We start from the raw sequence: 46,262 nt of genomic DNA, 5'->3' as shown, positions 1-46,262 counted from the left end.
AACGCCATCGCCACGGTGAAAAGCGACGATGCGCTTAAAGTGATGACCGTACGCACCACCGCGTTTGACGCCGTCAGTGACAGCGGTAGCGCCACGGTGGAAGCGGTAGACGTGGTCGTCGAGAACACCCAGTCAAGCTTTGTGAAACAGGAACTGGCGCAGTCCGACCGCCCCGAACTCGGTGGTGCCAAGGTCGTCATCTCTGGTGGCCGCGGCATGGGCAACGGCGACAACTTCAAGCTGCTCAACGGGATTGCCGACAAGTTGGGTGCGGCGGTAGGTGCCTCGCGCGCCGCGGTGGACGCCGGTTTTGTACCCAACGATATGCAGGTCGGCCAGACGGGCAAGATCGTCGCTCCAGATCTGTATATCGCGGTGGGAATCTCCGGCGCCATTCAGCACCTGGCGGGCATGAAAGACTCCAAGGTGATCGTTGCGATCAACAAGGACGACGAAGCGCCGATCTTTCAGGTGGCCGACTACGGCCTGGTGGGCGACCTGTTCGAGATCCTGCCCGAGCTTGAAAGCAAGCTGTAAGTCATAAGGCGCAAAAAGGCCCCGGGGGCCTTTTTGCGCTAACAGCCTCGTAAAAATAACTAGCGAGATGCCCATGCTAACGCGCTTAACCGCTTCGTTAACTCTGCCGGTGATCGGCTCTCCAATGTTTATTGTCTCTGGGCCAGAGCTGGTCATTGCCCAGTGTCAGGCTGGCATTATCGGGGCTTTTCCGGCCCTAAACGCCCGGCCCGCTGAAACGCTCAGGGAATGGCTAGAACAGATCACTCAAGCCCTGGCTGACTATGATAAACGCCATCCCGAATGCCCCTCTGCACCTTTTGCGGTTAATCAGATCGTACACCCCACGAATGATCGTCTGGAGCATGACGTGGCGCTGTGCGCCGAGTTCAAGGTGCCGCTGGTGATTACCAGCTTGCATGCTCCTAATCGGGTGGTAGAGCAGGTGCATGCCTATGGCGGGCTGGTATTTCATGATGTGACCACGCTGCGACACGCCAAAAAAGCGATTGATGCCGGCGTCGATGGTCTGATTTTAGTCTGCCATGGAGCAGGCGGGCATGCCGGCGGGCTCAATCCGTTTGCCTTTGTGGCCGAGGTGCGCCGCTTTTACGACGGCCCGCTGGTGCTGGCAGGCGCCATTACTCAAGGTGAACAGATTGCCGCTGCCCAGGCGCTAGGCGTGGACTTGGTATACATGGGCACGCGCTTTATCGCCACCCAGGAGGCAAATGCTTCATCGGCTTATAAGCAGATGGTGCTGGATTCGGCGGCGGTGGATATTGTGTATACCAACTTGTTTACGGGCGTTCACGGTAACTATCTGCGCGCCAGTATTGAGCAAGCGGGGCTAGACCCCGAAGCGTTGCCGCAAGGTGACAAAGCCTCGATGCGCTATGGCTCAGGCGGCAGCAGTAAATCCAAAGCGTGGCGTGATATTTGGGGCGCGGGGCAGGGCGTGGGCAGTATTACTACGCTTAATAGCGTCGCCGAAGAAGTGGCCACGCTACATAACGATTATCAGCAGGCGCTGACTCATTTGCGGCGGCTTTGACGAAAGGCCGCCACACGCGTTTGAAAATCATCGGATGCTTTGCACTGATCCTGCAGTTCCCCTTCCTGCTTCATGGTATCGCCAAGCGAAAGTTGCGCTGCTTCTCGCAATGCATGCTTGGTTGCGCTCAACGCTTGGGGTGATTGACCTACCAATGCCTGCGCCAGCGTGCGGGCTTGCACCAGCACCTGGTCATCTTCCACAACGCGATTGGCCAGACCAAGTGCCATGCAGCGTTCAGCAGTAATCGGGGTTGCCAGCGCGGCCATTTCAAAAGCCTGGGCATGACCAAGCTGGCGCACCAAGTGCCAGCAGGCGCCGCCATCGGGAATCAAGCCAATATTGATAAAGGCAAGCTTAAGGTAAGCCGAGCGTCCCATCACCACCATATCGCTGGCGAGGACATAGGAAACACCAATGCCTGCTGCCGCACCACTGACCGCCGCAATCACCGGTTTTTCCATCGTCATTAATGTGCGCAAAGCGGGTAAAAAGAGTGTCTCAAGCCGCTCACTAGCCGGTTCAGAGGCCGCCTTTTCAAACTCGGCAAGGTCGGCGCCAGCGCAGAATGCACTACCTGAACCGTAAACAATCACGCAGCGCACCCGGTCATCCTGTGCCACGTTTGCGAGTGCTTCGTTAAGCGCCAGAGCGGTAGGCTCATTTAGCGCATTGCGGACTTCAGGCCGGTTGATGGCAACTTCGACGATACCGTTTTCAATCGCACTGAGACTAATCAGCTCACTAGCGTTATCCGGCATACAAAGCTCCTTAAGCAACGCTTAGCTGGTCACTGACCGTCTCAAGGTGATAGTCGCTATCGCCAAGATAGTGATCAAACATGACCAGATGCTTGGCATAGTGAGCCACATGGCACTCTTCTGTCATGCCCATGCCGCCGTGGAGCTGAATCGCCTGCTCGGCAATAAAGCGTGCTGACTCACCACAATACGCTTTGGCCGCGGCAATTTTATAGTCCCGCTCATCAGCGGGCAGTGACAGGCTGGTGCAAGCTAAAATCGCCATGGAACGCGATTGCTCAAGGTGTAGGTGCATATCGACCATGCGGTGCTGAAGCGCTTGGAACGTCGCGAGCGGCAGCCCAAATTGCTTACGATCCTTTAAATAGGCCAGGGTTTGATCGCAGGCCTCTTCCATCGCCCCAATGGCGTCGGCACATAGCGCCGCGCGGCCCAGGGCAAGCACGTCGGCCAGCGCCTCACTGACATCTTCACTCAGGCAGTTCTCATCTGGCAGCGTAACGTCATCAAGGGTTAGGTCGCCGGCGGCCTGGTCATCCATTGTGTGGTAGAGGTGCAGCGATAGGCCGGGCGTGCCCGCAGGCAGGATAAATAGGCCTAGCTTACCGCTCTCCAGCCGAGCGGTGACCAGATAGGCGGAGGCGGCTTCCAGGTTCAGCACGACATCTTTTTTGCCGGTTAACCGCCATTGAGCGTTGTGCTTTATAGCTTGGGTAGATACGTCAAAGGCATCGTAGCGGGCACCATGCTCTTGCCAGGCGAGCGCCAATTGATGCTCACCCTCAAGAAGCGGGGCCAGCCAGCGGGTTTGCTGCGCGCTGTTGGCGGTCAAGGCGAGGAGCTGGCCCGGCAGCACCAGGCCTGCCAGATAGGCTTCGGGTACCAGCCCACGGCCCAGCGCCTGCATGATAATCATAAGATCCGTACCATCACCGCCTAAACCGCCCACCGCTTCGCTAAAGGGCATATGCAGCAAGCCAAGCTCGGCAAAGGTACGCCAAAGCGTAGAGGGCTCTTGGCGGGGTGCATCCAGCATGGCGCGACGCTGGGTGGGGGAAACCTGATCAGCCACCAAGCGGGTGAGCGTCTCTTCGAGCATGCGCTGCTCGTCGGTCAAAGCAAAATCCATGGTGGCGTCCTTACATTTCGAGAATGGTTTTGGCGACGATACTTTTTTGTATTTCATTGGCGCCGCCATAAATCGATAGCTTGCGGCGATTAAAATACTGCGCGCTGGCGGACGCGCTTTGCGCGTTGGCGTCATCCAACGATGCATCGCCGTGCAGAAAATCAGGAAAGAAGGGCAGCGCCGCCGGGCCAAGCGCACGCCGAGTCAGCTCGCTTAGCTTCTGGCGAAGCTCAGACCCGCGTACCTTGAGTAGCGAGCTTTCCGCGCCGGGGGCGCCGCCATCCCGGGTGGCCGCAATCACGCGCAGGTTGGTGACTTCAAGAGCCATGAGTTCAAGCTCCGCCTTTACCACCCGTAAACGAAAGCTGGGTAGCGCCAGCAAAGGCTTGCCACGATGCTCAATACGGCTGGCCAGCGATTTCAAATGACGCAGTGCCTGCTTGGCGTGGCCCAGACCGGCAATACCGGTACGTTCATGGGTAAGTAGAAACTTGGCGCAGGTCCATCCCTGGCCCTCTTCACCCACGCGATTTTCAACCGGTACCCGGACGTTGTCTAAAAACACTTCATTTACCTCGTGGGCACCATCGAGGGTAATGATCGGGCGCACCGTAATGCCTGGGCTCTGCATATCAATCAGTAAAAAACTGATGCCTGCCTGTTTCTTGGCATCCGGGTTGGTGCGCACCAGACAAAACAGCATGTTGGCGTGCTGGCCCAGCGTGGTCCAGGTCTTCTGGCCGTTAACGATGTAGTGATCGCCTTTGCGTACGGCGCGAGTATTCAGCCCCGCCAGGTCAGAGCCTGCGCCTGGCTCTGAGTAGCCCTGGCACCACCAATCCTGGTTGCTCAAAATGCGCGGCAGATAGTGCTGTTGCTGCTCAGGACTGCCGAATTTCATGATAACCGGGGCCACCATGTTAACCCCGAAGGGTACGACCGTCGGCGCGTGAGCTGCGGCACACTCCTCATCGAATATATGCCGCTCGACAGGCCCCCAGCCGGGGCCGCCGTGCTCCGTTGGCCAATTAGCGGCTAGCCAGCCCTGCGCGCTAAGAATGTTCTGCCAGCGCAGATGATCATCGGCTCGCAGATGACGCCCCAGGCGCACGCGCTCACGGATATCACCGGGCAACGCATCGGCTAGAAAGCGGCGAACCTGGGCGCGAAATGCCTGCTCTTCGGGGCTAAAGGTAAGATTCATTGGTTATACGTCCTTAGCCGTTGAGAGCGCTGCCTGGCGGTGCGGCCCACCTAGGTGGCTCGGGTAGCCCAGCGCCTCTACCGCGAGTAAGTCGATATCGCTTTCGCGGTAGCAAAAGCCCTGCTGTGCAATGCCGATGCTTGCCTGTTCAAGGGCTGAGCGCTTCTCGCAGGCTGGGGCCTGCTGAGTCGCTTCGTACAGTGTATTGAGCAAGCTACGCTTCTGGCTGACCACTACGTTTGCCCCAAGGGCTTTTAACGTAAGCGCGGCGCGTTGCTGAGTAAGCGGCTCAGCGCCTAGATTGACCAGCTCAATCAAATCATCACTTTGGGGAATGACCAGGCTTAACGCGGTGTTGATGTCACCTTGGTTGCCAATTTCGGTCAGGGTGATGGTAGTCATATGGAGTGGTTGCTCCGCATGGCTTGTCGATGCAATAAGGCACAGCTCGGTGTTTTCGTTAGCAGTATCGGTTAACTGAATGCCGGCCCGCTGGGCGGCTTTTTGTAAGCGTTTAAATAGCGGATGCTCGCCGATTAACGCCACTTGGTTAAAGGCGCTGGCATTCTCGACCCCAGGGACAATGTGCGGGCTGCGCGCAGCGAAAAACAGATGAATAAGCCCCGCACGCTGAGGTGAATCCATACAGGCGACAAAAAGCTCCCGCTCGCGGCGCAGCCCGTCTTGAAGCGAGTCAGCCGTTACGCTTGCTTCGATTGCTTCAACAATGCGAAACGGTGAAAAAAGTTCCGGCGTTTCCCGAGTAAGGCGCTCACGCGTATCGGCAATCGCTTGCGAGTCGCTTTCAGGCGCAGGCAGGGTGCCGGTAATACGCGATGCTTGTTGGCCGGATAACACCGCGTGTGCCGCTGATAAGCCCGCTTCAAGCGGTGTCTTGGCGGTGCTAACGTCATCAATGATCCCCGCCTCAAGCGCTTCTGTAGCCTCAATGAAGCGCCCGCTAGTAATCATTTCGAGCGCACGCTCAACGCCAACCAGGCGTGGCAGCCGTTGGGTGCCTCCCGCGCCGGGCAGTAGGCCCAGCTTTACTTCTGGCAGCCCTACGCGGGTGCCTTCCAGTGCGGTGCGGTAGTGACAGCCCAGCGCTACCTCCAAGCCGCCGCCAAGCGCCGTACCGTGTAGTGCCGCAATTAAAGGTTTCGGGCAGGCTTCGAGTTGAGCAATCACATCCGGTAAAAGCGGCGCTTGAGGCGGCTTGCCAAACTCACGAATATCCGCGCCGGCGATAAAGGTTCGCCCATCTGCTAATAGCACCAGCGCTTTAGCGTCAGAGTCGGCAATGCCTTCTTCAAGCGCATTGATCAAGCCACTGCGCACTGCCTGACCCAGGGCGTTAACCGGTGGGTTGGCAATTTGGATAACGCCTATATCGCCGTGGCGCTGATAATGAACGGACATGGCCTGCTCCCGTGCTGTGTTTAGTGGCATTGGTAATATCTAGGTAAATCGTTAGTTGACTATATAAATCATTAATTAACGTGCCGTAGGCTGCATCAAGGTTCTATGGCCGTCGGGGTATGAGAGCGCTGATGATAGCGTTGGCTTAAGCGTGCCAACAAAATGCCTGGCACTAGTGCGGCAAGTGCCAGACCAATTAGCTCCCATTGGCTCAGCGGCACCATTCCACCCCCGGGTAATGCCAGCAACAGCCCCGCGATAAGAATCAAGCTACGAATGATGATCTCCTGCAGGGCGCCATAACCCAGGCGGCCAACGCCCATTAGATAACCCTGCATGGCTGAGGCAAACAAGATGATGCCGATAACCGCCTGGATAAACACGGCAACGATCATAAGCGGCGCGCCCTGCATAATTAGCGCGGGGTTAAGTACGAACAAAAACGGAATAAAGTAAATGACGCTACCCAGGCGCATCGCTTGTAGGCCCGTTTCCATCGGCCGGGCACCGGCAACGGTAGCGGCAGCAAACGCCCCCAGCGCTACCGGCGGTGTGATAAAGCTCAGCATGCCCCAGTAGAGGATGAACATGTGTACTGCCATGGGGTCCAGGCCGCCGCCTTGAATCAAGGCTGGTGCCAGAGCCACTGCCAGGAAGATATAAGCCGCGGTGACGGTCATGCCAATGCCAAGCACGAAGCTGGTAACGGCGCCCATAATCAGCAGCAAGGGCACGCTGCCCCCGGCGATATTAATGAAATCATTAGCGATGGTACCGGAAAGGCCGGTCATAGAAAGCGCGCCGACCAGCATGCCTACGCCTGCCAAGATGGCAATTAGCTCGGCAAACAGCTTAGCCGCCGATGACAGCGTATCGGTCACATCTTTCCAGCCCCAGCGGTTGTGCTTGGAGAACTGATTGAGCACCAGCAGAAGGGCGGTGGCGTAAAACGGCGCCACGGCTTCGCGCTGCATGATCAGCAGCATCCAGACGAGTAAGGCGAAAACGAAAATAAAGTACCAGCCCTCTTTGAGTGTCTGCTTCAGCGAAGGCAGCTCAATGGCCGGCAGACCTTTGATATCGTGACGCGCGGCGTAGGCGTCTATCTGAATAAACAGGCCTAAAAAATACAGAATCGAGGGAATAACGGCGGCAAGCGCTACAGTCGAATAGGGAATGTCCAGAAACATCGCCATGACAAACGCTGTGGCACCCATCACCGGAGGCATTAACACGCCGCCTGTTGAGGCACAGGCTTCAACGCCGCCCGCAAAAGAGCGGCTCATGCCAATACGCCGCATGGCCGGAATTGATAATACGCCGGTAGTGAGCACGTTACTGATGACGCTACCGCTCATGGAGCCCATCAGGCCACTCGAGAAAATCGAAACTTTAGCTGGGCCGCCGCGCACATGGCCTAGCAACGCAAACGCCAGATTGATGAAAAACTTGCCGCCACCGCTTTTTTGCAGCACAACGCCAAATACCAAAAAGCCGATTACCAGGCCCGCGAATGCCTGTAACGGTACACCCATGATGCTTTCGGTACTCATGGTGTGGTACATGGCGGTTTGTTCAAGGGTGGATGGGAACGCCTGGATTGGCCCAGGGACAATGTCAGCCACCAGCGGATAAAGCGAGAACACACCTGCAATAATCGCAATGGGCAAGCCGCCAGCTCGCCGGGCCGCCTCAACGATTAATAACCAGTAGGCGTAGCTTGCATAGATCGCAAGCTGCGGAGCGTCGAACGCCCAGCCGCGTTCCAGAATGGGCACCGCGTTAACAACAAAGTAGCCACCCACGATGAGCGTTGTAGCACTTAGCAGATAGTCGTACCACGGGATAGGCTGCTCCTGCTGGCTGCTACGCAAGGGCCAAAGCAAAAAAACCAAGGGAAGCAGAAGCGCGACCACAGCGTAATAAAATTGTGTTTCCAGGCCCGTGACAAAGGTAAGCAACCCCAGGTTGAAAAGAAAATCAAGCGTCATCAGCATCAAAATGACGGTCACTGTGGCGGGAACCCAGCGCAGCGCCGGGGGCAGCTCACGGATCTGGCTGATCTTTTCTTTAACCTGCTGATTATTGGCAGGAGCAGTATCTGTAGTCATGGCGAAGTATCTTTAGTTATGGCGACTATGATATGGAAAGATCGTCAATCAGCAGAGGGCGGCGAGCGCCGCCCTTTGACGTATTGCCCGAAGACTTGAGTATTACTCGAAGATCGGTTCGAAGCCGGCATCACTCAATGCGCTGGCGCGGGCTTCCATCCATGCGGTAGTAAAGGCCTCGTCATCACTGGGTGCGTCCTGCATAAAGCTTTCCCAGGCGCTTAACAGCACGTTCTGACGCTCGACCAGTTTATCCTGGTGCGCCTGCATTTCATCGGTCCATACATCGATCTCTTTGTAGTACTCCACCACGGCGTCGTGGAATGGCACTACCCACTGAAGGTCCTGCTGATCCAAGGCGTAACCAAGCGCACCGGGAGCGTTATCCTTGTAGTCGTCAAAATTCTCCTGCATGGCTTTGATCAGGCCGTAAGCAACGTTGTCTTCCAAGTCTTGATTGGCCACCACGATAGGATACGGATAGCTGGCACTGGGCACCGGATTATCCGCACTGATGCCGCCAGCGCCTGATGTGGCTTCATGAGGGCGAAAATAAGGCGCCACCGCGGCCATGCGCTCCCAACCTGCTTCATCGTTAGGATCTAGCACCGGCCAACTGATACCGCGCGGGCTGCTGGCAAGCTGCTGGGCCGGAGGAGTGACGGTCGTGGTAAATGAGGCGTCTACATCACCGGCGATAATGCCATCAAACGAACGGCCATAGCCTGGGTAATCGACCCGTTCAACGTCATCCCAGGTAAGCCCGCCAAACGCCAGGTACGCTTCAGTGCCTTTATTGAGCGCATCATCGCCGCGTATATAGGCAATGCGTTTGCCCGCCAGATCTGCGGGTGTTTCAACCTCCAGATCGCCCGCCACCGCCAGAGAAAGGCCAAAAGAGGCAGTCGACGTGGTAATTACGCGTAGCGGCTGAGGGCCCCAGTCGCGATCGGCAAACATCATCACGCCTTCAGCGCCGTAGTAACTGGCGATACCGCACGCACAAAGGTCAACACGCCCTTGCTTTAGCGGTGTCATGCGCGAGACATCGTTGTCTCCTGGCAGAATGCGCACCGATGAGTCGTATTTGTTTTGCAGCATATTGCCGATGGCCACGGCTTGAGCGTAACCGCTCGAATTAGTGCCGTAGGCAGTCCATGCCATGGTGGAGGGCAATTCAACCTCGTTGGCATAGGTAACAGCGGCACTTAACAACGAAAGTGGTAAGGCGGCAATGAGAAGGCGATGGGCGAAAGGGCGCATTGGCAGGCTCCATTATTATGTTTGTCGTTACATTTAGTTACTTAGTGTTTTGCTATGCGGTATTTGGTTTTGCTTGGTGGTCGGATGATAGTAGGTAAGCCAATGGGGAAATGTCAATGCTGTTATCAATCCAGACATAAAACTCACCCTTTAGAAATGCAAAAAGCCAGGTAAAGACCTGGCTTTTCAGAAGATTAGAAGAGTAAGGTAATTACGAAAATTCGCGCCAGGCTGCGTAAGTACTCAAAAAAACCCGGCCTGTCAGAGCGTCCAGAAAATCACTCTTTTTCAGCTTGTCCATGACGGGGCCTTTCACCTCAGATAGATGCAGCTTCACGTTGGAGTCTTTAAGCCGGGCATTGATTGCATCCAGGCTTTCCAAAGCAGAAGCATCAATCAGGTTAACCGCGGAGCAAATCAACACAACGTGCTCAAGCTCAGGATGGCTTGCAACCAGGTTGTAGACGGTATCTTCCAAATAGCGAGCGTTGGCGAAATAGAGGCTTTCATCAATACGCAGTAACGCCACGTTGCTGACGGTTTCCACATCATGGCGGGCGGTATTACGAAAATGCTCGGTATCGGGCACCCGGCCCACAATAGCGCTATGCGGGCGGCTGGTACGGTAAAGAAAGAGCGCAATAGACAGAGTGACGCCACCGATAATGCCCGCTTCAATACCTTCTACCAAGGTTAGCAGGATGGTCACTGCCATTGCGGCAAAATCACTGCCCGAATAGCGCCACGTTTGGCGCAGCATGGGGATATCCACCAGAGTGAGTATGGATACCGAAATAGTCGCAGCCAGTGTGGCAATGGGCAGGTAGTAAAGCCAACCGGTAAACGACATGGTGACCAGCGCAATACCCAAGGCTGCAAAGGCGCCAGCAGCGGGCGTTTGTGCCCCAGCATCGTAGTTGATAACGGTGCGCGATAAGCCGCCAGTGACCGGCATGCCGCTAGTGATACCGGCCGCAAGATTGGCTGCTCCCAAACCAATCAACTCCTGATTGGGGGAAATACGTTGGCGCCGCTTAGCAGCGAGCATTTGTCCCATGGAAACCGACTCAACAAAACCTACCAAGCTGATCAGCAGCGCCGGGATTAATAACGCTCGCCATAGTGAGGCGTCTGCCCAGGGAAAGCTAAGGGCGGGCAAGCCGCTGGGAATGTCGCCGACCACCGCGACACCTGACGCTGCCAGCTGCCAATGCCAGGTGATCAGTGAGGTAGCAACTACCGCAAACACCGGACCTGCCTTGGTGAGCAAATCAGCAAGGGCGGGGGGGATACCAAACCGGGTAAGGGTCTGCTTGCCATAACGGCGCATGGCGATTAAAAACGTCAGCGTACCGGCGCCTATCCCAAGTGTGTAGGGGTTAAACGCGGGTAAATTGGGGATTAGCGTGATGGCTCGTTCAATCAGGGTAAAACCACTGCTGGACACACCCAGCAAGCTACCTAGCTGGCTTGCCGCAATTAATATGCCTGAGGCGGTTAAAAAGCCTGAAATAACGGGGTGGCTTAAAAAGTTGCTAAAAAAGCCCATGCGAAGCGCGCCCATGGTCACCAATATCAGGCCTGAAAGTAGCGAAAGGACTAACGCGGCCTGCAGATACGCCTCTGTGCCAGGCTGGGCAATAGATGAGAGTGCCGCGCCGGTCATTAGCGCAATAATGGCCACTGGCCCTACGGCAAGCGTGCGGCTTGTTCCCATCAGGGTATAAAACAGTTGGGGCAGGATGCTGGCGTACAAACCAACAACGGCAGGCAGTCCCGCCAGCAATGCATAAGCCAGCGACTGTGGAATCACCATGGCCGTAACAATGACACCCGCCAGCATATCAGCGCCCAGCAAGCGCTTATGATAGTGAGGCAGCCACGTAAAAATAGGCAAGTAACGCTTCAGCATGAACTTATGGACCGTTTGGAAGCTGTATTTTTTAAAAACCGAGGTTTTAAAGACTAGGTTTTAAAGACTAGTTTTAAGAACCGATAGTTCTTTCTTTATATGACTATATTAACGCGTTAAAGCCATCATTGCGGCGTTGCCGGATAAATTACTTATCTCTTCCCCCAAAGTGCTACTTCTTTCATAAGCGTAACCCGTTAAGCTCATGAAAAAAGCTTACAAGCGCCAAATCTGTAACGCTGCTCAATAACGTTAATTACAAAAGAGTACTTCACATGCGGCTACTTCGTTTGCTGGCGCCTTTGGCGCTGCTGGGACTATCGGTCTGGTTAGTAGCGCAGGCCAGTCTATTAACCTATCTTGCGCTTGTGTGTGCCGGGCTAGCTGGCGCCGGAATGGTCGCCAATACTCAACTAAGCGTGTATTTAGCCAGTCAACAGCGCCTGGCCCAGCCTATGCGTGGATTCAAACCGCTTAAGGATTATGGATCGCTACGGGCCATGGCGTATCGGCTGATGCAGCGAGCTAGCAGTACGGCCATCGCATCGGCTGAGGTTTCACACTATGCCGATCTGATGGATCAGCGCCTTGGCAAGCAGGAAACAATGGCCCGGGAGGCGTCCTCCAGCGTGGCGGCGATCAATGCCGCTATCTTGCAGGTGAGTACCAGTGCTAGCCAAGTGGCAGCACTTGCCGAAAAAGCCCGTCAATCCAGCCACCATAATCACGCTGAGCTTGCCGATATCGTCAGTGATATGAGTGACGTAGCTGAACGCTCGGACCAGGCGCTTGAGATGTTAACGCTCCTCAACGATAAAATTGAGCGAGTACGCCAAGTCACCTCAATGATTGAGGGTATCGCTGAGCAAACGCATCTGCTGTCACTTAACGCATCCATCGAAGCCGCCCGAGCCGGGGAGCATGGGCGGGGCTTTGCGGTAGTTGCAGGCGAAGTACGCAGCTTGGCATTAAAAACCTCAACCGCAACCCAAAGTGTCGAGACGCTGGTTAAAGATATGCACGAAAGCGGCCAGGATGTTGCCACTACGCTGGGGGCACTAATGATGCGTATCCGCGAGCGCTCCCAGGGTATGAGCCAAGTAGGCGAGGGGCTGGGTACTATTACCCACGAGTTCGATCATGTTCAGCGTGAAATCACCAGCGTCGCTGACGCCATGGAAACGACCAAAGCCCATAGTCAAACCGTGGCCGACAGCCTACGTCAGTTGGAAAGTGATGTAGATGAAGGTAATCGCAATATGCATGACCTGGCGGCGCAGGCGCGGGCTTTGATGGAGGCAGCCGAAGGGGTGGACGGAGAGCTGGCCCAGCAGCGCCTGCAGGGGCGCCATCAGCAGGTATTCAGTGTGGCACGCCAAGCCGCTGATCACATTGGCAGGCTATTTGAGAAAGCTCTCAAAAGCGGTGCGCTTTCAGAGTCAGCGCTATTTCAGCCGGACTACCAAAAAATACCGGGCACTCAGCCGCCGTTGTATCGTACGGCGTTTGATGATTTTACCGATCAAGTGCTACCTGACCTTCAGGAGCCGCTGCTTACAGGGTATGAACTTAGCTACGCGATTGCCTGTGACCGCAACGGCTACGTGCCTACCCATAATGCTGCGGTAAGCCGCGCACCAACGGGTGATAGTGCGCATGACTTAAAATACTGCCGGAGTAAGCGCATCTTTGATGATCCTACCGGCAGCCGGTGCGGCACACATACCCAGCCCTTACTACTACAAACCTATAAACGCGATACGGGTGAGGTGATGCATGACCTTTCCGTACCGATTTTTATTAACGGTAAGCATTGGGGCGGTTTTCGCGTGGGCTATCAGCCGGAGCGTGTTTCTGGCAGAAATGAGGTTTCTCTGGCGGTATCACATTCAGGCCAGAATCAGCTAGCTCACAACGGCTTGGCGCGGGCGTGATTGCCAGGATGACCATGAGTAAAGCGCAAGCCCCAGCCAGATCATGATAAAGGTGGCGAGCTGAATCATCCCCAGCGGCTCGCCAAAAATGATTAGCGCGATCAAAAACTGAATGCTGGGGTTGATGTACATCAAAAAGCCCAGCGTCGAGAGCCTCAAGCGTCGGGCAGCACCCGCGAACGCCATTAACGGCAGTGCGGTTAATACGCCACTGATGATGAGCAGCCCGCTCATGGGCATATCATAAAGAAAGTGCGAGTCGCCCTGCCAACTAAGCCAGCTAATCGCTATAAGCGCGAGGGGGAAGAGCAGCAGGGTTTCCACAAATAGCCCCGACAAACCATCAAGCGGCACCTGCTTGCGAAACAGCCCATAGCTACCAAAACTGAGCGCGAGCATCAGGCTGATCCAAGGCAGCTCACCCAACATCGCAAACTGAATGGCGATGGCAAGGCTTGCTAGCCCCAGAGCGACTAGTTGTAGGCGGGCCATCACTTCACGCAGCACCAGCATGCCTAGGGCGACATTGACCAAAGGTGTCAAGAAATAGCCTAAGCTTGCCTGGAGCACCTGCTTGCTTTCGACAGCATAAATGTAAAGGCCCCAGTTAAAGGCAATTAGCAATGCACAGATCAGCACGCGGCCCAGGCGCTTGGGCTGGCTTAATGCTTGGGTCACAGGTGCCCAGCGCTTTAAAAACGTAATCAAGCCGACCAGGAAAAGGCACGACCATAAAATTCGATGAATAAGAATTTCAAAGGCTGGAATACCGTCAAACAGCGCGAAAAATAGCGGGAAACATCCCCACATAATGTAGGCAGTTAAGCCAAACGTGACGCCTTTGACTGCCTGGGGATCGCGAGTTGACGTGGAAAGCATAGCAGCCTCATTAACTAAAAATGCTAATCTAGCACATAATTTGAAAAACACACTGGCCGAAAGGAGAAGTGGCATGAGTCAGCTTAAAACGAGCCTTGTTCAGTGCGACCTGCGCTGGGAAGATCCGCAGGCAAACCATGCACATCTAGCCCAGCTGCTAGGCGATTTGGACAGCCGCGACACCGACCTTATTGTCTTGCCTGAAATGTTTGCCACGGGATTTACCATGAATTCCCGTGAAATGGCCCAGCCGATGGCGGAAAGCCAAAGCGTTAACTGGTTGCAGGACCAGGCGAAGGCACGTAACTGCGTGATGACCGGCAGTGTCGCAATTGTCGATGACGGGCAGTATTACAACCGGATGGTATGGGCCACCCCAGAAGGCGAGGTTAGCTACTACGATAAGCGGCATCTGTTTCGCATGGCGGGTGAGCACGAACGCTATGGCATGGGCAAAACCCGGCAAGTAGTCGAGCTTAAAGGGTTTAAATTACTCTTAAGCGTGTGCTACGACCTGCGTTTCCCTGTCTGGTCGCGCCAGCAGCCAGCAGACAATGAGCACTTCGAGTATGATGCGCTACTTTGTGTTGCCAACTGGCCAGCGCCGCGCCGCCAACCCTGGCGAACGCTGCTTCAAGCCCGAGCGGTTGAAAACCTTGCCTATGTCGTTGGGGTCAACCGGGTAGGGGAAGATGCCAAAGGGCTGGCTTACAGTGGTGACTCCATGCTGGTTGATTTTAAGGGCGAACCGCTCATTGACCACCCTGCAAATACACCGTTTATTGAAACGGGAACGCTAGATAAAATGGAATTAGATGCTTTTCGTGAAAAATTTCCTGCCTGGCAAGATGCCGACCGCTTTTCACTACTGCCAGGAGTGGGTCAATAATGCGCCTTGACCGCTTTCTAAGTGAAACAACCCCGCTAACGCGTAGCTTGGCCAAACGGGCGCTTAAAGATGGTGACGTTACCTTAAATGGCAAACCTATCAAGCAAGCGGCCACCCAGATTGATACCGAGCAAGATGAGGTAACGTTTAATGGCGAAAAGCTCGAACTGGTCGGGCTTCGCTACCTTATGATGCATAAACCCACGGATGTGGAGTGCACCGCCAGGCGGGGTCTTTATCCGCGCGTTATCGACTTGATTGACCTGCCTAAAGTCGAGCGCCTGCAACCAGTAGGGCGGTTGGACGCCGATACCACGGGGCTTTTGTTGCTCACCGACGACGGCCAGTGGTCACACCGGGTTACCTCGCCACGCCATCGCTGCGCGAAGGTGTATATTGCCGAACTTGCTGAACCGGTAGAAGGTAGCGCCGCTGAATGGGCCATTAACCAGGTAGCCGAAGGCATTATGCTGGAAGGTGAGGAGACGCCAACTCAGCCCGCATTGCTACGCTTTCTAACGCCGACCCAAGCCGAGCTGACCATTACCGAAGGGCGCTATCACCAAGTGAAACGCATGTTTGTCGCCCTGGGGAATCATGTGAATGCGCTGCACCGCCAATCGATAGGCGATATAACGTTACCCAATGATTTGGCCCCAGGGGAATGGCGTGAGCTAACCGCAGAAGAAATAGCCAGCTTCTAAAGCACGTCATGCGTTCTCGGCGCTATTGCACCAGGCAATAGCGTCGGAACAACCCCTATAATTTATACCGTTATCTTGTTTGTTGTCTTGAAATCACACATTCTCCCTTTAACGCTTAAATCGTTAAGCAGGTAGTTGGCGCAATTGGGCGGCCGCAATTAACGCTTGGGTGTACGGGTGCTGGGGCGAGGCGAGAACGTCAAGGCAGGGCCCTTGTTCAACCACTTCACCATCTTTTAACACCATAATACGGTGCGCCATGGCGCGTATGACGGCCAGGTCGTGGCTAATAAACAGATAGCTCAGCTGGCGGCGTTCCTGTAGCTGGCGCAGCAGGGTAACTAGCTGCTTTTGCACGGTGCGGTCCAGCGCCGAGGTCGGCTCATCCAGTACTAATAGCTCAGGCTCCAGAATAATCGCCCTGGCCACGGCAATACGCTGGCGCTGCCCGCCGGAAAATTCGTGCGGGTAACGCGCCGCACAGCTTTCCGGTAAGCCCACTTCATGCAGAGTTTGATGCACGCGTTGGGTTACTTCGCTGAGGGGCAAATCAGGGTAATGAAAGCGCAGCCCTTCGCTGACGATATCAAATACCGGCATACGCGGCGAAAGCGCGCCATAAGGGTCCTGGAAGACCATCTGTAAACGATGGCGCTGGCGGCGTAATGCATTGCCCTTCAACTGGCTTAACGGAACATCGCCCAGGCTGATTTCTCCCTGGCTTTGCACAAGGCGCATAATCGCGGAGGCGAGCGTGGTTTTGCCCGAGCCTGATTCACCGACAATGCCCAGCGTTTCCCCCGGAGCAATCGTCAAATCCGTTGCCTTGACGGCTTCGAAAGGGGGCGGCTGACGCTTGAATAATCCCGTTTTGGGGCGCTCAAAACTGACTTTTAGCTGGCGCGCGGTGAGTAGTGGCTTGGTGGCGGCAAGTGCCGCAGGCCTGCCTTCAGGTTCTGCCGCTAAAAGCGCTTTGGTGTAGTCGCTTTGCGGGTTGTTAAACACCTCTTCAACCGACCCTATTTCCTGAATTTTACCGCGATACATGACGCAAACCCGTTCGGCATAACGGCGTACCAGGTTAAGATCGTGGCTAATAAACAGCATACCCATGCCGTGCTGATCACGAAGCTCTTTTAAAAGGGCGAGTATGTCTTGCTGAACGGTAACATCCAGCGCTGTCGTGGGCTCATCGGCGATCAGCAGCGCCGGGTTGTTGGCGATGGCCATGGCAATCATCACCCGCTGGCGCTGGCCGCCGGAAAGCTGGTGTGGCCATGCCTCAAGCAACTCATCAGCGCGGGGCAGTTTGACCTGCTCTAGAAGTTCTTTCGCCCAGGTACGTGCTGCCTGCCCGCGAAGCCCCTGATGCAGGCGTAGCGCTTCGCCAATCTGCTTGCCTATACGATGCAGCGGGTTAAGCGAGGTCATGGGCTCTTGAAAGACAAATCCAACACGATTACCGCGTACCGCATTCCAATCTCGGCGGGTAAGCTGATTAAGGTCTGTCTCCTCAAGCCAGCGCCCACCGCTTACTTCGGCATTACTGGGCAATAAATTGATGGCGCCTAATGCTGAGACTGACTTGCCAGACCCGGATTCACCCACTATAGCCAGGGTTTCACCGGCATTGACGGTAAGCGTTAGGGCATCCACTACCACTGCGCCATCAAAAGCAATGGTCAGGTTGTCGAGGCGAAGCAGTGGTTTAAGCATGGTTAGCTTCCTGCGCGGGTTTAAGACGCGGTTTTACGTGGCGTGGATCAAAGGCATCGCGCAGGCCCTCGCCAATAAACACGAGTAGCGAGAGCATAATGGCCAGTGTCATGAACGCCGTAATCCCAAGCCACGGCGCATGAAGGTTGTTTTTACCTTGGGCGGCAAGCTCACCCAGCGAGGGAGAGCCTGGTGGCAAACCAAAGCCCAGGAAATCCAGCGCAGTCAGCGTACCGATCGCTCCGGTAAACAGAAAAGGAATAAACGTAAGCGTGGCGACCATGGCATTCGGCAGGACATGGCGCCACATTATCAGGCGTGAAGGCAGCCCCATGGCTTTTGCAGCGCGGACATATTCCAGATTGCGGGCGCGTAAAAATTCCGCGCGGACAATATCGACCAGGCCCAGCCAGGAAAACAGCAGCATAATGCCCAGCAGCCACCAAAAACCCGGCTGCACAAAGCTTGCCAGAATTATCAGCAGAAACAGGACGGGAAGACCCGACCATATTTCGGTTATCCGCTGGCCAATAAGATCCACCTTGCCACCAAAATAACCCTGCACACCGCCTGCCAGTACACCCATTACCAATGAACCTGCCGTTAACACCAGGGCAAAGGCGACCGAAAGCCGAAAGCCATAAATGACGCGGGCCAATACATCGCGGCCTTGATCATCGGTACCCAGCCAGTGGCGGGTATCGGGCGGCGCGGGGGAAGGCTCTGTCATCTGCATATCCAGCGTTTGATAGGAGAACGGGATAAGCGGCCATAGCGCCCAGCCATTCTCGTTAATCTGCTGCTGAATAAAAGGGTCCAGATAATCTGTTCGAGTGGGTAAAAAACCGCCGAACTCGGTTTCTGGATAGTCAACCAGCAGCGGTGCGTACCACTGGCCGTCGTAATGCAGAATGAGCGGCTTGTCGTTGGCGATGAGTTCAGCAAATAAGCTTAAAATAAACAGTACGCCAAATAACCAAAGCGAAATGCGCGCCCGTCGATTGGCCTTGAAAGCCGCAAGCCGACGCAGCGTAATCGGTGAAAGCCGTGAACTGATAGACATCTTCACGACTCCCTTGAAGCGAAGTCGATACGCGGATCTACCCACATATAGGTCAGGTCGGAAATCAGCTTAAGCAGCAATCCAATCACCGTGTATAAAAAAAGCGTGCCAAAAATTACCGGATAATCGCGCTGCATAACGGCCTCAAACCCCAGCAGTCCCAAACCATCGAGTGAGAAAATGACTTCAATCAGCAGCGCGCCGGTAAAGAAAATACCGATCATGGCAGCCGGTAAACCCGCAATTATGATCAGCATGGCGTTGCGAAACACATGGCCATACAGAATGCGCTGCTCGGTGGCTCCTTTGGAACGCGCCGTCAGTACGTACTGTTTATGAATCTCGTCTAAAAAGCTGTTTTTAGTCAGCATGGTTAGTGTTGCAAAGCTGCCAATGGCCGCCGCCGTCACCGGCAGCGTGATATGCCAGAAGTAGTCTTTTATCTTGCCCCAGGTGGACAGGTCGGCAAAATCCGGTGAGGTTAATCCGCGCAGCGGGAACCAGTCTAGATAAGTGCCGCCTGCGAAAAGCACAATCAGCAGGATTGCGAAAAGAAACCCGGGTATGGCGTAGCCGACGATCACTAGCCCTGAGGTCCACACATCAAACCGTGAGCCGTGTCGTAACGCCTTGCGGATGCCTAGAGGGATGGAAATCAAGTAGACCAGCAGGGTGGTCCATAGCCCTAATGAAACCGATACCGGCAGGCGTTCAATCATCAGGTCGATAACCGGGCGATCACGAAAAAAGCTCGTTCCGAAGTCGAAGGTAAGGTAATCCGCCATCATGCCAATAAAACGCTCGTGGGCAGGCTTGTCGAACCCAAATTGTTGTTCTAGCTGCTCGATAAACCGAGGGTCAATACCGCGTGCGCCACGCGAGTCATCACTTACCTGTACATCAGCACCCCCCATGTCCAGGCGCGTGCTGGCCATGGCATTGGCGCCTTCAAAGCGCGCCAACATCTGATCAATCGGCCCACCGGGGGCTGCCTGAACAATCATAAAGTTGAGCAGCATGATTCCCACCAGTGTGGGGATCATTAACAGCAGTCGGCGTAGTGTATAGCGTGCCACAGTGCACTCCGTGAGTCGTGTGACTTGGATATTGTGATTAGTATTTTTTGTGGCCTGGTCAGACTCAACGACGACGCTGCAAGGCAGCTTCACGGTCGGTGTCGACCCACCAGGCATCTAAATCCATCGCGTACGCTGGGAAAGGCTCTTGGTAGCCGAACTTATCCCATACCGCAATACGCGTTTCGCCGGAGTGATAATGGGGAATCGTGTAAAATCCCCAGCGCAGCACGCGGTCAAGCGCACGCGTTGCAGTATCCAGTTCTTCCCGGTTCTCCGCGCTAATAATCTCCTCAATTAATGCATCCACTGCCGGGTGAGCAAGCGCCATTCGGTTACGGCTTTGCGGCGCCTCAGCAGCAGCACTGCTCCAGAAGTCACGCTGTTCATTGCCGGGGTTGTTAGACTGGGGGAAGTGGCTGATCACGATATCGTAATCGTAATTACGCTGACGATTGAGGTATTGGTTGATATCCACAATTCGCATGGAGGTTTGTACCCCAAGGCGCGCCATGTTGCGGAGCATTGGTTGCACTACACGCTCAAGGCTTGCGTCGTAAAGCATGACCTCTAGACGTAGAGGTTCTCCTGTCTGCTCATTAACCAATACGCCGTCTTCAACCTGGTAGCCCGCTTCATGAAGTAGTTCAAGTGCCCGGCGCAGCCGTTCACGAATCTCAGTCGGTTGATCGATAGGCAGTGAGTCGGTAAATAGCCTGTCTGAGCGATGAGATGCCAGCAGCTCTTCGCGGAAAGGTTCCAGCAGGGCAAGCTCCGCTTCTGACGGAGGGCCAACGGCTTCCATTTCTGAGTTCTGGAAATAGCTTTCGGTGCGCTGGTAGGCTTTATAAAAAATATTGGTATTCAGCCAGGGAAAGTCGAAGGTCAGGCTAAGCGCTTCGCGAACTCGCGGGTCTTGAAACTTTTCTTTCCGCAGGTTGAAAACAAACGCCTGCATCAATGAGGGGTTTACATCAGGTATCGTAATGCGTTCAACCAACCCTTCGCGATACGCCGGAAAATCGTAGCCAATCGCCCAAGTGGCCGCTCGTGCATCTATTCTAAAATCTGTCAGGCCCGCCTTGAAGGCTTCCCAGGCGATATCCCTGTCACGATAGTAATCGTAAATCACCCGATCAATATTGTAGCGGCCAACGTTAACCGGCAGATCCTTGCCCCAATAGTCCTCATCACGCTGATAAACGATGCGCCGCCCGGGATCGACCTCGCTAATACGATAGGGGCCGGAGCCTGGATGTGCAGTAAGCGTGGGCGCGGTGAAATCGTGCGATTCCCAATAGTGGCGGGGCAGGATGGGGAGCTGAGTAACGATTAACGGTAATTCACGAGACTCTGTGCTCGAAAACTCAAAACGAACCTGGTGCTCGTTTAGCGCAACGATTTGCTCAACATCGGCATAATAACTGGCGTAAAACGGATTGCCTTTCTCACGCAGCAGGTTAAAGCTAAATACGACATCATAAGCCGTGACGGGCTCGCCATCCTGAAAGCGCGCTTCTGGTCGCAGGTCAAACTCCATCCATTCACGGTTCGGGTCCAGACGCACGCCTTCGGCTAGCAAGCCATAGAGGCTGAAGGGCTCGCCCGGGTTGCTCACCATTAATGTATCGTAGATCTGCGATATGCCGGTGGCGGGCGTACCGCGAATAATGAACGGATTGGTTGAGTCAAAGCTACTGCCCACGGCGGTGTGGGTGATGCTACCGCCTTTAGGCGCCTGCGGATTGACGTGAGGAAAATAGGCAAAATCTGATGGAAGCTCAGGGCTATCATAAAGCGATAAGCCATGCATGGTTTCAATGGGCGCGGTGTTTGACGGCAATACATCGGCGGCCGTTACCCCGTCTGCTGTCATGGCCTCCGCCTGGGAGTCAGCCTGTGTATCGAGAGCAGAGGCTGACAGGCTCAACAGCAAACAGTTGACGATTAAAAACGTCTTTACAAACAGAACACCACGCGGCATCGGTTACGTCCCAAGTGATCAGAGTTTTTCAACTCAACTTCCTGAAAGGGTCAGGAGCTGGCCTGGTTGTAAAGCCTCCGGGCGGTCGAGGGCATTCCAGCGTATTAAGTCATTCTGAGTGACATTGTACCGGCTGGCAATGGCTGACAGATTGTCCCCACTTTCAACGCGATGAATATCCGGCGTTTGGGTAGAGGCAAGCTCAGTAGATGTGGTCGGCGAAAGCTGAGCTAACACTTGAGTATCGACTTCTTCGGGGACCAGCAGCGTTTGTACGTTGCGCGGGTCGATACTGCCATTTAGCAGACCAGGGTTTAGCTCGGCTAGCGCTGATTGACTAACGTCTAAAAGCTGGGAAGCTTGAGCAATACTAAGCGGTTGTTCAAGCTGAACTTTAGCAAACACGGGATCCAGAGTGATGTCTGGCAAGGCGACGTTGAATTGCTCAGGGTTATTGATGATAGTGGCGATGGCTTTGAGCTTGGGGATGTACTGCATGGTTTCATGCGGCAGTGAAAGATCCCAGTAATCGCCTACCGACCCCTGGGCTTGTGCATTACGCTGTGCGCGATTAACGGTTCCGGCACCGGCGTTATAAGCGGCTAACGAAAGCATAATGTCGCCGTGATACCACTCATCGGCCTGCATTTCCAGGTAGTCCAGCGCGGCCGCGGTGGAGGTGATAACGTCTAATCGGCCATCGTAGTTACCGTTACGCACTAGCCCTAACGCATCGCCCGTACCCGGCATAAATTGCCACAGCCCTGCGGCACCGCGGTGGCTTTTGGCGCTGGGATCAAAAGAGCTTTCCACGAAAGGAATTAACGCTATTTCACCGGGCAGGCCGCGTTCACTTACCTGCTGAGTGATCCAGGCAAGCCAGGGGGTGGCGCGTTCGGTAATGGTGGCAATATTGTGTGGGCTTGAACGATAGTACTCGATCCATTCATCAACCCGGGCCTGGGCGTCGGCGGGCAGGGTCAAGTCCTGCCATTGAAAGCTTGCGCGCAATTTTGTCCAGGCATCCTGCGGTTCCAGCGTTAAGGCTTCCCAAAAATGGCTGTGAAACGAGGAGGGTTGCACTGTTACGGGTGTACCGACGTCGTCGGATGCCGTGGGCGTATAGGACGTATTATACGCGGGGGTTGACGCTTGTGAGTTTGCTGCAGCGGCCAGTAACAGGCCCATAACTAGCGTACTGCCAGCGCTTAGCAGTAAGCGCTGGCGAATCGTTCGATAGGTCATAGTGTCATTCGTTTGGTTTCGATAGCATTCTTAAAATCGGTTCTTCCACTCACGCAGAGTGGTGAACGTCGCGAGGTCGTTATCATTAGCACCCTGTTCACCTGCCGCATTGCGCACGCTCGGTGTGCTTACACGCAGGTAGGGATTAATTTTCAGCTCGCGTCCTATCGTGCTGGGTAAGGTGGGGCGGTCTAGCGCCCTGGCCTTTTCGCATTCCTTTAAGGCGTATGTCACGTCGTCATTCTCTGGGTCAGCTGCTTGGGCAAACACAAGATTTGCCTGCGTATACTCATGAGCAGCAAAGACCAGCGTATCGTCAGGTAGTTCCGCTAGTTTGTTCAGCGAGGTATGCATTTGTTCAGGCGAGCCTTCAAACAAGCGGCCGCAGCCCGCGCAAAACAGGGTGTCGCCGCAAAACAGCAGCGCCGGTATACCCGGCGTATAGAAACTTATGTGGTCAAGCGTATGGCCCGGCGTTGCCATGACTTCAAACAGGCGGCCCATAATGCGAATTTGGTCGCCCTCACCCACGGCTTGGCTAATGCCCTTAATGGTTGGGTTCTCGGGGCCAATCACATGGGGCGAGTAACGTTTGATCAACTTGGCCAGTCCACCGGTATGATCGTGGTGGTGGTGAGTAATAAGGATAGTATTCAGCGTCAGTGATTCGCGCTCTAAAAGTTCAATAACAGGATCAGCGTCACCTGGATCCACCACGCAAACACTTTGACTGGTATCTTGTCTTAATAGCCAAATATAGTTGTCGCTAAGGGCGGGAATCGGTGTCACGCTCATCATGGGCGAGATCCTTTTAGGGTTGCAATTCTGCTGTTAAGTACGTTGAAAAGACGCAGAGATGTCGTTAAAAAGCCGTTACTTTGGAGGTAAGCGCTGTTCATGTCAAATTCGACAAGGGCCACTACAATCGCCAAGCGCTTGATAAGTAGCCAGCCTTACTGGCAAACCGATGCCGGACGCTCGCTTTGGGACATGCAGCGCGCCTGCCTGGGGCCGGTGGTTGAAAGCCGGGCTGGGCGGCATAGTTTAGAGATGAGTATGGGGCCTGACCTAATGACCATGTCAGCGATCCCGCATGCCATTCGTTGGGCGCCAACCTATGAACTGGCAACCAGCCCGTCGACGCTAGTGTGCCCCTCTGACCATCTAGCGCTACCTGATCGCTGCATGGATGTGGTGATCATCCATCATTGGCTAGAGCATCTGGACGATGCCCACCACACGTTACAGGAAGCGGCGCGGGTAACCGCCGACAACGGCATACTGGTGCTGTTTGGCTTCAACCCAATGGGGATCAATGGCTTGACGCGCCGATGGCGCAAGCGTCGCCCGGCATTCCCCTGGAACGGGGAGCGGCATAAGCCTGGCCGGCTACGCGACTGGTTGGCGTTTGTCGATTTTGAGGTCGAGCGCGTAGACTATTGCTGTTTTAGAGGCTTGATGAAGTCGTCTTGTCGTGAAGGGTGGGAGACTATGGGGCGTCGGCACAACCTGCCGTGGGGGGAGAGCTATATGATTAAGGCGCAGCGACGTCAGCAATCAGCTCACGTCAAGCGGGTAAGATTTACGCTGCCAAGCCCGGTTTCCTCCTCGTCCCTGGGTGCTACGCGCAGCGGCAAACCGTCGCACTGCCAGTCTCATCAAGACACATTGAGCCAACGCCAGCCAATAAAGGATAGACAGAGTGAGTAATCAAGCGGCCGAGCGCCTACCACAGGTCACGGTATATACCGATGGTGCGTGCCGAGGTAACCCAGGCCCGGGGGGATGGGGCGTCATTCTTTTTAGTGGCGAGCATGAGAAAACCCTAAAGGGCTATGAAGCTGACACCACCAATAACCGTATGGAATTAATGGCCGCGATCATGGCGTTACGTACGCTTAACCAACCGTGTGAAGTAGCGTTATGGACGGATTCCCAATATGTCCGGCAGGGGATTACTCAGTGGATACATAACTGGGTCAAACGGGGTTGGAAAACGGCTGCCAAGCAGCCCGTTAAAAACGCCGAGCTGTGGAAAGAGCTGCATGAAGAGACCCATCGCCACACGATTGAATGGCACTGGGTAAAAGGACACAGTGGCCATCCAGGTAATGAGCGAGCCGACGAGCTCGCTAATGAAGCAATCGATGAGCAACATCAGAGGAGAGCGTGATGCGCCAAATAATCATGGATACCGAAACGACCGGTATCGACCCAAAAGATGGCCATCGCATTGTAGAGATTGGCGCCGTTGAGATGATCAACCGGCGTTTTACCGGGCGTACTTACCATCAATATATTAATCCTGAACGCCACATTGACGCCGAAGTCGTCGCGATTCACGGGATCGATGATGCAAAGGTCGCCAACGAGCCGGTGTTTGCCCAGATTGCCGACGAGTTCTGGGCCTTTATTGAAGGGGCGGAACTGGTAATTCATAACGCGCCGTTCGATGTGGGCTTTATGGATCACGAGTTTGGCAGGCTTAACCAGCAGCGCGGCGGCACGCCGTTAGGGCCCGTTCGTCAGTATTGTCGAGTGCTGGATACGCTCACCATGGCGCGGGAGCTTCACCCCGGCCAGCGTAATAGCCTGGATGCGCTATGTAAGCGCTACGATATCGATAACGGCCACCGCGTACTTCACGGAGCTTTGCTTGACTCCGAGATTCTAGCCGACGTTTATCTGGCCATGACCGGTGGTCAAACGGCATTAACGCTGGACTCGGAAGCTTCTTCGAAAGAACAGCAGGCTAACTCGTCAAGCGAGGGCCTTTCGGTTCAACGCTTGAGCCTTAGCCCAGGGCAGCTGCGCGTGGTGCGGCCTACCGCTGAAGAGCATGCGGCCCACCAGGCTAAATGTCAGGCTCATAAGCTCAATTGGTTTGAGGAAAGTGGTCACAATGCTTAGGCGTGAAATTCCGCATGATGCACGCGAAGGACGAGTCGTTTACGTTTCGCGAAGCCACTTGGCGCCCGCTCCATTAACGGGTGATCAGGCGCTGACCCCGCTACAGCCCTTTCAGCCGTGGACGGAGCAGATGCAGCCGCTGTGCTACTGGGATGATGAGCCGGTAGCGCTGTTGATTGAAAAAGAGCCCGGTGATGACTGGGTTGATGGGCGGCAATGGATGGCAGAGCTTCCTGCTTCCTGGTTTAGCCTGCTTTCTACGGCATTGCAGGTGGGCGCCTGGTTTGAAAACCATCGCTTCTGCGGGCGCTGCGGCGCACAGGCTACCAAGTTGGCTGCGGAATTTGCCATGCATTGCCATGCGTGTGGGCATCGCAACTATCCGCGTATCTCACCGTGCATTATTACGTTGGTAACCAGTGGTGAGGCGATGTTGTTGGCTCGCAGCCCGCGTTTTGCTCCCGGGCGCTATTCGACGCTGGCGGGGTTTATTGAGCCAGGTGAATCAGCCGAGGAGGCCGTTCATCGTGAGGTGTTCGAGGAGGTGGGCGTGCACGTTGATCAGCTGCGCTATTATCAAAGCCAAGCATGGCCATTTCCACACTCACTGATGTTTGGATTTTTTGCGGAGGCCACTACACGGCGTATAAAAATCGATGGTGTTGAAATAAGCGACGCGGCTTGGTTTTCACCGCGGCAGCTTCCGTCGCTGCCGCCGCCGTATTCCATTTCACGTGAATTAATTGAAACGCATTTAGCGCGTTGGCGCTAATCAGCTAGTCATTACGACGCTATTGTGAATTAACCTGGAAACAGACTGGTTAACTTGGTGGCCAACATAACATTACCGGTGGCTTTAAGTTTGCCAGTCATAAAGGCAGTCATGCCGTTGATATCACCGCTCATGATGCCTTTCAAGGTGTCAGTGCTCATGCTCAAGCTAACCGACGGGTCATCGTGTTCGCCTTCTTGAACATCCAGAGTACGATCCTTGATGACTAAATAGTGGTCGCCAGCATCCGAAAAGTGGAACTGGAATACTTCATCCATGCCTTCGGCGGCCTCAGGATTAAAGCGGGCTTGCAGCTTTTCAAGCGTGTTAACTGACATGACAATATCTCCATTTGCAGAAAAATTACGTATAAATGGGTGACTAATGACCCGATGAATGTGAATGAGAGTATTTTAAACAACTGTTTTAATCAAGCCGTATGAATTGATATCAAGCGACAGTTTAACCTCGTCATAGGAGAGTGTACGTGAGTGAATGGATGGCAGAAATGGGCACTTTCGTGGTGCAAACCACGATTGTGGTGGTGCTGTTAGGTCTTGGAGCCTTACTTGTCTTACGTAGCAAAGGTTCTCATGAAGGCGACCTTAAACTCCATATTGAGCCGTTAAATGACCAGCGCCGGTCGCGTAAGCGGCGCCTTCGCGTTGCGGCAACGGAGCAGGGCGCCCGTAAAAAGCTGATCAAGGCGTTTCGCCAGGAAGATAAAAATCGCCAAAAAACGGCGAAGAACAAAGACAGCGTTGAGCAAAAATCCAGAGTGTGGGTACTGGATTTTCACGGCGATATCAAGGCCTCTCAAACCGAGCAGTTTGCCCAGGAAGTGTCGGCGATCATTGATGTTGCCGAGCCCAGTGACGAGGTCGTGGTACGTTTGGAATCAGCGGGTGGGCTTGTCCACGCGTACGGGCTGGCCGCGGCTCAGCTGGACCGGCTGCAACGCGCGGGGCTTGCGACTACCGTTTGCATCGACAAGGTGGCAGCGAGCGGGGGCTATATGATGGCCTGTACGGCTCAGCATATTAAGGCTGCGCCCTTTGCGGTGATCGGCTCGATTGGCGTCGTGGCGCAGGTACCTAACGTTCACCGCTTGCTTAAACGTCACGATATTGATGTTGAATTACTCACTGCGGGTAAATATAAGCGCACGCTAACGGTGATCGGGGAAAATACCCAAGAGGGCCGTGAAAAGTTTTTGGAAGATTTGGAAAACACCCATCGCCTGTTTAAGGGTTATGTCAGCGAACATCGGCCCGATATGGATATCGAGACGCTGGCAACAGGCGAGATATGGTACGGCAGTGAAGCGCTCTCGAACCGGTTGATTGATAGCGTGGGCACCAGCGAGGCCTACTTGGTTGAGCGTATGGCAGACGCTAAGGTCTACCGGGTCAGGCTTGAGCCGCCGAAAACCATCAGCCGGAAATTTGGACTGGCGGTATCGGCGGGTATTGAAAGTGCCATGCTAAAAGCTTTCAGCATGCTTGAAGCATCGGGCTGGCAGCGCCGCTAAGAAGCCGTCTGGCTTTTATGTCGTATAGTGATGCGCCAGGGTGTTTAAAATCGCTTTGGCGCTATCGCTACTCAACGAGTAGTAGATAGTTTGTGACTCCCGCCTGGTATTGACCAGCTCATCGCGTCGTAAAATTGCTAAATGCTGTGAGAGTGCCGATTGGCTAAGTGAAAGCTGCTGATTGATTTGTGTGACCGATAGCTCTTTCTCTGCCAGCAGACACAGAATTTGCAGCCTTTTTTCATTCGCCAAGGCTTTTAGAAGGTTAGTGCCTGCCTCAAGGGCCTGGCAGTTATTTTCAAGCAGACGTGCAGCGCTTGAGGACGCAGACATGATGATCTCCTTGCCTACACTGAATGGGTGTGGTCATTGCAGCGTTTTATAAATGGCATTTTTATAAATTATTATGGCATCGTCGCGGCGCGAAGATTGTTAATTTAATCATCGGTAATTTAGCGAGTTTTGTCCAAGCATTCGTTTAACGATTAATCAATGGTAGATTTTGGCTTCTTTGTCAACGACTAAAGCAGCTCTTGAACCGGCTATAAATAATTCTAAGAGCCCGCCTTTAAAATCGTTCTACATCTTTAGTCACTTTTTAATCCCCTAGGTGGGCTTCTAGCCCATAGTATGAAGGAAGAGTCTGCGTTTACTTTATACAGTGTCAGTCATGAGCCTCGCTGCGTTACTACAGTAAAGTTCGTTACTACAATAAAAATAGGGTCGTTATGAGCCGCTACCAAGAAGCCTTCCTGCAAGCGAATGAACAGCCCGAGCAGTTCTGGGCCGAGCAAGCCAAACGTCTGCCGTGGTTTATCCCACCAACCCAAATTCTTACGTATGACGATCAGCAGCACGCACGCTGGTTTAGCGATGGCGAAATAAACCTTTGCTATGCCGCGCTTGATTACCATGTTGAAAATGGCCGAGCTGACCAACCAGCGATTTATTGGGATTCCCCAGTCACCCAGTCCAAGCGAACCCTCACCTATCAGCAGCTGCTTGATCAGGTAGCTTATTTCGCCGGGGCGCTTTCCGCGCTGGGCGTTGAAAAGGGCGATCGTGTGGTGATCTATATGCCCATGATTCCCGAAGCGCTGGTGGCCATGTATGCCTGTGCACGCTTAGGTGCGGTGCATTCAGTAGTGTTTGGCGGCTTCGCCCCGCATGAGCTGGCAGTCAGAATAGAAGATGCCGAGCCGAAAGTGGTGGTTGCCGCTTCATGTGGTATTGAGGTGGATAAGGTAATCCCCTACAAGCCGATTATCGATCAGGCGCTTGGCTTAAGTGCCCATCAGCCTGATGCCTGCGTGGTCTATCAGCGTGACATATGCCCGGCAACGCTGACGGCACTTGATTACTGCTGGGACGCTATCATTGCCAAAGCCGTTTTTGCTGAATGTGTTCCGCTACTTAGCACGGATCCTCTTTACATTCTGTATACCTCAGGCACAACGGGTAAGCCCAAAGGGGTAGTGCGTGACACGGGGGGGTACGCCGTGGCGCTTGAGTACTCAATGCAGGCAATTTATGCCCTGAACCCCGGCGACGTGTTTTTTACCGCGTCTGATGTGGGGTGGGTGGTTGGCCACTCCTATATTGTGTATGCACCGCTACTGCGTGGCTGCACCAGCGTTGTTTATGAAGGCAAGCCGGTAAATACGCCCGATGCGGGTAGCTTCTGGCGGGTCATCGAGGAGTACAAGGTTAAAAGCTTCTTTACCGCGCCTACGGCTTTCCGGGCGATCAAGAAAGCTGACCCAGATGCCCAACTGCTTGCCCGTTATGATATCAGCAGTTTGAAGCACCTGTTTGTCGCAGGCGAGCGGCTTGACCCTCCTACCTTTCATTGGTTGGATGATCTGCTGGATGTGCCGGTAATTGACCACTGGTGGCAGACCGAAACCGGCTGGCCGATTGCCGCCAATCAGCCGGGGCTTGTTTCAATGCCTATCAAACCTGGGTCTGCAACCTTCCCTGTGCCGGGTTTTAATGTCGCAGTGCTAGGGCGTGATGGCGAACCGGCAGCCCCGATGGAGCAGGGCAGTGTGGTCATCAAGCAGCCCATGCCGCCTGGGTGCTTAAGCGGTATTTGGCGTGACCCTCAGCGTTTTCATAGCGCCTACATGGCAGCTTTCCCGGGTTATTACCTGACCGGCGACGGTGGTTACTTCGATAAAGACGGCTACCTGTTTATCATGGGGCGTACCGATGACGTTATTAACGTTGCCGGGCATCGGCTATCGACCGGCGAGTTGGAAGAGGTCGTAGGCGCGCATCCCGCTGTGGCTGAATGCGCGGTTATCGGCATTCATGATGTGCTTAAAGGGCAAATTCCGATTGGTCTGGTGATTCCTAAAGATGGCTTTAATGGCGACGAAGCAACGCTTGAAGCCGAACTTATTGCCCGCGTGCGCGACTATATCGGCCCTATTGCCTGTTTTAATCAGGTTCTGGTAGTTAACCGTCTGCCTAAAACCCGTTCGGGCAAAATATTACGCAAGCTGTTGCGCAATATCGCGGACGGTAAGGCTTTTGGGGTTCCGTCGACCATTGATGATCCTTCAAGCCTTGATGAGGTACATACCGCCATGTGCGAGCGTGCTATCGGTACCGCTGACAAGGCAACGCCTCTCGATTGAGCTAAGGTGAGCTGCTTTAAGCAGGGCAGCTGGCTTTTATTGCGGTTAAGAAAGCGTATAATGCGCGCCCAGCAGCGCTATGCGCTTTCTTATGAGGGTTCCCTAACCCCTCTTGGCTTGTAAAAAAAGGTCATCTTGCATGTTTGCCTTAAGTGATACGCAGTACCGCCGTTGCCTTTTCGTAATGGTTGCCTTCCATATCGGTATTATTGCTGCCAGTAATTACCTTGTTCAGCTTCCGTTTACCCTGTTTGGTTTTCATACCACATGGGGAGCGTTTAGCTTTCCGTTTATCTTTCTAGCCACTGATTTAACGGTTCGACTCTTCGGTAAAAGTGCCGCCCGGGCGATTATTTTAAGGGTCATGCTGCCTGCTCTGGTGGTTTCTTATGTGGTTTCCGTGGTGTTCCCACGCGGAAGCTTTGCCGGGATTGAAGCACTGGGTGAATGGAATCTATTTGTTGCACGGATTGCGCTGGCAAGCTTTCTTGCCTATGTGATCGGTCAGCTGTTGGATGTGCAGGTGTTTGATCGGTTGCGGCAGCTGGCCTGGTGGATAGCCCCTGTTTGCTCAACGGTGCTCGGAAACCTAGCCGATACCTACGCTTTCTTCTCGACGGCGTTTTATAACAGCCCCGACGCGTTTATGGCGGCTAATTGGATTGAAATTGCTGCCGTTGATTACGTGATAAAACTCGCTATCAGCCTGCTGTTCTTTCTACCTCTATACGGTCTGCTGCTGGCCTGGCTTTCACGCCGTCTGGTGGTCTGGACCGGGCAAACTGATCTCTCCCCCCGTATGGCGTAGTAGAGTGGCTTAGCGCTTATAGGTAATGAGATAATGGCCTGCGGGTTTGTTGTTTAATCAATATGTAGGGAGTTTATATGACTGACGCTGCCACGGTTGATCTTCATTATCTGGAAATGGACAGTGAAGACGCTCCCGATTCCACGCCCCTGGTGGTGATTCATGGCTTAATGGGGAGCGCTGATAACTGGCGTTCCCATTTGAAAGCCTGGCAGCGTTCGCGGCGTGTCATTGCGGTAGATTTACGTAATCACGGCCGCTCACCGCATAGCGACGATATGCGCTATGCCACCATGAGCCAGGATGTATTGGCCCTGCTCGATAAGCTTTCTATTACCCAAGCGCATGTGCTGGGCCATTCAATGGGCGGGAAAGTCGCTATTAGTTTGGCCAGGCTGGCGCCAGAGCGCGTGGTAACGCTGACGGTCGGCGACATTGCGCCGGTGGTCTATGAGCATGGCCATGATGATGTTTTTGCAGCGCTTAAACGCGTTAGAGAAGGGCAGCCTAAAAATCGCCGTGAAGCGGATGACCTGTTGGCTGAACATGTGGACTCGCGCTCCACACGGCTTTTTTTAGCTACTAATTTAGCCCGGAACGAGGAAGACATTTTAGGGCTGCGTATCGGGCTTGATGAAATCCAGCGTGGCTATGGCAATATAATTGGCCTACCCGCCGGCGACGGCCCCTTTGAAGGACCCACGCTGGTGCTGCGTGGCGCTGAATCACACTACGTTACCGACGATTTGCTGCCTGCTTTGCGTGAAGTGCTGCCGGGGGCGCGGGTTGTAACGCTAAAAAATGCTGGCCATTGGCTGCATGCAGAACAGCCAGAAGCGTTCCAGCAGGCGGTTGAAGCTTTTATTGAACATCACGAACACTGAGGCCCAGTGGGCTTGCCGTTAAACGCTCTTACCCATAGCGGTTAGTCACAGGTTTTAACGGTCAGCCCGTGCTGTTCCGGGGCACGTAAAAAACGGTTTAAAATACGATAGCTGTCAATATCAAAAGCCGGGGTGGCGCCGGTTAGACGTTGAGCTTTTTTAAACGTATCGGCACTGCCCAGGTAGCACCAGTGATCGACAACATGCCAGGCGCTTTTCCCACCCGTCTCGGGTTTTTCTTGAATAATGATTCGTCCTTCCCAGGGCCACGCCTTAATCTGCAGCTGTGCCAACGCGTACTGGGCTCGCTGGGTATGCGCCTGCAACGTCTCCACACCTTCACAGGCGCCATTACATTTACCTAACTGGCGGGCAAAACAGCGGCCTTTGCCTTTGGTAATGCCCAGCACCTGAAGGCAAAGCTTATGTTCTTCGGCCGTTGCACGTAGCGTATCCTTGGCGTCTCTGGCACTGCGAAAAAGCCCGAAGAGCGCCCCGTCGGTGGGTTGGCTCAGTGCGTCGCCGTTAACCAGGGTGGGGTAGTTTTCCCCTGACGGCCAGCGCCAGGTGGTTAGCTTGCGCTGTTTGCGTAACTGGCGATTCATAATCGGCATCATCGACTTCACCAGCTGGGCTTCACGCAGTTGCGCGCCCAGATCGCCCGCAGTTTCTTCCCACTCAATGTGATGAATTTGCTGCGCGAGGCGCATGGCTTTGTTGTCTTGATGGTCACGCTGAAAATGACTCAATACCCGGCGGCGCAAATTGACACTTTTGCCCACGTACAGAGGGAGTCGATTATGTCCATAAAAGAAATACACCCCAGGCGATTCGGGCAACCCTTCCAACTGACGGCTATCCAAATGGGCAGGCAACGTGCGGTGTCGTTGCTCCTCAGTCAGTACGCTTTGCCATGTGTCGTCTGCATAGTGCGTTTGCCAAGCCTGCCAAAGTGACCACAGCGCGTTCACATCACTACTTGCCCGATGCGCGCGCAAGTTAATAATGCCATAGCGTTCAAGCAAGGCTTTTAAATTATGCTGTTGCTCCAGCGGAGCCAGTCGGCGAGATAGGCGCAGCGTGCAGATAATCGGCGTTCGATATTCGATGCCTACGCGCTTAAAGGCGTTACGCAGAAAGCTATAGTCAAAGCGTGCATTGTGGGCAACCAAGCGGTGGTCTTCACCCAGCCAAACGCGCAGCGACTCGGCAATGTCTTCAAAGCAGGGGGCATCGACGAGCATGTCATCGTCGATGCCGGTTAGCTGACTGATATTTGGCGGCACTCTAATACCAGGATTGATCAAGCTAGACCAGCTATCTACCTGGTGCCCGTTAATGATTTTAAGAGCGGCAATTTCAGTAATCCGGTCCCGCGTTGCGCTAGTTCCGGTGGTTTCCAGGTCAATAAAGATTAGCGGTGTTTCTGTCAGCGCACTGGCCATAGCGCTCCTGTATTATAGGGTATGAGGGTCAACGGCTAAACGAGATATGGGCAGTTCAGCGTCGATTAGGCCTTCTTTTAGAAGATAAGTTTCAAACGCTGCATAGCGACGGGTATCCAGTGCCGCAGGGCTTAACGCGATTCTGCGTAAAATATCCTGCCATGCGTCGGCATTGATGGGGTTATCAAGTATTGGGTGAGCATCTGTTAATAGCTGCCATGCCTGGGTTGGGTTTTCCACGATCCAATCGCTCGCCTCATCGAGGGCAATTAAAAAACGTGACCACGTATTGGCTTGTCTAGCCAAAGAGTCACTATTGGCGATGACAATCAAACCATCATGACGCGGGATACCTAAATCTCGATAACGGACGGTATGTGTGGTGATACCATTGGCAGCTAGCTGTTGAGGTAAAAAATGAAAAAAGCCATCAGCAATCGCATCAATATTGCCCTCATCAAATGCGCTGACTGGATTAAAATGCACGCTCTGTGGAGATAAGAAAGCATCCGTCTGGCGAACAGAACGCGGAATCAGCTCGGGAACTAGGATATCGGCACCTTCTCGGGTGGAGTATCCATAATGAAGCCCTGAAAGCTGGGTGGCATTTTCAGGCTGAGTCTCACCTTTTACAATAACGGCATTCAGCGGGGTCTCAATCAGCGTGGCAATGCGCGTGATGGGCATATTCTCATGGACCAGCAAATGCAGAATTGGCTGGCGCGTGAGGGCTAAATCAACTTCTCCCGCTGCCAGCAGTTTGATAGCAATGGTGGGGTCTGCAGGGGTCTGTAACTCCACATCCATGCCCTGTGCGGTAAATAAGCCACGCTCTTGAGCGGCCACCAAAGCGACATGCTGCGGGCTTAAGTACCAGTCGAGCATCACTGAGACGCTTTTCAGCGGTGGTGGCTCAAGGGGTGGTGGTAGCGAGAGAGCTGCGGCGGGCACTTCATTGACTACTTCGCTGTCAGTAGGCGGCGAAAGTGTGTCAAGGAACAGGATATCACTTTCCAAGGAAAGCGCTGGCTGCTCCTCTTGGATATCGGCTTCCTCTGCGTAAGCTGATGAAAATAGAAACAATAAACAAAACATCACCATCAATAAACGTGAATGCCCATAACGTGAAAGGCAGTACAACATAATCGGTCACTCCTGATATCTAGACGGCGGAGTTTAGCCCTGTCAATCCTTGGATGACCAGCCCCTTGTCGCTTTAGCTTACTGAGTTGACGCAGTAAATTTAATAGTGGCGTGTAATAATAGCGTGGCATTGATGTAGAGATGGAGAGACATGGACGCGATCTATACGTTCTTTTTAGTCGGCGGTTCTTTAATGGCGCTCAGCATATTAGCGAGCCGCCTATCATCAATGGTAGGCGTACCGTTGCTGCTTATCTTCCTGGGCCTGGGCATGCTGGCGGGCGAAGAGGGGGTGCTGGGGGTCGTCTTCGATGATTACGCGATGGCCTTCACTATCGGACACTTGGCGCTGGCCATGATCCTGCTTGATGGTGGCTTGCGCACGCGGCTTAAAACATTCCGGGTAGGCTTTAAACCAGCGCTGTCGCTTGCCACCTTCGGGGTATTCATAACCAGTGCGATCGTGGGCTTGATCGCGATGTGGGTGTTCGATTTAAGCCTGGTGCAAGGGCTATTGGTAGGCGCGATTGTGGGCTCAACCGATGCCGCCGCCGTTTTCTCAATGCTGAGTGGACGTGGGGTGAATCTCAACGAGCGGGTAGGCGCCACGCTTGAGATCGAGTCCGGCACCAACGACCCGATGGCCATCTTCCTTACCTTGATGCTGGTTGAGCTATTAGTCGGCGACATGGGTGGGCCTGTTGAAACCCTCATTTTCTTTATTTCTCAGTTTGGTATCGGTTTGATTGTCGGCTTAGGTGGTGGCTGGTTAAGCGCAAAACTGCTGCGCTGGCTGGATTTGGCGCCGGGCCTTTATGCCATGCTGGCGCTGGCCTTGGGCTTTAGCGTGTTCGGGTTAACCAGCGTGCTGGGTGGCAGCGGGTTTTTAGCGATCTATCTAGCGGGCCTCATGATTGGAAATCAGCCTGGCCGCCACCTTAACTTTATTCTCCCCGTGCATGATGGCTTGGCCTGGTTAAGCCAAATCGGTCTGTTCCTGGTATTGGGGCTTTTAGTGACGCCTAGCCAACTGTGGGATGTGGCGTTGCCTGCTGGCTTAGTGGCGCTGGCGCTTATTTTTATCGCGCGCCCACTTGCGGTACTCATCGCGATCAAGCCGTTCTTTAAATTCCGCTGGCGGGAAACCTTCTTTATTGCCTGGGTGGGATTAAGAGGGGCAGTACCTATTGTATTGGCCATCTTCCCGGTTATCGGTGGGGTAGAGAACGCCTCGCTTTATTTTAATGTCGCCTTTGCCGTTGTGTTGATGTCGCTATTGATACAGGGCGGCTCGCTGACGCTTATGGCGCGCTGGCTAAAAGTGGAAGTGCCGGCGGGCACGACTCCCAACCGCCGAGGGCCATTGGGTATCTTGCCAGATAACGATTTTGAAATGTTTGTCTATATGGTCGAGAATCGGGATCTTGAAGATGTCCCCATCCGACTGCTGCGCTTTCCTTCGGGCGCGCTGATTTCAGCGCTGTTTCGTAATCACGCCATGCTCCACCCCAAAGGCAGCACCCGGTTAAAAATGGGAGATGTCATTTGTGTCATTGGGCGCACGGAAGATCTTCACGCGCTAAACCGCTTGTTTAATGGTGATGCCAAGCTCAAGCAGGAGCGCGCCTTCTTCGGCACGTTTACGCTCGAAGGTAGCGCACAGATGCTGGATGTCGCTCAAGCCTATGGCTTAACGTTAAGCCCCGGCGAGCATGACATGACCTTGGCCGAATTCGTGGCCCTGCGCGTAGGCGGGCACCCGGTCATCGGTGATGATGTCGACTGGCACGGCATTCACTGGGTCGTCAGCGATATGGAGAAGGGTACGATTACCCGTGTGGGCCTTCGATTGTATTGATTTCGCTAGAAGGTGTTGACTTCCAAGGGAATACTGTTAATATACGCACCCATAAGCCGGAGGGATGGCAGAGCGGTTGAATGCACCGGTCTTGAAAACCGGCGTAGGTGAATAACCTACCCAGGGTTCGAATCCCTGTCCCTCCGCCATTATTAAAAAAGCCCCGTAAATCAATAGATTGCGGGGTTTTTTGTTTGCCAATTTCACTACTCAATTTCACCACTTTTTTCACTACTCTTCATATCTATGGGCTAAGCACAGATAGGTGCTTTGGCGGGTGAGCATCGGTGCTAAGCAAGGCCAAGAGCTACCCCCTAGGAAAGCTCTGAAATTGCAAAAATATCTAGCAGGGCTTTAAGAGCCACTAGATAGGGGGGTAAGGCAACCTAGGCATGGCTCTAGAAGCTCCTACAGGCGCGATGGAGAGGCTTTAGAGCTTAGGGTATGGCTATGTAGTGGGTTGCCTGTAAGCAGCCTTAAATCAGCGTACAGGCGAGAAGGGTTAAGCTGTTCGACCTACTAAGGGTTTACGCAGTGGCAGAGTGTGCCTCCTTCATTTCAGTCTGCACCGCATAAACAGTGCTGGTACTTGCTGGCGCTAGCTTGGCTACTTTCCTTACGCTGAAACCTGCTTCTAACAATTCTCTGATACGCTGGCGCTTTTCTTCATCCGCTGGGCGTCCCTTGTACTTACCCTCTTGCTTTGCCTTTGCTATGCCTTGTTGCTGGCGCTCACGTCTCTGTTCGTAGTCCTTGCGGGCAATAGCAGCCATCATATCTAGCATCATTGAGTTGATTGCATCTAGCATACGAGCAGTGAACTCATCTCCGCTGGTATCCTTCATGCTTTGGTGGCTGGTGGGAAGGTCTACGGCAACCACTCGCAGCCCTTTGGCATCAATCTCAGCACGTAGGCGCTTCCAGTCGTCACGCGGCAGACGGGATAAGCGGTCGATAGCTTCCACTAACAGTACATCTCCTGGCTGTGCATCGTTCAGAAGGCGTCGCAATTCCAAGCGTTCAGCTTTGGCCCCAGAAGCGTTCTCCGTGTAGTAGCTGGCGATGCTGCTACCTTGACCTTTGGCGAAAGCAGTCAGTTGCTCACGGGCACGGCTGGCATCTTGATCTTCTGTACTGGCGCGTAGGTAGGCACGAATAAACATCAGTTAGGCTCGCTTTGTGGTGAGGTGTATCGGTTTGGGTTGATTTCGTTAAGTGTATCGCTTTGAGTTCATTTTGTTAAATACCGATACGCTATAAGCCGCTCACTTTTTATATCGGCTGAGGTATACCCTATTCGATACACCTTTGACACCATGCACTTTCAGCGTGTGCACCCTTGGGATGGGGCTTTACGCCCTATGTCTTGATGGAGGCATGGAGTTTGTTTCTGGGGAGTTGGTTATTTTAGATTGAACTGATTGCAACCTTACCTGATTGCACTCATGGAGGGTGTGCACAAGAGATCAAGGATAGAGAGGGGGAAAGATAGGATTTAGTAGATGTTGGGTCTAGTCTTAGGGCTGATCCAGGGTTAGATGCTGGATCGGATCAGCCTGCTCCTCGCTAATAAAAACTAGTTTTTACAAAGCTCAGACCATCTTTCCGAGAATACCAAAGAGTCTTCGTTGCTTAACAGAACATTAGAGGTTGCTCTAGTTCTACCATTATCGCTTACAACGGTACGCACGATAAATTGAGCACGACCTGCGTAAGCGCCGAAACCATTTTTCGCATTGAAGCTGCCGCATACATACCCTGAGAGGGTCTCTCCATCTCCTGAAAGGCTTCCATAGAACTTTGTGTTTTCAAATTTTGTGGAGCCAGGATCCCTCATCAGGCTCTTTATTCTATCTTCAGCGACCATTCTCGCCTCTGATTCACTTGGGGGTGTGGTATTTGAGATCACTACGATAGCCATAAACGCAATGACAAGACCAGCCACCACCATCAAAAACGTCTTCATTAAACATTCCTATAGTTTATTTTGAATTCACGCCCCGCGAGCGCCGCGAGGAGCTGTTTTTGTATATCGAAGAATACCTAGTCCAGCCCACTATTGCTACATTATTTCTTGTTTTATCAAGACCTATTGGAAGCATCTCTGTAGCTTCATGGCTTGCACTCAGCCTCAAGGGATCATGTAGGGTATGGCCTAGGTGGCACCAAGGGTGGCCCTCAGCTATGCTCCTGAGAGCTTCTGTAGGCGTGCTAGAGGCGTTTTAAGGGGCTAAGGTAGGCTACCCTACTGGGTAGGGGCTAGAGCGTCTAATTTTAGGGGTTTTCTAGGCGCTATTGTAGAGAAGAGGAGGGCTTAACACTTAGCACAAACAAAAAGAGCCAGAACCCCGTATAAACGAGGCTCTAGCTCTGCTGAGTGACTGAGGGGACATCTTAGCTACTCAGTTATTTGCCCTTTAATAGGTGATTGCTACAGCAGTTGCTAATGTTGTTAGTCTGGGATGTTCAGGGGTGTGTAGGTGGCTGCTGCTTGCTGTTTGAACTTCTCTATCAGCTTCTCTCGCTCTGCTTCTTGCTTAGCACGTTGCTTCTCCTCTTCTGCTTCAAGGAGCTGCTGTAGTAGGAGAGACTGGTAGTGGTGGTGTTCTGCTTCCAGTTCTTCAACATAGCGTTGCTTAGTTTCTTTCTTCACTGCTTCAAGGTCTTCAGTTAGTAGATGCTCTGGTTTGATGAGGGCGATAACATAAGGGCTAAAGTTGAGATCCATCAAAGGTAGTTGAGTCTCTAATCTGTACCCTTCTAAGATAAGCCTCTCAAACTCTTCTAGAAGAGGCTTGTGGAGGCTATGGCGGATAAGGTGCTTGCTCTGGGGGGATTGTTCATAGTGGGTTACTGCAGCCTCAATCTTGGCATCTAGCTCTTCTTGGTTAAACTGGCGGGGTGTGCCTTTGATTGTGGTTTTCTCTTTTGCTTTAGGCATGTTTAGTTCTCCTGTTATGGATAGTTGGTTTGCTCTTTGTGGGCGCTTTCAAAGGCGGGAAAAACACTCTCGCTTTCAGCTCGGCAATAGTCACTACGCTTTGCTTCGTTCCTATTGCTACTGCAACCTAGTTTTAAAAAAGGTAGAGTGATGGTGCCACGGTGTCACTAAAAGCCCTATAGCCCACTGTTGGCGGGGTTCCGCTATGGGGACACTAAAAGTGGCAGTCAATAATCACGATGCCACTCTGTCACTATTAGAAGTGTTCAGGTAAGGCTAGCTTTAGTGCCTTTGGTGATGAAGTTTCACTGTAGCCCTCTTTTAATCCTTTGGGGGTGATATACAGTCTCTGGGTGTTAGTTTTCTTTTGCTTACAGCCAGAGCTAAATAGGGCGCTTGCAATAGTGGTATCAGACACTGCTCTTTCAAAGTTGCCAGCAATCTTGCCCTTCACCCACTGAAGAGTAAGAACGGGGTGCTCTTCGATGATGGGAAGTAGTAGCTCTTCTAACCTGTCTTCAGTAGAAAAGCCCATCATCTCCTTTTTGCTGTCTGTAGATGGTGGGGCATCTGTTGCACGAAAGCTATCTAAGTTGACTCCCTCTAGGTAGTCCCTCACTAGCTGGAAGCCGCCATCTAATAGCCAGGGCTTCAATTTGTCATTTATGAAGGCTGAGGTTTCGGCTTGGCTTTCTTTGTGCTTTATGAACTCAGGAACCCAGAACCGTCGATCTCCTTTCTCTAGTATCAGTGGTACGTGGCTATTGCTGGTTACGATGAAGTTAATGTAGTTATCAATAGTTACGGTTGACTTGTGCTTTCTCTTAAGCAGTATTGTGGAATTGCCTTGGAAAGACTTTAAAGCGTCTGTGGTAGACTTCTTGCTCTTATACACTTCATCAATCAATAGCAGGGTTTTACCCTGAACTATGTCGTTGAAGTCTCCTACAACATCTCTCAAGCCGCAGACAGCTACACTCTGCTTGCCAATCAAGTTAGATAAAAGAGTCTCGACAAGAAACCCTTTTCCGACTCCATGATCACTTCGTAAAACAGGAGTTGCGATTATCCTCTCTTCTGGCTTTCTTACAGCGTGGGCGAGCCACCGACCAAAGTAATTGCGCTCCATATCGTTTGGGAACCATCTTTCTAGAAACTCTAAAAACAAAGATACTTGAGAGCGGTTTACTTTATTGCCGGAAGGCTTTAAAGCAGGAGGCTGCCAAAGGTTTAGGTCTCCGTCTGACATTCTGGGGCCATTTGGTAAGAAGGTTTCTCCATATACCCAATCTAGGCATTTAAGGAGGTATTGGGGTTCTGGTGAAGGGCTGGTGCTGTGTTTGGAGTAGTAGTCGCAAAGAATATCAAGGTCAGCCTGTTCACTGTTGGTTACAACGTCCCTGATTCTGGGAAAGGAGTTGCCAGAAGGAAGGCGAATAAAGCGACTCTTTACGGCTTCAATTGCTTCTGAGTCAAATTGTTTTGTGATCTGGTGTGCAGTTTTGGTCATTGTTTACCTCAATTAAAGGGGTGCGGGAGTTTGTCTTCATATCAGCAAAAGTCTTAGAGATGATTACGTTTAAGGTGTGGTTGGTGCTGGTAAAGCCGTAGAGATCCATTAGCTCCAGCAGCTCTTGGGAGGCGCGTTCGCTCAAGTGGGTTCGCATTCGCATAGTGCAGGCTCCTGGTAGTAGCTGATAGATTCCTTAATCGACTTCAGGCTATCTAGAAGCTGGTTAAGGGGGTGATGGTTAAAAGGGTGTGGCAAGCCCTCAGCAATTCTTTGCTTGATAACATTTTGATATTGGCGGTCGGTCATGGCTGGATGCTCTGATTGGCGAAGGCGTCTAACCCTTACTTGACAGGTCGAGCCGCAGAATACCTTGTTAATACGCTTGCCTGTGATTGGCTTCCCGCAGCAGATACAGAGTGATTTGTAGTGTTTAGGCAATAGTTATCCTCCAATGGTGTTTGGTGATTTGAGTTATGAGCTTGGCTATGTAGCAGGCACAAAAAAGGAGACCTCTAAGAGAATCTCCTGCAAGGTGCTACTTTTGAGGGCAAGGGTGGGTGTCCGTGACAGAACTTTTCTTTCACCCTTAAGCTATTATCCCAGATTAAATGCAAAAAGTCAATACCTATTCAGACAAAAAAGTCAAGTTTTTTTCTCAATATCTCTGGAGGCCGCATTCTACCTAGGGTTTTGGCTTTAACAGGTAATTCTTGGTAGTGACTGAAGTGAAGCAAAGCGGGGATTCCTGCCTTGGTTAATATGCACGGTGGTAGGAGAGCTAGAAAAGGGCGGATTTCCGCCTTTTGAAATTCAGCGGGGGCGCTACTGCCTAAACGACTTCCACAAGGCTGCTGGAGGGAAAGCTCACCACCAACCTGCAAAATTCTTTGAAAATCAAAGCTCAAAGGGTTTAATCTCCGAAATCGGAGAATATGCAGTAATCACTGAAATCGCAAACTCCTCGGATGTGAGGAATTTCATAACACCATATCTGGTGGTTTAATCCCCGAAAATGGGGGAATTCCTCCAATTAACTCAAAGGCAGGAATTCCTGCCTTTAGCTCAAAGGCAGGACGTAACGGAGGAACCTACGTCGCCAATCAGCAAGCCCAAGAATTGGCTGACGAAATAGAAGCAGGAAATCCTGCTATTAAATCTATCGAGTTCAAGCGAGGTCGCAACGGCGGCACTTACGTCGTCAAGGAGCTTGTGTGTGCGCGTTGGAGGCGTTTAATAGGTGAGGGTAGGCTACCCTACTAGGTGAAGGCTAGGGCGGCTCACAGGCGCTTATAGATGCCTTCTAGGGCATTCTTGAAGTGACTTTAATCAGGGTAGGTGAAGTTGTAGTGAAGTAGCTCAATGGCTTCCCGCTTCTGTTCGATTGAAGCGCCAGCACTGTACACGTCGAACGTTATTGAACCAGTCTCATGTCCAACGATTGCAGGGATAACCAGAGCTGGCGCTCCTTTATGTTGCATCTGGGTTACTGCTGTCTTTCTGATTGAGTGGTATACGTGAAGGCGAGAGTAGCCTAGCGCCGTCTTCAACCTTCCAAACCTCTTGGACATATAATCTAGGCGATTCTGGTACTTATTGTTGCCACCTTTGAACAAGTACCCGTCTGAGGAGCTGTGCAATAGACGCTTAAGTAGTGGGGCAATCTCAGAGTGAAGGGGGATCTCACGAATACCCGCCTTTGTCTTGGCGTCCTCTATCTTGATGCTGGTGGGGGTGTGACCTGTGAATACGACGTTGTCTTTGCTTATCCTCCCTATCTCCTCTATGCGGCAACCAGTGTATGCCCCAACTGCTATAAGGTTGGCAAGGTCTGTATCGCCTTTCTCTACTGCCGCCTTGTGAAGATTCTCAACCTCTTCCACCGTGAAGGGCGTATAGGTTTCCCCAGCGTCTTTGCCTGCTCTTGGCAACTTATGGCCCACAAAGGGTGAGGGGCTTGCTCCAAACTGCTCACGGAAAGGCGGGGAGTATTTGATTGCCCACTCCCAAAAGCTCCGACCAGACCAAAGGTAATTGCTTCTTGTTTTTCTGGTAGACGATACGGAATCAAGGAACCTGTGAACTGAGTCAAAAGTAAGCTCAACACCTTCAGCACTCAGCCAGTCTGACAGCCTTTGCACTCTGGAAACATGGGAATCTCTTGTCTTCTGTTTCTCTACTTGAGTACCTAGATGTTGTGACCACTGAGCTATCATAGCTTTGCTGATAGGGGAACGTGGCTTATAAATGTCAGGGCGGCGGGTGATCTGCCTTGCCTCCTCTACTTCCGTTTCAGAAAGGGAGTATTCTTCAGCAGTGGCAGCAATGCCCACCTCTTCAATAAATTGCAGGTACTTGTTGTGAAGGTCAATGCCTTCCCCCTGAGTTCGTGGCCTGTTCTCGATAAATTCAGTTATTAAGTCCTTAATCTGTTGGGCAAGATCTAGTCTGCCCTGAGTTATCAAGTCTTCATATACGTAATAAAGATCGACTAGGAACTCGCCTGTATCTGGCTGCTCTGTCTCCTTTGGCTCTGGCTTTGGGGTGTAGAATCGTTGGGCAGCATCTACCCTTTTCTGTATCAGAGTCTTGCCTTCATCTGCTTGCAATTCTCGCCACTCATCAGCAACTAGCTTCTTACTGGAGCGTGCCTCAGCAATCATGGCCTTCCACTCAGCAAGGATAGGGTGGCTTACGTCTCTAGCCTGCGCTCTGTTGGATGTGCCCGTTGTGCGCGTCAACGTTCGTCTGTTTCCCATGGCTGCTTTGACGTCAGCAGGTACAGTTAGCTTGACGTACCAAGTCGATTCACCAGCTTTCTGATACAGGTAATCGCGTTCATATTTTTTAGCCATGTGCAGACTCAAAGCAAGGTGATTTTTGGAGTGTATTTCACTACTCAATTTCACTACTCTAGCTTCTTAGGTGCCCGTATATCAAGAGTTTAGGGGGCTTCAGGTCGATTGTCAGAAAGTCCCTGTCCCTCCGCCACCTATTACGAATAAGCCGCTGATTACAGCGGCTTTTTTGTGCCTGTAATTTGACTAGCTCATATTTTGGTTTTGGCTCTCATTGAGCAGAACTGAGCCTTTCTGGACGCTGCCTCTCTTTTTAGATTTCTTTTTACTCACCTTCAGATTAAATTCCGATAAATTCTTCATGCATGCACGCCCATGAGAGGGGTGATAGCCGCTTTTCATTCAGATGCTGCCTGTAGTGGTTTTGTAGTGGTTCAATAAAACCGGATACCACACCCTCAAACCTTTTTTTATGCGGGAGAAATAAGGAACCTTTTTCCGGAAATTTTGGCAGGCTGCATCATGGATGGTAGGAGGAGTCGATTCCACCAGGGAGCGGTCGATCGGACACCGTTCCCACCGCTTTATTTTCATACCCGCGAAATTGAAAAATCAGCGACTAAGGATTCGTTAATAAAAAGGCAATTGTCGTTTGAGTTTTTTCAATCGCTTAAAGTCACGCAATCTCTTCCAGATTGTAGCTTTTAAGCTACAATGGCCATATGACTGAACTTACCCACTACCTTACCGCTGATGGCTATGACCCTTTTCAAGCCTGGCTGGATGCTACGAAGGTTAAAGATCGTCAAGCCACTATGCGGGTACTAACACGCCTTAACCGGCTGGCAGCGGGTAATGCAGGCGACACCAAGACAGTAGGTGATGGAGTATGGGAGCTACGCATTACCTATGGTCCTGGCTACCGCGTTTACTACGCCAAGGTAGGGGCGCGCTTGGTAATGTTATTAATAGGTGGTACCAAACAGCGCCAGCAGTCTGACATCGAACAGGCAAAAGCGTTTTTGGCCGACCACAAAAGGAGAACACGTCATGAAAAGTCATGATGAAGCCGTTATTGAGATGCTGCGCACTGACCCCGGTATGGCTCTGGACTACCTGCGAACAGCGTTTGATGAGCTGGACGAAGAGGGGGGAGAGTCAGCCTTCCTAATGGCGCTACGTCATGTCGTTGAAGCTCAAGGGGGCATGGCGCTGGTAGCAGAACGTGCCAAAGTATCACGCGAAAGCCTTTACCGCGCCTTATCCCCCAAGGGCAACCCAACACTACGAACTATGACCGCGGTGATTAAAGCCACAGGCGTTAACTTTCACGATCTTACTCATCAAGCGCCAGCAAGTTAACGCCACCAAAAAGACGAGCATAGCGTCGCATCGAAGCGCACACAAGCACCTGTATTTATGCTGGGTGGGATGTTGGGTGAAAATATAACTACATTATAAGTTGTTGAATTTAAAACACCGTTGGCGGACTGCTCATCAGCCTCTTATCTCGAAAAGCCCCTGATTTATCAGGGGGCTTTTTTCGTTTCTAGGCCCTGCGCTTCTTTCCCAATATCTCCTCTATAGAATGCACCGGTCGTTCACTGTGTCCAGAATGTGTCTGAGAATGCTCGATTATCTTCTGGCGCAGTGAGAAGCGCCAGTAAATAGCTACTTGATTAATAGGAGCATGCATAGAATCACTCCTTTCATTCATTCTTTATTGCTCAGTATCAAGCATCAAGAGCAGTCTTGTATGCAAGCGCTGACTTATCACGACGTATTAATAGATCACTTTTATTAATTAAGCAGCCTGGAGAGCTGTATAACGCCACTGAGTGTTTCAATACCTGTCATCTTTAACTAGGTTTTCTAAAAGCTCTATTTTTAGCTAAATGCACGGTTTCCTCGTGGAGCCGAGCATAGCTTTTGAGCTTTTTTCTAAATTTAGTTAAAAAATAATCGCGGTGATCAATAGAGCTTATTTACCTAAAATCAAGCAGTACTAGGTAGTGAGGAGCTAGGAAAAATGAATCCGACCTATATTAATAGCATTGCCTGTGCTGTCCCAGACTTTGATATACTGAATCGCCCCGGGTTTCGTAGACACCTCTAGGCCTTATACTAAAGGTACCTAGGAGGATCCATGAGCCGTCCCCGT

Annotated in this window: 40 protein-coding genes and 1 tRNA gene; 17 read left to right on the top strand and 24 right to left on the bottom strand. The window is 52.7% G+C overall.

Translation table 11 applies throughout. The features are described 5' to 3' along the window. Positions 1-537, top strand: a 537-nt coding sequence (locus INT33_RS15930) for an electron transfer flavoprotein subunit alpha/FixB family protein (RefSeq protein ID WP_226940228.1), incomplete at its 5' end; no start/stop codon positions are given. Positions 538-610: 73 nt separating this feature from the next. Next, a complete protein-coding gene (locus INT33_RS15925) occupies positions 611-1,570 on the top strand; it encodes an NAD(P)H-dependent flavin oxidoreductase (RefSeq protein WP_192539081.1) in 960 nt (319 codons plus the stop codon). Here the strand turns inward: INT33_RS15925 and INT33_RS15920 are convergent. From INT33_RS15920 to INT33_RS15890, 7 genes are all read right to left on the bottom strand, one after another. Then, the gene (locus INT33_RS15920) at positions 1,552-2,331 is read right to left on the bottom strand and encodes an enoyl-CoA hydratase/isomerase family protein (protein ID WP_193092380.1); all 780 of its coding nucleotides are present in this window, start codon (positions 2,329-2,331) and stop codon (positions 1,552-1,554) included. The genes INT33_RS15925 and INT33_RS15920 overlap by 19 nt on opposite strands. A gap of 10 nt (positions 2,332-2,341) precedes the next feature. Next, positions 2,342-3,460 carry an acyl-CoA dehydrogenase family protein gene (locus INT33_RS15915; RefSeq protein WP_193092379.1) on the bottom strand — a complete coding sequence of 373 codons (1,119 nt, stop codon included), beginning with the start codon at positions 3,458-3,460 and terminating at the stop codon, positions 2,342-2,344. A 10-nt stretch (positions 3,461-3,470) separates the two neighbouring features. Next, positions 3,471-4,664 (bottom strand): acyl-CoA dehydrogenase family protein, encoded by a 1,194-nt coding sequence (locus INT33_RS15910; RefSeq protein ID WP_193092378.1) that lies wholly within the window; start codon positions 4,662-4,664, stop codon positions 3,471-3,473. 3 nt (positions 4,665-4,667) lie between these two features. Then, positions 4,668-6,083 carry an enoyl-CoA hydratase/isomerase family protein gene (locus tag INT33_RS15905; RefSeq protein ID WP_193092377.1) on the bottom strand — a complete coding sequence of 472 codons (1,416 nt, stop codon included), beginning with the start codon at positions 6,081-6,083 and terminating at the stop codon, positions 4,668-4,670. A 95-nt stretch (positions 6,084-6,178) separates the two neighbouring features. Continuing rightward, positions 6,179-8,194, bottom strand: coding sequence for a TRAP transporter permease (locus INT33_RS15900; RefSeq protein ID WP_193092376.1), 2,016 nt, complete (start codon positions 8,192-8,194; stop codon positions 6,179-6,181). 102 nt (positions 8,195-8,296) lie between these two features. Then, positions 8,297-9,457, bottom strand: a complete 1,161-nt coding sequence (locus INT33_RS15895; RefSeq protein ID WP_193092375.1) for a TAXI family TRAP transporter solute-binding subunit — start codon at positions 9,455-9,457, stop codon at positions 8,297-8,299. A gap of 211 nt (positions 9,458-9,668) precedes the next feature. Further along, a complete protein-coding gene (locus tag INT33_RS15890; protein WP_193092374.1) occupies positions 9,669-11,369 on the bottom strand; it encodes a SulP family inorganic anion transporter in 1,701 nt (566 codons plus the stop codon). A gap of 275 nt (positions 11,370-11,644) precedes the next feature. Here INT33_RS15890 and INT33_RS15885 point away from each other — a divergent pair, with 275 nt between their 5' ends. Beyond that, positions 11,645-13,303, top strand: coding sequence for a methyl-accepting chemotaxis protein (locus INT33_RS15885; RefSeq protein ID WP_193092373.1), 1,659 nt, complete (start codon positions 11,645-11,647; stop codon positions 13,301-13,303). On the opposite strand, the gene rarD is transcribed toward INT33_RS15885, so the two are convergent. Further along, entirely contained in the window at positions 13,274-14,182 is a 909-nt protein-coding gene (gene rarD, locus INT33_RS15880; RefSeq protein ID WP_193092372.1) for an EamA family transporter RarD, read from the bottom strand. The genes INT33_RS15885 and rarD overlap by 30 nt on opposite strands. A gap of 73 nt (positions 14,183-14,255) precedes the next feature. Between rarD and INT33_RS15875 the strand changes: the two genes are divergently transcribed. Next, positions 14,256-15,071 (top strand): amidohydrolase, encoded by an 816-nt coding sequence (locus INT33_RS15875; protein WP_193092371.1) that lies wholly within the window; start codon positions 14,256-14,258, stop codon positions 15,069-15,071. Next, on the top strand, positions 15,071-15,775 hold the full coding sequence (locus INT33_RS15870) for a pseudouridine synthase (RefSeq protein ID WP_192539073.1): 705 nt from the start codon (positions 15,071-15,073) through the stop codon (positions 15,773-15,775). Before INT33_RS15875 ends, INT33_RS15870 begins: the two co-directional genes overlap by 1 nt. 123 nt (positions 15,776-15,898) lie before the next feature. On the opposite strand, the gene INT33_RS15865 is transcribed toward INT33_RS15870, so the two are convergent. From INT33_RS15865 to gloB, 6 genes are all read right to left on the bottom strand, one after another. Then, entirely contained in the window at positions 15,899-17,491 is a 1,593-nt protein-coding gene (locus INT33_RS15865; protein ID WP_193092370.1) for an ABC transporter ATP-binding protein, read from the bottom strand. Next, entirely contained in the window at positions 17,484-18,554 is a 1,071-nt protein-coding gene (locus tag INT33_RS15860; RefSeq protein ID WP_192539071.1) for an ABC transporter permease, read from the bottom strand. Before INT33_RS15860 ends, INT33_RS15865 begins: the two co-directional genes overlap by 8 nt. Positions 18,555-18,556: 2 nt before the next feature. Beyond that, positions 18,557-19,630: a microcin C ABC transporter permease YejB gene (locus tag INT33_RS15855; RefSeq protein ID WP_018916209.1), complete on the bottom strand. Its 1,074-nt coding sequence runs from the start codon at positions 19,628-19,630 to the stop codon at positions 18,557-18,559. A 64-nt stretch (positions 19,631-19,694) separates the two neighbouring features. Then, a complete protein-coding gene (locus INT33_RS15850) occupies positions 19,695-21,506 on the bottom strand; it encodes an extracellular solute-binding protein (RefSeq protein WP_407648097.1) in 1,812 nt (603 codons plus the stop codon). Positions 21,507-21,647: 141 nt separating this feature from the next. Then, on the bottom strand, positions 21,648-22,859 hold the full coding sequence (locus INT33_RS15845) for a transglycosylase SLT domain-containing protein (RefSeq protein ID WP_193092368.1): 1,212 nt from the start codon (positions 22,857-22,859) through the stop codon (positions 21,648-21,650). A gap of 30 nt (positions 22,860-22,889) precedes the next feature. Continuing rightward, complete coding sequence (gloB, locus tag INT33_RS15840; protein WP_193092367.1) at positions 22,890-23,657, bottom strand: hydroxyacylglutathione hydrolase; 768 nt, start codon at positions 23,655-23,657, stop codon at positions 22,890-22,892. A 99-nt stretch (positions 23,658-23,756) separates the two neighbouring features. Between gloB and INT33_RS15835 the strand changes: the two genes are divergently transcribed. Genes INT33_RS15835 through nudC form a run of 4 tightly spaced genes read left to right on the top strand, consistent with a single transcriptional unit; the run spans position 23,757 to position 26,541 of the window. After that, positions 23,757-24,569 carry a class I SAM-dependent methyltransferase gene (locus INT33_RS15835; RefSeq protein ID WP_193092366.1) on the top strand — a complete coding sequence of 271 codons (813 nt, stop codon included), beginning with the start codon at positions 23,757-23,759 and terminating at the stop codon, positions 24,567-24,569. Further along, the gene (gene rnhA / locus INT33_RS15830) at positions 24,562-25,032 is read left to right on the top strand and encodes a ribonuclease HI (RefSeq protein WP_018916204.1); all 471 of its coding nucleotides are present in this window, start codon (positions 24,562-24,564) and stop codon (positions 25,030-25,032) included. Before INT33_RS15835 ends, rnhA begins: the two co-directional genes overlap by 8 nt. Further along, positions 25,032-25,769 carry a DNA polymerase III subunit epsilon gene (gene dnaQ / locus INT33_RS15825; RefSeq protein ID WP_192539065.1) on the top strand — a complete coding sequence of 246 codons (738 nt, stop codon included), beginning with the start codon at positions 25,032-25,034 and terminating at the stop codon, positions 25,767-25,769. Before rnhA ends, dnaQ begins: the two co-directional genes overlap by 1 nt. Further along, the gene (nudC, locus tag INT33_RS15820) at positions 25,762-26,541 is read left to right on the top strand and encodes an NAD(+) diphosphatase (protein ID WP_193092365.1); all 780 of its coding nucleotides are present in this window, start codon (positions 25,762-25,764) and stop codon (positions 26,539-26,541) included. Before dnaQ ends, nudC begins: the two co-directional genes overlap by 8 nt. 29 nt (positions 26,542-26,570) lie before the next feature. Here nudC and INT33_RS15815 read toward each other — a convergent pair whose 3' ends face one another. Continuing rightward, positions 26,571-26,879 carry an SCP2 sterol-binding domain-containing protein gene (locus tag INT33_RS15815; protein WP_192539063.1) on the bottom strand — a complete coding sequence of 103 codons (309 nt, stop codon included), beginning with the start codon at positions 26,877-26,879 and terminating at the stop codon, positions 26,571-26,573. A 149-nt stretch (positions 26,880-27,028) separates the two neighbouring features. Between INT33_RS15815 and sohB the strand changes: the two genes are divergently transcribed. Next, positions 27,029-28,072: a protease SohB gene (gene sohB / locus INT33_RS15810; RefSeq protein WP_193092364.1), complete on the top strand. Its 1,044-nt coding sequence runs from the start codon at positions 27,029-27,031 to the stop codon at positions 28,070-28,072. A 15-nt stretch (positions 28,073-28,087) separates the two neighbouring features. On the opposite strand, the gene INT33_RS15805 is transcribed toward sohB, so the two are convergent. Continuing rightward, the gene (locus tag INT33_RS15805) at positions 28,088-28,405 is read right to left on the bottom strand and encodes an ArsR/SmtB family transcription factor (RefSeq protein ID WP_192539061.1); all 318 of its coding nucleotides are present in this window, start codon (positions 28,403-28,405) and stop codon (positions 28,088-28,090) included. Between the two features lie 395 nt (positions 28,406-28,800). Between INT33_RS15805 and INT33_RS15800 the strand changes: the two genes are divergently transcribed. From INT33_RS15800 to INT33_RS15790, 3 genes are all read left to right on the top strand, one after another. Beyond that, positions 28,801-30,714 (top strand): propionyl-CoA synthetase, encoded by a 1,914-nt coding sequence (locus tag INT33_RS15800; protein WP_193092363.1) that lies wholly within the window; start codon positions 28,801-28,803, stop codon positions 30,712-30,714. Positions 30,715-30,853: 139 nt separating this feature from the next. Then, positions 30,854-31,522 (top strand): 7-cyano-7-deazaguanine/7-aminomethyl-7-deazaguanine transporter, encoded by a 669-nt coding sequence (locus tag INT33_RS15795; RefSeq protein WP_193092362.1) that lies wholly within the window; start codon positions 30,854-30,856, stop codon positions 31,520-31,522. A 77-nt stretch (positions 31,523-31,599) separates the two neighbouring features. After that, positions 31,600-32,406 carry an alpha/beta fold hydrolase gene (locus INT33_RS15790; RefSeq protein ID WP_193092361.1) on the top strand — a complete coding sequence of 269 codons (807 nt, stop codon included), beginning with the start codon at positions 31,600-31,602 and terminating at the stop codon, positions 32,404-32,406. A gap of 41 nt (positions 32,407-32,447) precedes the next feature. Here the strand turns inward: INT33_RS15790 and INT33_RS15785 are convergent, their stop codons facing one another. Further along, entirely contained in the window at positions 32,448-33,851 is a 1,404-nt protein-coding gene (locus INT33_RS15785) for a 3'-5' exonuclease family protein (protein WP_193092360.1), read from the bottom strand. A gap of 12 nt (positions 33,852-33,863) precedes the next feature. Then, positions 33,864-34,994 (bottom strand): ABC transporter substrate-binding protein, encoded by a 1,131-nt coding sequence (locus INT33_RS15780; protein ID WP_192539056.1) that lies wholly within the window; start codon positions 34,992-34,994, stop codon positions 33,864-33,866. 151 nt (positions 34,995-35,145) lie between these two features. Here INT33_RS15780 and INT33_RS15775 point away from each other — a divergent pair, with 151 nt between their 5' ends. Together INT33_RS15775 and INT33_RS15770 are read left to right on the top strand one after the other, a co-directional pair. Continuing rightward, positions 35,146-36,852 carry a potassium/proton antiporter gene (locus tag INT33_RS15775; RefSeq protein WP_193092359.1) on the top strand — a complete coding sequence of 569 codons (1,707 nt, stop codon included), beginning with the start codon at positions 35,146-35,148 and terminating at the stop codon, positions 36,850-36,852. 58 nt (positions 36,853-36,910) lie between these two features. Next, positions 36,911-37,001, top strand: a tRNA-Ser gene (locus tag INT33_RS15770). 378 nt (positions 37,002-37,379) lie between these two features. Here INT33_RS15770 and INT33_RS15765 read toward each other — a convergent pair. From INT33_RS15765 to INT33_RS15735, 6 genes are all read right to left on the bottom strand, one after another. Continuing rightward, entirely contained in the window at positions 37,380-38,015 is a 636-nt protein-coding gene (locus INT33_RS15765; RefSeq protein WP_192536043.1) for a recombinase family protein, read from the bottom strand. Positions 38,016-38,428: 413 nt separating this feature from the next. Then, positions 38,429-38,818 (bottom strand): hypothetical protein, encoded by a 390-nt coding sequence (locus INT33_RS15760; protein ID WP_193092358.1) that lies wholly within the window; start codon positions 38,816-38,818, stop codon positions 38,429-38,431. A 486-nt stretch (positions 38,819-39,304) separates the two neighbouring features. Beyond that, entirely contained in the window at positions 39,305-39,793 is a 489-nt protein-coding gene (locus tag INT33_RS15755) for a hypothetical protein (RefSeq protein ID WP_193092357.1), read from the bottom strand. A gap of 256 nt (positions 39,794-40,049) precedes the next feature. Continuing rightward, positions 40,050-41,303, bottom strand: coding sequence for a primase-helicase family protein (locus tag INT33_RS15750; RefSeq protein WP_193092356.1), 1,254 nt, complete (start codon positions 41,301-41,303; stop codon positions 40,050-40,052). After that, positions 41,266-41,466: a hypothetical protein gene (locus INT33_RS15745; protein WP_193092355.1), complete on the bottom strand. Its 201-nt coding sequence runs from the start codon at positions 41,464-41,466 to the stop codon at positions 41,266-41,268. The genes INT33_RS15750 and INT33_RS15745 overlap by 38 nt, the downstream gene beginning before the upstream one ends. Before the next feature lie 1,162 nt (positions 41,467-42,628). Beyond that, complete coding sequence (locus INT33_RS15735; protein WP_193092354.1) at positions 42,629-44,158, bottom strand: tyrosine-type recombinase/integrase; 1,530 nt, start codon at positions 44,156-44,158, stop codon at positions 42,629-42,631. Positions 44,159-44,823: 665 nt separating this feature from the next. Here INT33_RS15735 and INT33_RS15730 point away from each other — a divergent pair. Together INT33_RS15730 and INT33_RS15725 are read left to right on the top strand one after the other, a co-directional pair. Then, on the top strand, positions 44,824-45,165 hold the full coding sequence (locus tag INT33_RS15730; protein ID WP_192539611.1) for a type II toxin-antitoxin system RelE/ParE family toxin: 342 nt from the start codon (positions 44,824-44,826) through the stop codon (positions 45,163-45,165). After that, complete coding sequence (locus INT33_RS15725) at positions 45,152-45,463, top strand: addiction module antidote protein (protein WP_018916179.1); 312 nt, start codon at positions 45,152-45,154, stop codon at positions 45,461-45,463. The genes INT33_RS15730 and INT33_RS15725 overlap by 14 nt, the downstream gene beginning before the upstream one ends. Positions 45,464-46,262: the final 799 nt, after the last annotated feature.

The sequence above is a fragment of the Halomonas colorata genome, assembly GCF_014897985.1.
GTDB classification, from domain to species: Bacteria; Pseudomonadota; Gammaproteobacteria; order Pseudomonadales; family Halomonadaceae; genus Vreelandella; species Vreelandella colorata.
Note: the sequence above shows the minus strand (reverse complement) of the source record. Positions and strands in the feature narration are given on the sequence as shown.

Coding starts and splice junctions, on each gene's coding strand:
- INT33_RS15925 (WP_192539081.1), top strand. CDS start 611: ATGCTAACGCGCTTAACCGCTTCGTTAACTCTGCCGGTGATCGGCTCT.
- INT33_RS15920 (WP_193092380.1), bottom strand. CDS start 2,331: ATGCCGGATAACGCTAGTGAGCTGATTAGTCTCAGTGCGATTGAAAAC.
- INT33_RS15915 (WP_193092379.1), bottom strand. CDS start 3,460: ATGGATTTTGCTTTGACCGACGAGCAGCGCATGCTCGAAGAGACGCTC.
- INT33_RS15910 (WP_193092378.1), bottom strand. CDS start 4,664: ATGAATCTTACCTTTAGCCCCGAAGAGCAGGCATTTCGCGCCCAGGTT.
- INT33_RS15905 (WP_193092377.1), bottom strand. CDS start 6,083: ATGTCCGTTCATTATCAGCGCCACGGCGATATAGGCGTTATCCAAATT.
- INT33_RS15900 (WP_193092376.1), bottom strand. CDS start 8,194: ATGACTACAGATACTGCTCCTGCCAATAATCAGCAGGTTAAAGAAAAG.
- INT33_RS15895 (WP_193092375.1), bottom strand. CDS start 9,457: ATGCGCCCTTTCGCCCATCGCCTTCTCATTGCCGCCTTACCACTTTCG.
- INT33_RS15890 (WP_193092374.1), bottom strand. CDS start 11,369: ATGCTGAAGCGTTACTTGCCTATTTTTACGTGGCTGCCTCACTATCAT.
- INT33_RS15885 (WP_193092373.1), top strand. CDS start 11,645: ATGCGGCTACTTCGTTTGCTGGCGCCTTTGGCGCTGCTGGGACTATCG.
- rarD (WP_193092372.1), bottom strand. CDS start 14,182: ATGCTTTCCACGTCAACTCGCGATCCCCAGGCAGTCAAAGGCGTCACG.
- INT33_RS15875 (WP_193092371.1), top strand. CDS start 14,256: ATGAGTCAGCTTAAAACGAGCCTTGTTCAGTGCGACCTGCGCTGGGAA.
- INT33_RS15870 (WP_192539073.1), top strand. CDS start 15,071: ATGCGCCTTGACCGCTTTCTAAGTGAAACAACCCCGCTAACGCGTAGC.
- INT33_RS15865 (WP_193092370.1), bottom strand. CDS start 17,491: ATGCTTAAACCACTGCTTCGCCTCGACAACCTGACCATTGCTTTTGAT.
- INT33_RS15860 (WP_192539071.1), bottom strand. CDS start 18,554: ATGTCTATCAGTTCACGGCTTTCACCGATTACGCTGCGTCGGCTTGCG.
- INT33_RS15850 (WP_407648097.1), bottom strand. CDS start 21,506: ATGACAGCAGACGGGGTAACGGCCGCCGATGTATTGCCGTCAAACACC.
- INT33_RS15845 (WP_193092368.1), bottom strand. CDS start 22,859: ATGACCTATCGAACGATTCGCCAGCGCTTACTGCTAAGCGCTGGCAGT.
- gloB (WP_193092367.1), bottom strand. CDS start 23,657: ATGATGAGCGTGACACCGATTCCCGCCCTTAGCGACAACTATATTTGG.
- INT33_RS15835 (WP_193092366.1), top strand. CDS start 23,757: ATGTCAAATTCGACAAGGGCCACTACAATCGCCAAGCGCTTGATAAGT.
- dnaQ (WP_192539065.1), top strand. CDS start 25,032: ATGCGCCAAATAATCATGGATACCGAAACGACCGGTATCGACCCAAAA.
- nudC (WP_193092365.1), top strand. CDS start 25,762: ATGCTTAGGCGTGAAATTCCGCATGATGCACGCGAAGGACGAGTCGTT.
- INT33_RS15815 (WP_192539063.1), bottom strand. CDS start 26,879: ATGTCAGTTAACACGCTTGAAAAGCTGCAAGCCCGCTTTAATCCTGAG.
- INT33_RS15805 (WP_192539061.1), bottom strand. CDS start 28,405: ATGTCTGCGTCCTCAAGCGCTGCACGTCTGCTTGAAAATAACTGCCAG.
- INT33_RS15800 (WP_193092363.1), top strand. CDS start 28,801: ATGAGCCGCTACCAAGAAGCCTTCCTGCAAGCGAATGAACAGCCCGAG.
- INT33_RS15795 (WP_193092362.1), top strand. CDS start 30,854: ATGTTTGCCTTAAGTGATACGCAGTACCGCCGTTGCCTTTTCGTAATG.
- INT33_RS15790 (WP_193092361.1), top strand. CDS start 31,600: ATGACTGACGCTGCCACGGTTGATCTTCATTATCTGGAAATGGACAGT.
- INT33_RS15785 (WP_193092360.1), bottom strand. CDS start 33,851: ATGGCCAGTGCGCTGACAGAAACACCGCTAATCTTTATTGACCTGGAA.
- INT33_RS15780 (WP_192539056.1), bottom strand. CDS start 34,994: ATGTTGTACTGCCTTTCACGTTATGGGCATTCACGTTTATTGATGGTG.
- INT33_RS15775 (WP_193092359.1), top strand. CDS start 35,146: ATGGACGCGATCTATACGTTCTTTTTAGTCGGCGGTTCTTTAATGGCG.
- INT33_RS15765 (WP_192536043.1), bottom strand. CDS start 38,015: ATGTTTATTCGTGCCTACCTACGCGCCAGTACAGAAGATCAAGATGCC.
- INT33_RS15760 (WP_193092358.1), bottom strand. CDS start 38,818: ATGAAGACGTTTTTGATGGTGGTGGCTGGTCTTGTCATTGCGTTTATG.
- INT33_RS15755 (WP_193092357.1), bottom strand. CDS start 39,793: ATGCCTAAAGCAAAAGAGAAAACCACAATCAAAGGCACACCCCGCCAG.
- INT33_RS15750 (WP_193092356.1), bottom strand. CDS start 41,303: ATGACCAAAACTGCACACCAGATCACAAAACAATTTGACTCAGAAGCA.
- INT33_RS15745 (WP_193092355.1), bottom strand. CDS start 41,466: ATGCGAATGCGAACCCACTTGAGCGAACGCGCCTCCCAAGAGCTGCTG.
- INT33_RS15735 (WP_193092354.1), bottom strand. CDS start 44,158: ATGGCTAAAAAATATGAACGCGATTACCTGTATCAGAAAGCTGGTGAA.
- INT33_RS15730 (WP_192539611.1), top strand. CDS start 44,824: ATGACTGAACTTACCCACTACCTTACCGCTGATGGCTATGACCCTTTT.
- INT33_RS15725 (WP_018916179.1), top strand. CDS start 45,152: ATGAAAAGTCATGATGAAGCCGTTATTGAGATGCTGCGCACTGACCCC.